General features: G+C 49.3%; 51 protein-coding genes, 5 tRNA genes and 1 rRNA gene (1 of these 57 running past the window's edge). 22 read left to right on the forward strand and 35 right to left on the reverse strand.

What is annotated here, in order from left to right:
• Window positions 1-955: DNA methyltransferase (locus tag Q8P05_00470; GenBank protein ID MDP2665965.1), on the reverse strand; the 955-nt coding region annotated here is incomplete at its 3' end.
• 508 nt (window positions 956-1463) lie between these two features.
• On the opposite strand from Q8P05_00470, the gene Q8P05_00475 reads away from it, so the two are divergent.
• Complete coding sequence (locus tag Q8P05_00475; protein MDP2665966.1) at window positions 1464-2474, forward strand: transposase; 1011 nt, start codon at window positions 1464-1466, stop codon at window positions 2472-2474.
• Here the strand turns inward: Q8P05_00475 and Q8P05_00480 are convergent.
• Genes Q8P05_00480 through Q8P05_00490 form a run of 3 tightly spaced genes read right to left on the reverse strand, consistent with a single transcriptional unit; the run spans window position 2471 to window position 6267 of the window.
• Window positions 2471-3511, reverse strand: coding sequence for a type II secretion system F family protein (locus tag Q8P05_00480; GenBank protein ID MDP2665967.1), 1041 nt, complete (start codon window positions 3509-3511; stop codon window positions 2471-2473). The two genes, Q8P05_00475 and Q8P05_00480, sit on opposite strands and share 4 nt — an antisense overlap.
• Window positions 3508-4398: a type II secretion system F family protein gene (locus Q8P05_00485; GenBank protein MDP2665968.1), complete on the reverse strand. Its 891-nt coding sequence runs from the start codon at window positions 4396-4398 to the stop codon at window positions 3508-3510. Before Q8P05_00485 ends, Q8P05_00480 begins: the two co-directional genes overlap by 4 nt.
• 9 nt (window positions 4399-4407) lie before the next feature.
• Complete coding sequence (locus tag Q8P05_00490; GenBank protein MDP2665969.1) at window positions 4408-6267, reverse strand: type II/IV secretion system ATPase subunit; 1860 nt, start codon at window positions 6265-6267, stop codon at window positions 4408-4410.
• Window positions 6268-6381: 114 nt separating this feature from the next.
• Here Q8P05_00490 and Q8P05_00495 point away from each other — a divergent pair.
• Window positions 6382-6464: transfer RNA gene (locus Q8P05_00495), tRNA-Ser, on the forward strand.
• 501 nt (window positions 6465-6965) lie between these two features.
• Here Q8P05_00495 and Q8P05_00500 read toward each other — a convergent pair.
• The 7 genes from Q8P05_00500 to Q8P05_00530 all read right to left on the reverse strand — a co-directional run bounded on the left by Q8P05_00500 (window position 6966) and on the right by Q8P05_00530 (window position 14518).
• Entirely contained in the window at window positions 6966-7850 is an 885-nt protein-coding gene (locus Q8P05_00500) for a hypothetical protein (GenBank protein MDP2665970.1), read from the reverse strand.
• On the reverse strand, window positions 7835-8275 hold the full coding sequence (locus Q8P05_00505) for a hypothetical protein (protein MDP2665971.1): 441 nt from the start codon (window positions 8273-8275) through the stop codon (window positions 7835-7837). Before Q8P05_00505 ends, Q8P05_00500 begins: the two co-directional genes overlap by 16 nt.
• Window position 8276: 1 nt before the next feature.
• Window positions 8277-8774: a hypothetical protein gene (locus tag Q8P05_00510; protein MDP2665972.1), complete on the reverse strand. Its 498-nt coding sequence runs from the start codon at window positions 8772-8774 to the stop codon at window positions 8277-8279.
• Entirely contained in the window at window positions 8771-9139 is a 369-nt protein-coding gene (locus tag Q8P05_00515) for a hypothetical protein (protein MDP2665973.1), read from the reverse strand. Before Q8P05_00515 ends, Q8P05_00510 begins: the two co-directional genes overlap by 4 nt.
• A 39-nt stretch (window positions 9140-9178) precedes the next feature.
• Window positions 9179-11566 carry a hypothetical protein gene (locus Q8P05_00520; GenBank protein MDP2665974.1) on the reverse strand — a complete coding sequence of 796 codons (2388 nt, stop codon included), beginning with the start codon at window positions 11564-11566 and terminating at the stop codon, window positions 9179-9181.
• A gap of 128 nt (window positions 11567-11694) precedes the next feature.
• The gene (locus Q8P05_00525; GenBank protein MDP2665975.1) at window positions 11695-14046 is read right to left on the reverse strand and encodes a hypothetical protein; all 2352 of its coding nucleotides are present in this window, start codon (window positions 14044-14046) and stop codon (window positions 11695-11697) included.
• A 244-nt stretch (window positions 14047-14290) separates the two neighbouring features.
• Window positions 14291-14518, reverse strand: a complete 228-nt coding sequence (locus Q8P05_00530) for a hypothetical protein (protein MDP2665976.1) — start codon at window positions 14516-14518, stop codon at window positions 14291-14293.
• Between the two features lie 123 nt (window positions 14519-14641).
• On the opposite strand from Q8P05_00530, the gene Q8P05_00535 reads away from it, so the two are divergent.
• On the forward strand, window positions 14642-14965 hold the full coding sequence (locus Q8P05_00535; GenBank protein ID MDP2665977.1) for a hypothetical protein: 324 nt from the start codon (window positions 14642-14644) through the stop codon (window positions 14963-14965).
• A 49-nt stretch (window positions 14966-15014) separates the two neighbouring features.
• Here Q8P05_00535 and Q8P05_00540 read toward each other — a convergent pair whose 3' ends face one another.
• From Q8P05_00540 to Q8P05_00550, 3 genes are all read right to left on the reverse strand, one after another.
• The gene (locus tag Q8P05_00540) at window positions 15015-15497 is read right to left on the reverse strand and encodes a hypothetical protein (protein MDP2665978.1); all 483 of its coding nucleotides are present in this window, start codon (window positions 15495-15497) and stop codon (window positions 15015-15017) included.
• Between the two features lie 60 nt (window positions 15498-15557).
• Window positions 15558-15641 (reverse strand) — tRNA-Ser (locus tag Q8P05_00545).
• 100 nt (window positions 15642-15741) lie between these two features.
• Window positions 15742-18411 carry a beta-propeller domain-containing protein gene (locus tag Q8P05_00550; GenBank protein ID MDP2665979.1) on the reverse strand — a complete coding sequence of 890 codons (2670 nt, stop codon included), beginning with the start codon at window positions 18409-18411 and terminating at the stop codon, window positions 15742-15744.
• Between the two features lie 154 nt (window positions 18412-18565).
• Between Q8P05_00550 and Q8P05_00555 the strand changes: the two genes are divergently transcribed.
• The 7 genes from Q8P05_00555 to Q8P05_00585 all read left to right on the forward strand — a co-directional run bounded on the left by Q8P05_00555 (window position 18566) and on the right by Q8P05_00585 (window position 23416).
• Window positions 18566-19222: a hypothetical protein gene (locus tag Q8P05_00555; protein ID MDP2665980.1), complete on the forward strand. Its 657-nt coding sequence runs from the start codon at window positions 18566-18568 to the stop codon at window positions 19220-19222.
• Window positions 19223-19310: 88 nt separating this feature from the next.
• Entirely contained in the window at window positions 19311-19730 is a 420-nt protein-coding gene (locus tag Q8P05_00560; protein MDP2665981.1) for an HIT family protein, read from the forward strand.
• A gap of 32 nt (window positions 19731-19762) precedes the next feature.
• Entirely contained in the window at window positions 19763-20410 is a 648-nt protein-coding gene (locus Q8P05_00565; protein MDP2665982.1) for a hypothetical protein, read from the forward strand.
• On the forward strand, window positions 20407-20919 hold the full coding sequence (locus Q8P05_00570; GenBank protein MDP2665983.1) for a hypothetical protein: 513 nt from the start codon (window positions 20407-20409) through the stop codon (window positions 20917-20919). Before Q8P05_00565 ends, Q8P05_00570 begins: the two co-directional genes overlap by 4 nt.
• Window positions 20920-21191: 272 nt before the next feature.
• Window positions 21192-21266, forward strand: a tRNA-Arg gene (locus Q8P05_00575).
• Window positions 21267-21379: 113 nt separating this feature from the next.
• Window positions 21380-22582, forward strand: a complete 1203-nt coding sequence (locus tag Q8P05_00580) for a hypothetical protein (protein ID MDP2665984.1) — start codon at window positions 21380-21382, stop codon at window positions 22580-22582.
• 222 nt (window positions 22583-22804) lie between these two features.
• Entirely contained in the window at window positions 22805-23416 is a 612-nt protein-coding gene (locus Q8P05_00585) for a hypothetical protein (GenBank protein ID MDP2665985.1), read from the forward strand.
• Window positions 23417-23484: 68 nt separating this feature from the next.
• Here the strand turns inward: Q8P05_00585 and Q8P05_00590 are convergent, their stop codons facing one another.
• Entirely contained in the window at window positions 23485-24948 is a 1464-nt protein-coding gene (locus Q8P05_00590) for a hypothetical protein (GenBank protein MDP2665986.1), read from the reverse strand.
• A gap of 67 nt (window positions 24949-25015) precedes the next feature.
• On the opposite strand from Q8P05_00590, the gene Q8P05_00595 reads away from it, so the two are divergent.
• The 3 genes from Q8P05_00595 to Q8P05_00605 all read left to right on the forward strand — a co-directional run bounded on the left by Q8P05_00595 (window position 25016) and on the right by Q8P05_00605 (window position 28760).
• Window positions 25016-25972, forward strand: coding sequence for a DMT family transporter (locus tag Q8P05_00595; protein ID MDP2665987.1), 957 nt, complete (start codon window positions 25016-25018; stop codon window positions 25970-25972).
• Window positions 25899-27623 carry an arginine--tRNA ligase gene (argS, locus tag Q8P05_00600; protein ID MDP2665988.1) on the forward strand — a complete coding sequence of 575 codons (1725 nt, stop codon included), beginning with the start codon at window positions 25899-25901 and terminating at the stop codon, window positions 27621-27623. The genes Q8P05_00595 and argS overlap by 74 nt, the downstream gene beginning before the upstream one ends.
• A 69-nt stretch (window positions 27624-27692) precedes the next feature.
• Window positions 27693-28760, forward strand: a complete 1068-nt coding sequence (locus Q8P05_00605; protein MDP2665989.1) for a hypothetical protein — start codon at window positions 27693-27695, stop codon at window positions 28758-28760.
• A 32-nt stretch (window positions 28761-28792) separates the two neighbouring features.
• Here Q8P05_00605 and leuS read toward each other — a convergent pair whose 3' ends face one another.
• The 5 genes from leuS to Q8P05_00630 all read right to left on the reverse strand — a co-directional run bounded on the left by leuS (window position 28793) and on the right by Q8P05_00630 (window position 36065).
• Entirely contained in the window at window positions 28793-31441 is a 2649-nt protein-coding gene (gene leuS, locus Q8P05_00610) for a leucine--tRNA ligase (GenBank protein ID MDP2665990.1), read from the reverse strand.
• 40 nt (window positions 31442-31481) lie between these two features.
• Complete coding sequence (locus Q8P05_00615) at window positions 31482-31871, reverse strand: putative metallopeptidase (GenBank protein MDP2665991.1); 390 nt, start codon at window positions 31869-31871, stop codon at window positions 31482-31484.
• Between the two features lie 32 nt (window positions 31872-31903).
• A complete protein-coding gene (gene pyrB / locus Q8P05_00620; protein MDP2665992.1) occupies window positions 31904-32896 on the reverse strand; it encodes an aspartate carbamoyltransferase in 993 nt (330 codons plus the stop codon).
• Window positions 32897-32974: 78 nt separating this feature from the next.
• A complete protein-coding gene (locus Q8P05_00625; protein ID MDP2665993.1) occupies window positions 32975-35020 on the reverse strand; it encodes a sodium-translocating pyrophosphatase in 2046 nt (681 codons plus the stop codon).
• An 85-nt stretch (window positions 35021-35105) separates the two neighbouring features.
• Window positions 35106-36065 carry a sodium:calcium antiporter gene (locus Q8P05_00630; protein ID MDP2665994.1) on the reverse strand — a complete coding sequence of 320 codons (960 nt, stop codon included), beginning with the start codon at window positions 36063-36065 and terminating at the stop codon, window positions 35106-35108.
• A 51-nt stretch (window positions 36066-36116) separates the two neighbouring features.
• Between Q8P05_00630 and rlmD the strand changes: the two genes are divergently transcribed.
• Window positions 36117-37304 carry a 23S rRNA (uracil(1939)-C(5))-methyltransferase RlmD gene (rlmD, locus tag Q8P05_00635; GenBank protein ID MDP2665995.1) on the forward strand — a complete coding sequence of 396 codons (1188 nt, stop codon included), beginning with the start codon at window positions 36117-36119 and terminating at the stop codon, window positions 37302-37304.
• Between the two features lie 201 nt (window positions 37305-37505).
• Here the strand turns inward: rlmD and Q8P05_00640 are convergent, their stop codons facing one another.
• Entirely contained in the window at window positions 37506-37937 is a 432-nt protein-coding gene (locus Q8P05_00640; GenBank protein MDP2665996.1) for a GNAT family N-acetyltransferase, read from the reverse strand.
• Window positions 37938-37972: 35 nt separating this feature from the next.
• Window positions 37973-40669, reverse strand: a complete 2697-nt coding sequence (gene alaS, locus Q8P05_00645) for an alanine--tRNA ligase (protein MDP2665997.1) — start codon at window positions 40667-40669, stop codon at window positions 37973-37975.
• Between the two features lie 87 nt (window positions 40670-40756).
• Between alaS and Q8P05_00650 the strand changes: the two genes are divergently transcribed.
• Window positions 40757-41170, forward strand: coding sequence for a DUF1761 domain-containing protein (locus tag Q8P05_00650; protein MDP2665998.1), 414 nt, complete (start codon window positions 40757-40759; stop codon window positions 41168-41170).
• A gap of 58 nt (window positions 41171-41228) precedes the next feature.
• Here the strand turns inward: Q8P05_00650 and Q8P05_00655 are convergent.
• A tRNA-Leu gene (locus tag Q8P05_00655) sits at window positions 41229-41313 on the reverse strand.
• Between the two features lie 170 nt (window positions 41314-41483).
• Between Q8P05_00655 and Q8P05_00660 the strand changes: the two genes are divergently transcribed.
• On the forward strand, window positions 41484-41978 hold the full coding sequence (locus tag Q8P05_00660; GenBank protein ID MDP2665999.1) for a cysteine peptidase family C39 domain-containing protein: 495 nt from the start codon (window positions 41484-41486) through the stop codon (window positions 41976-41978).
• On the opposite strand, the gene Q8P05_00665 is transcribed toward Q8P05_00660, so the two are convergent.
• A complete protein-coding gene (locus tag Q8P05_00665) occupies window positions 41975-42847 on the reverse strand; it encodes a hypothetical protein (protein MDP2666000.1) in 873 nt (290 codons plus the stop codon). The two genes, Q8P05_00660 and Q8P05_00665, sit on opposite strands and share 4 nt — an antisense overlap.
• A gap of 503 nt (window positions 42848-43350) precedes the next feature.
• On the opposite strand from Q8P05_00665, the gene Q8P05_00670 reads away from it, so the two are divergent.
• Window positions 43351-43590 (forward strand): hypothetical protein, encoded by a 240-nt coding sequence (locus Q8P05_00670; protein ID MDP2666001.1) that lies wholly within the window; start codon window positions 43351-43353, stop codon window positions 43588-43590.
• 25 nt (window positions 43591-43615) lie between these two features.
• Entirely contained in the window at window positions 43616-43855 is a 240-nt protein-coding gene (locus tag Q8P05_00675; GenBank protein MDP2666002.1) for a hypothetical protein, read from the forward strand.
• Window positions 43856-44095: 240 nt separating this feature from the next.
• Here the strand turns inward: Q8P05_00675 and Q8P05_00680 are convergent, their stop codons facing one another.
• Entirely contained in the window at window positions 44096-44455 is a 360-nt protein-coding gene (locus Q8P05_00680) for a PadR family transcriptional regulator (protein MDP2666003.1), read from the reverse strand.
• A gap of 43 nt (window positions 44456-44498) precedes the next feature.
• Here Q8P05_00680 and Q8P05_00685 point away from each other — a divergent pair, with 43 nt between their 5' ends.
• Window positions 44499-44651 (forward strand): hypothetical protein, encoded by a 153-nt coding sequence (locus Q8P05_00685; protein ID MDP2666004.1) that lies wholly within the window; start codon window positions 44499-44501, stop codon window positions 44649-44651.
• A gap of 221 nt (window positions 44652-44872) precedes the next feature.
• On the opposite strand, the gene Q8P05_00690 is transcribed toward Q8P05_00685, so the two are convergent.
• Together Q8P05_00690 and Q8P05_00695 are read right to left on the reverse strand one after the other, a co-directional pair.
• Window positions 44873-45541 (reverse strand): Fic family protein, encoded by a 669-nt coding sequence (locus tag Q8P05_00690; protein ID MDP2666005.1) that lies wholly within the window; start codon window positions 45539-45541, stop codon window positions 44873-44875.
• A 237-nt stretch (window positions 45542-45778) separates the two neighbouring features.
• Window positions 45779-48750 (reverse strand): 23S ribosomal RNA (locus tag Q8P05_00695).
• A gap of 729 nt (window positions 48751-49479) precedes the next feature.
• Here Q8P05_00695 and Q8P05_00700 point away from each other — a divergent pair.
• The 3 genes from Q8P05_00700 to Q8P05_00710 all read left to right on the forward strand — a co-directional run bounded on the left by Q8P05_00700 (window position 49480) and on the right by Q8P05_00710 (window position 51785).
• Window positions 49480-50205 (forward strand): class I SAM-dependent methyltransferase, encoded by a 726-nt coding sequence (locus Q8P05_00700; GenBank protein MDP2666006.1) that lies wholly within the window; start codon window positions 49480-49482, stop codon window positions 50203-50205.
• Between the two features lie 197 nt (window positions 50206-50402).
• The gene (locus tag Q8P05_00705; GenBank protein MDP2666007.1) at window positions 50403-50915 is read left to right on the forward strand and encodes an isochorismatase family cysteine hydrolase; all 513 of its coding nucleotides are present in this window, start codon (window positions 50403-50405) and stop codon (window positions 50913-50915) included.
• Between the two features lie 150 nt (window positions 50916-51065).
• The gene (locus Q8P05_00710; protein ID MDP2666008.1) at window positions 51066-51785 is read left to right on the forward strand and encodes a hypothetical protein; all 720 of its coding nucleotides are present in this window, start codon (window positions 51066-51068) and stop codon (window positions 51783-51785) included.
• A 157-nt stretch (window positions 51786-51942) separates the two neighbouring features.
• On the opposite strand, the gene Q8P05_00715 is transcribed toward Q8P05_00710, so the two are convergent.
• The 8 genes from Q8P05_00715 to Q8P05_00750 form a co-directional block, all read right to left on the reverse strand.
• Entirely contained in the window at window positions 51943-52497 is a 555-nt protein-coding gene (locus Q8P05_00715; GenBank protein ID MDP2666009.1) for a hypothetical protein, read from the reverse strand.
• Between the two features lie 55 nt (window positions 52498-52552).
• Window positions 52553-52624, reverse strand: a tRNA-Ala gene (locus Q8P05_00720).
• Window positions 52625-52829: 205 nt separating this feature from the next.
• Window positions 52830-53438 carry an exosortase/archaeosortase family protein gene (locus tag Q8P05_00725; GenBank protein ID MDP2666010.1) on the reverse strand — a complete coding sequence of 203 codons (609 nt, stop codon included), beginning with the start codon at window positions 53436-53438 and terminating at the stop codon, window positions 52830-52832.
• Complete coding sequence (locus tag Q8P05_00730; protein MDP2666011.1) at window positions 53435-54625, reverse strand: glycosyltransferase; 1191 nt, start codon at window positions 54623-54625, stop codon at window positions 53435-53437. The genes Q8P05_00725 and Q8P05_00730 overlap by 4 nt, the downstream gene beginning before the upstream one ends.
• Before the next feature lie 72 nt (window positions 54626-54697).
• On the reverse strand, window positions 54698-55411 hold the full coding sequence (locus Q8P05_00735) for a hypothetical protein (GenBank protein ID MDP2666012.1): 714 nt from the start codon (window positions 55409-55411) through the stop codon (window positions 54698-54700).
• Window positions 55412-55560: 149 nt separating this feature from the next.
• Window positions 55561-56043 carry a peptide-methionine (S)-S-oxide reductase MsrA gene (msrA, locus tag Q8P05_00740; protein ID MDP2666013.1) on the reverse strand — a complete coding sequence of 161 codons (483 nt, stop codon included), beginning with the start codon at window positions 56041-56043 and terminating at the stop codon, window positions 55561-55563.
• 226 nt (window positions 56044-56269) lie between these two features.
• The gene (locus Q8P05_00745; protein MDP2666014.1) at window positions 56270-56965 is read right to left on the reverse strand and encodes a hypothetical protein; all 696 of its coding nucleotides are present in this window, start codon (window positions 56963-56965) and stop codon (window positions 56270-56272) included.
• A 211-nt stretch (window positions 56966-57176) separates the two neighbouring features.
• On the reverse strand, window positions 57177-57671 hold the 3' portion of the coding sequence (locus Q8P05_00750) for an NAD(P)-binding domain-containing protein (GenBank protein MDP2666015.1). 153 nt of this gene lie beyond the right edge of the window; 495 of the gene's 648 nt are visible here — the last part of the coding sequence; the start codon falls outside the window, past its right edge; it ends in the stop codon at window positions 57177-57179.

The raw sequence follows: 57671 nt of genomic DNA on the forward strand, positions 1-57671 counted from the left end.
TATTGATGTCTAAAATTTCCGCAGCGAAACGGGTGATGTGTCTTGGTGTTAATACAATTCCGATTTCTTTTGCGCCATTTCCATATTTTAGGAAAACTTCATAGAATTTTCCAAGAACATCGTTTCCTGAATTCATCGCTGAACGAATATTTAGGTTTTCAAGCTCTTGAATAGTCTTTACAAGGGCGCTTTTGAATTTGATGTGATTGTCGGGACTTGGAGGTAGAGCGATTTTTATGCAATCGAAAAACTCAGGTTTTCTATTTCTTACCAAAATGTTTTGCGCTCTGCTGTTAATATCTTGAATTAGAACAATTGGGGCTGCATCAACATTTGGTCTGCTATCATCGACAAGAGCGAGTAGAAGTGCGGCCATCACTCTAGCTCTTTGATTTTTGTTAATTGCACCCAGATGCAGAATTTTGTTTATTTCTTCTGCTGTTTTAAGAAAAATTGTTTCATCAATTGGCAAGTCTGCAATTTCAGCAGTATTTCTTTCAAGCAATTCTTTACAAATAACGGGTGAAAGTAATCCTGATGCGATTTTTCCATTAATTTTAATTGGGACAAATTCATTTCCGACCAGAAATGCTGATTCAACGACATATCCTTCATCATCGTTTCCGGCAATTCCTGAAATAATTGGCGCTTTTACTGCTCGACTTTGATTAATTTGTTTTGCGTATGCTTTGGCCTCTGCAATCGCTTGCCCCAATTTGCTTTTGGATGATTTTGCCTCGATAACGTAATATTTGGATTCAGTTAGCTTAACGATGTTCTCTGGCCGGTCTTGAACAAGCCATTTTCGCAGTTCTCCATCTTCTAAACATTCATTTTGGGTGAATAGCTGTCCGCCTTGGACTCGTAAGGGGTTTCTGACAATCCACCCCAGATTTTTCAAGTGGTCTTTGATGAAACCGTATGCGTGAACTTCGCTTATTCGGGGATTAGGCATTGTTTTCACCCCTTTCTGTAGAATGTCTGTCCGTTTTGGTCTTTTTTATTTTGTATTTGCGCGGGCTATTCCAGTAAGGACTGCGACAACTTGGGCACGTCTTTGGCGGTTTGGCCCCCCTCGGTGGCCAAATATACTCACAACGGTTACACTTCCAAAACGTTCCTTTAACCTTGGGCATCGTTTGGAGGTAGGTTTCACTCATATTTAATCCTAACAGTATGTTGTTCCTCAATGTTTATAATTATATTGTTACTAACATATTGTTAGTATGTATATATCGAGTTGATGAACAATGAGTGTCCGAGAAAGTAAAGGAATAGAACTTGCGAAATCCTCGCTCATTGATGAGACGAAGGAAGGTTGAATAGTTTCAAGCCAATCAGACAATCGAAGATATTTTATCAAAAAGGATTTTTCGTGCAACTGCCTTGACCATCAAACTCGAAATGTGAAATGTAAGCACGCTTATGCTGTTGAATTCTTTTTACAAAAACCAGTTTCCAGAATGCAGTCAATAGTTCAACCTATCCGTGAACCGCGTAAAACTTATTCTCAAATTTGGCCTGCGTATAACAAAAGTCAAACGAGTGAAAAAGAGTTATTCTTGCAGTTGCTTGCAGACTTAACGAAAAGTGAAAGCGAGAAACATTTTGGAAGACCCAGTGCAAATATGGGAGAGATGGCATTCTGTTGTGTGTTGAAAGTCTATACTCATTTTTCGACTCGACGTGCAAACACTGACATAAAAGACGCTTTCCAGAAAGGATTAATCGGCACACCGTATCACTATAACACGATTATCAAATATTTTGATGAACCCGAACTTACCAAACTATTACAGAAGCTAATTTTTCTCTCTGCTTCTCCACTTACAACAGTTGAGAAAAAGTTTGCTATAGATAGTAGTGGATTTAGAACAACTCAGTTTAATGAATACGCGAAAGAGAAGCACGGAACGAAGAAAGAACATCAATGGGTCAAAGTCCACGTTTTATCTGGGACAAAAACGAATATCATTTGTGCGATTGATATTGGTGAGGAAAATAGTGGAGACAGTCCACGACTGATTCCTTTGACACAACAAACTTTGGATAATGGTTTCAAAATGGAAGAACTCTCCGGCGATAAAGCATATTCCAGTCGAGACAATCTCTCATTCTTGAATGATAATGGAGTAATGCCATTCATTCCTTTCAGAAAGAATATGACAGCTAACGCGAAAGGTGGAGGATATATTTGGAAGAAAATGTATCACTATTTTCATTACAACCAAGAGCAGTTTCTTCAGCATTATCACGCTCGCTCAAATGCAGAGTCTACTTTTCGTATGATTAAGGCAAAATTCAACGATACCATTCGTTCCAAGAAGAAAACGGCTCAAACCAATGAAATGCTCAGTAAAATCTTGTGTCACAATATCGTTGTGCTAATCCACGAAATGCACGAACTCGGCATTAAACCCGATTTTTGCACACAAAGTCCCTTCGATGCCCACAAAGACGACTTTAAAGGCTAGTTAATGGGCAAAGCCCATCCCACCAGGAGGCCGCCCAGCGCCCCCTGGGCGATAATAAAAATAATGATGGAAATGAGGAATATCCCCGGGGCCCAGCGCACCCCCAAAAGGGGTTTGCCTGACCCAATCATTCCCATGAACAAGGAACCCAGGATCGCATTACCAAAGAGCAGGATATAGGCCACGCTCACCAGGAAATCAGGGGTAATTCCAACCGTGCCCCCCAGAAAACCAACGGCCCCCGCATTGGCAGTGGCAAACGAGGCCTGTCCCTGAATCCGGGAGACCAGACGGATGAACTCCACGGCCACCGCCATGAGGAGGGGGGTGGCGATCATCATGACGAATCCGACGAAGATGACATAGGTTTTGGTGCTCGTCTGCAATTCCTTCTTCAACTCCTGGGATTGCCTTAATTCAGCCGAGGTGTTCTCGAGGAGCTGGGCCATCTTTCCCCCGCTTCGTACAGCCTGGAGAAAGAAACGGATGGTCTCATTCAAATTTTTGGATTTAATATTGGAGGTAATGCGCGACAAGGCCGAAGCAAATGAATTGACCCCCAACGAACGGGAAGTAACCGTCCTTATTTCCTGGGAGAGCGGACCGAATTCGGGGCGCGCACTGCTCTTGAACGCCGAAAAGCTCGTCATCCCCGCGCGCACATTTCCAGCGACCAAGAGGAGGAAGTCTGGAAGGATATCTTCCACCATCCTCCGGCGTTTCTCAACAAGATAATACAAGTGCCACACCCTCAATCCTAATCCTAACGCGAGACCGGTGATAATTCCTATGCCCGCACTCCATAGTGAAGTAATTTCCCCACCCGGGAGGAGGGTGGCCAACCAAGCGTTGAGGATACCCACCCCGAGATAAAACAGTATACCCCCGCCCAATCCCCCCAAAAAAACAATCAAAAGGGTTTTGGCCAACCACGCGTGCCCATCCTCCAAACCGCCTTGACGCGCAGCCTCAGCGACCCGCGTCTGCCATTTGTCAGGAAAAAGACGGACAATCCGGTAGGATAATGCGCGCATCATTCTTTGTACCCCGCGGGAATGCGCGTGCCGATGAAACCTATAAGGAGAACTTGGATGATAAAGGCAAACCCGATCGTCATGAAAATAGTATCATTTCCCACACTGGTGCCCCCAATAGAAGACAGGATGACCAGGAAGGTGATTCCTATCGTGGGAACGGCGGCGGCGATCAACAGGTAAATAAGGATCCACATGTTGAGTTCCGCCGCATAATCCTTGATGTGCCGCGACTGGAAATCGGAGAGGGATTGGGAAATGGCTTGTAATGCCGCGCTAACACTGCTTCCTGTTCGGATGGACGTCACCAGTTGCCACACCACTTTCTTCAAGAAATGGGAATCCGTGCGAAGGGCCAGCCTTTCCAACGCGGCCGCCTCGGTGACACCGGCATTGATCTCTTGCACCACGACTTCGAATTCTTCAGAAATATGACCATACCCCGCTCGCGCGACATTGGACATGGCATCATACAACCCCACCCCCGAATTCACCTGGATGAGTAAACTCTTGAGGGCATAGGTCAAACTTTGATCCACCTCCACCGCATTCTTCTGGGCTAACAACCGGGGATAAATCAGATGCAACCCCAACGCCGACATCCCCGCTACAACTCCGGCAACCACTCCCAATTTGATCCCATTTTCCAACCCCCCATCCGGGGAAATGAAACCAACTCCCAAAAATAGGAGGCCTAATACCAATGCGTACAATCCGGCTGAAACGAACGCGGCCGCGAGATACGCCTCAGGAGTGATGCGCAAATGGGCATAGCGTAATGAATCCTCCAAAAAACGAAAAATGCGCAAAAAAGGTCGCGCCGCTCCGGTAACGCGGGAAGGGAGCTTATTCGCCTGCTCCATGGTCAACAGCATAAACCGGACACGCATACTATTTATTCACCCCAAACCCAGGGAGGGGTCCATGTCCTGGCGCGCGGCTTCCTTCACCTTATCGGGATCCGCATAGAAGACCTGCATCACTTTTCCCACTTGGGAAATATCCCCCCATTTCCGGCGGACCAACCATTCCAATATCATCATCCGATCCTCCACTTCATCCTTGATCTCCCGCTCGGAGAGGCCGGTGTGCATATTCAGCTTCTGGATCAACCGCACGGGCTCCGCCACTTTCTCCCACACGTCCTCGCGCGCGGTCCACCTAAACACCTCATTGGTTCCCACGGAAGCCGTGCCCGTGCCCCCTTCTATCTCGGCAATCTCATAGACCCGGCGCTGATTGGATTTGCGATCGCGGTATTGGACGATAATCAAATCAATCGCTTCCACCTCCACCGCTGGCACATTCAAAGGGGGCTCGATGAGCCGGCGCAACACCTGACGCGCAGAATCCGCGTGGATGGTGGCATACACACTATGCCCCGTATGCATGGCCTCAAACAATGTTTCCGCCTCCTCCTGCGTGCGCATCTCCCCCATAACTAATCTGTCTGGTCGCATGCGCAATGACGACACTAATAGGTCGAGCATGGACACCTCCCCCGTGCCTTCCGGGTTGGGATTGCGCGTGGTCAAGGGCACCCAATTCCACCGCATGTGCTCGGGGAGATTCAATTCCCTGACATCTTCGATAGTAATGATGCGCTGGTGCGCAGGGATGAAGGCAAGTAAGGCATTCAGGGCACTCGTTTTCCCGGAAGCCGTCGAGCCCGCGATGAGAATAGAGAGCTCATACTGCATCGCCAGCCATACCCACGCGGCCATCTCGGTGGACATCGTCTTGTCTTCCCCGATGAAATTAATAATTGTCCATGGTTTTCGCGAGAAGCGGCGAATAGTCAACGTGTTCCCATTGGAAGAAATAGGAAATAGGGTCGCATTCACCCGATCACCCGAGAGCAGGTGGGCATCCAGGATGGGATTCAAATTAGTAATTTCCCGACCCACCTTTCTTCCTATTTGAGCGGAGAGATTCTGGATATGTTCCTCATTCTGCATTATTAAATTAGTTTTCATCCACCCATACTTGAGATGGTATACCGTTACCGGGGATTTGGCGGAGTTGATGGCGATCTCCTCCAGGTTATCATCGGCCCCTAAAATCTCCAATTCCCCCAATCCATAGAGGTTGTGCAACAACTGCCCGGCCATGGATCCCACTAATTCCTTTCCGAATCCAGGGAGGCGCTTGGCCAATTCTTGTTTGGCAATTTTTCCAAATTGGTGCTTGAGATTTTGGGCCTGCTGCACATCCGACAAATCGATGGCTTCAATGGGGATGGCGGCGGCCACGCTATCCCTCAATTCTTCCAACAAGAGTTGGGTATAAGGACCAAACGTCTGGACCTGCAATGAGTAAAACGGCCGGTTGTCCCCCACCGCATGGATTATGTTTACCCTGGCTGGAACCTCGTCCGCGGAGAACGCATACTCCTCCATCACTTCTCCTGCGGGAGGGGGGAGGATATTATCTTCTAATGCCTTTTCCAACGTCACTTTAGGGGATTGGATGAGCGACGCGGGATACGCCAACTTCACGATCTCCCGCCGCTCGAACATCTTCAATACCCTTTCTAAGTCTTCGGTTTTCCACCGCGCCTCCCGGGCCAACTGGGACAATAACACCTCTCGCTTTCCCTGGAGGAGGCGCATGACGGCATCAATCAACAAGGGTCCTTCTCCCGTTTCCACTTGGAAGGATGCTGCCCTGGTCTCCGGAGGGGCTTCCTCCGGGGAAATAGTATGGGGATACGTGATGGCATCCGCCGATTCCAGCTTCACGGGGGGAATATCCGGCATACGGGGGGAAACCGAATGAACCTTATATAGGATAACCATTCCTCCGGCAAGCGCCTGCTTTTTATGGGTACCATCCCCCATCATGCTAAATCCAAACGCGGCCCATTCACCCCAGCAGGGATGGCAGAGCGGTCAAATGCGCCGGCCTTGAGAGCCGGAGCCGAAAGGCTACGGGAGTTCGAATCTCCCTCCCTGCGCTCGCTTTCGATCGAGCGCCCCGATGTTAGGGGTACTGCCACCGCAGTACCCCAGACGCTTTTTCGCCAACCTTTTTCTAAAAGGTTGGTTCTGAATCTCCCTCCCTGCGTGGCCCGTTCCGTCGGGCCGCTGCGGGGTTAGGGCTCCTTGCAGGAGCCCAGACAAATCGTGAAGTATTTTTTCGCCAACCTTTTTCTAAAAGGTTGGTTCTGAATCTCCCTCCCTGCGTGGCCATTAGCATAGGCCGCTCGCTCCCGGGGTATTGCGCGGCAATACCCCTTAAGAAAAGATTTTTCGCCAACCTTTTTCTAAAAGGTTGGTTCTGAATCTCTCTCCCTACACTCGCTTTCGATCGAGCGCTCCAAAATAGAGGGGTCGCTTCGCGGTCCTTCGGTTGATAAAGACTTCATCAATTGTTACGAAATAATTTTTGGCTGCTCGTTCGCGGAGTACATTTAGTCAATGTCTCTTGAGACAGGGTGATGATTTTTTTTTTTAAACTACCCCGCCACCCAAATGGTATTCGTGTCCACATTGGCATCGATACCCCGGATGGTGAGGTTGAGATCGTATCCTCCGCGGGTGCCATTGATGTCGTTCAGCATGTCCCAGCGCACCGCGTACTTCACTTTGGCTACTGAGGGGTTGGCGAGGATCATCTGATAGGTGCCCTCCCCTTCTCCCGAGAGGAAACGGATGGAAAACGTATCGTTCCCCCCCATCGGGGGAGAATAGGTCCAGCTCGCGGTGTAGGACAAATCATAATCCAGGTCATAGATCTCGGTTACGGTTTGAGAAGCATTGGTGTCCCGGTAATGCAGATAGACCCGCACGTCGGCATCCCCTTCCTCCCCCACCGAGAGAGGAGTGTACGTCCCCGCATTCCGGTCCGCAATCGCATTGATATCAAGGATGAGGGGATGTGTTCTTTCATTCGAAGCCAAAAGGATGAGCGTATTAGTGTCAAGGGATTGCTTCCATACCAATCCTGTGTCGGTCCGCCCGGTGAGGTTGCCATCGGTCAATGTCTGAGTGAGACCTAAAGATATGAGCAGGTTTTGGTCCTCTCCAAAAGTAGTGAGGCGGCTCGAATATGCCTGGAGATTCCCATTCAAATCTAATGGAGAGGGAATAAATCCATTCATGAAAAGAGACGCATGGGTATCATTCTGGTCGATCCGGAGATGCTGATCTAAAAGGGAATTGAAATCCAAGGAAATATCCTGGGCCACTCGAAGCGGCCGAAGAAGCGTCCACCCCTCACTTCGATCCACTTGCAACCCAAAAAAATGGGTGGCCATGAGCTGGGCGAATAGGAGAAGGAAGAGCGCCAGGACAAAGGTGGCGAAACTCAGGACAAATCCTTTGTTCATCCGGATGGCCATGCCGTCACCTCCACCACCCAAAAATTAGCATCCGGGGGAGTAGGGACGATGAATCCATGACGCACGCGCTCCACCCCCGCGGTCTGGAGCACGCACCCGGTTTTGGTGACGATGAACGCGGCGATATTCGAATCCGGAGAAGAGAACACCTGCACACTCCCGCACAATGTGGCGGGCCACGCGTCGATAACCGAACGAATAGGAGTTGTATTGTCGAGGATAACCCCCTCCTGGAGCAATTGTCCCTGTTCCAAAGCAAACGCCGCTCGGGTGACCAATTCACGTAAAACGGTTTGGTTCTCCAATCCAGTGCCCGGGGTATTTATAGTTTCAAACGCCAGCCCCACTAACGCGAAAAGGATGGCGAGCGCCAGCAGCGCATCGGTGGCGATGACGAATCCATTTTGAGACCAAAGCAATACCATATTACTCCCCCCACACCTGGAGGATGGCCACCACGTTCTCGCCCGCATACACGGTGGGAATGACAATCACATTCACCTGGTTCACATCCACGGGGGCGGTGCCGGCCTGGGAGAGGGTTTGACGGTTGGTATCCTGCAAAGTAATGTAGAAGTTAACATCGGGGATACGCAGGGCCGTTTTGAGGCTGGGGTAATCATCCCCATTCCAATCCCGCAAGGCCGCCCATTTGGAGGAGGAAATTTGCATGCCATTCTCGATCAACCCCACACTCGTAATACCATTCCGGTCAGACAGATGATCCCAATACACCGGGTTCCCGGGGCTTCCGAATAAGGCCTGCGCGACTCCCTCTGCCCGACGCGCGGATTGAAACCTAAGGATTTGATCCACGGCCTGCTGTTCCAATTGGGATGAGAGCAAGGCGATCATGGTCAAGGCGAATAGAAAGATGGTGATGGCGAGGAGGGCGTCCGAACTATACAATTGTCCTTTTCTCATGAGGATCCCCTCATCCAGAAATACCCATATTCATCCTTTCCCGCCTCGAAAAAGTTTCCATCGGCGATTCCTGTTCCAAGCCATGTAGTATCCATCACGGGAGCAGAAGCATACGCCCGGGTACTCCGTACCTCCACCACTCCATTCTGCACGATAATGGTTTGAGGTTCAAGCGAGGGAGGAAGAAACACTCGCACCTCACTCCCGGGCGGACCTAACCCTATTCCATTCACGGTAAGCGCCACCTCCTGAGCGGCCCTCTGGGCCTCATGCTGTATTTGGAGGGCATCGATGGAGATGATTTGCTGGCCGAATAATGAAATAGCAATCCCGAGGATGATGAGGAGTAAAGGAAGAACGAGCATGATCTCAATAGTGGCTTGCGCCTTCCGAAGAGGAGGGATTCAGACCCCTCCCAATGAAATATGCTGGTCGAAAATCGCATTCATATCCGAAAACCCTTGGAATAAATCCAGATGAAGTCGCGTGGGGGAAGGGATATGGACTGCGTTTCCATCATAGCGGTAATTCGAATTGATGATGGTGGTAGAGAGGAGATTGATGCCTAACGAAAATGGATAACTAGGATCTCCCACATAATTGGGCGCCGAACCTGGCACGCCCGGGGTGTTTGCCACCGGATACCACACTCTCACGTCCCGCAGGCGCGTGCTGTTAAAGCCGAGGGTGACAATGTACGTATTATTGGCATTCGTGTCATCGGCAATACGGAGATGCACATTCTTGTCTCCGCTTGATGAAACGAATTTGGTGAGGAGAAATTGGTTCACATCTGGCATGGATAAGGGAGGGGTGCCCGCATAGGTTCGAGCGAAAGGGATGATGTCAAAATCTCCCAGGGAATACCTGAAAGTATTTCGCGGCCGCGCCACGGGGGAGTTGGAAAAGCCACTATTGTTATCCGCCTCATCCAAGAAGACGAGAGAGAAATAATAGTCCAATCCCGCATTGAGATCTGTTACCAGTATTGTCCCCGCGGATCCCCCCTGGAGAAAAGGGCCATTGAATGAAAAACTGTTGGCGGCATCGAATTGAGCTGGGGTGGCGATGGAGGTGGGGGAATATTTCACGACAGCACTGGAAACAGTCCCCGAGTAATTATCATCCCCCGGATACGTGAATCGGAGGAGTACCGATTCGGCGTCCGAACCGGATTCGGCGGTGAAATTGAGCACGCTTCCCGGAGGCGTAATATCTTGCGCGCACCCGGATCCCAATATTGTTCCCGTGTATTGGGTGCCATCCCCAAATGAAACAACAGGTTGAAACTGCTCATTCTCATCCGAGATGACCGAACTGAAGAGTATCTCATTGTCTGAAAGAACACCGGATGCGGAGAGAGTGACATCGCTCACGTCCAATTCATCCCCATCTCCTCCACTTCCCGAAAAGACAGTGTTGCCGTCGATGACCAGGGTATTCACCACCCCCCTCTCAGTATCGCAGTTCCACCACCGCTGAAGGATAATCGAGGAGATGACTAGGGGTTGGCTGCCCGTGTTACGAAGGGTAAACCCATCCACGATAGATTCTTCCGCGGTGGCCCCGCTCCAATCCCACTGAAAATAGGCGCTTCCCCCATTAACTTGGACTTCCACCCCCAGGATGAGGTGGTTGGCTCCCGTGAAATCAGTGATCGAAACGCTCCCCGTATACAACCCCAAATCAGTTCCACCGGGTACCGTCACCTCCACGTTTACATTTTGGCACGATTGGGCCGAAAGAGATGATATGATGGAAATGGGCGTAATCCAGTCACCCGCGTTCCCGGAGGAGGGGGTGAAGGATAAGTTGGTGAGGGGAGTTTGGCCCACGTTGCAAAGCTGGAGGGTCAGGGAATTGGTATCTGCTCCCAGGGTAGAAAAACGCAAAACGGAAGGAACAGACGTGAGCAACCCCTGCGTATTGGGAAACACCTCCACATTCACTGGAATAGTTATTGATTCCGGGGTGCCGCTGATGTCCGCATTCATGGTAAGATACCCCACGTAATTCCCAATGGCAGTGGATTCCGAATAAAAATTCAGGTCCACGTTTTGGGATTCCCCCGGAGAGAGGGTAAAGACCGAAGGTCCAATGGATGCATCCACTAATGTATGGTCCCACGTCCACACCAATACTGTATCCGCATCCTGCGTCCCCGTGTTTGAAAAAACCACCCGCGCACTGGCATTGGCATCCCGGGGCATCGCCACATACACGCTATCCACATCACTCGTCACTGTTGAGAGGCTGATGAGAACGGAATCCGCATCAGACACTAACCGAAAACGGACTAACCCGGGTTGGCTTGGAATCGTCCCGCGCAGGGAAGGAATGGCTGTCCCTGCGATTTGGAAATCATACACCTGGAGGATGATGGATCGTCCTTCCAAACGTGAACGGGACGAATCAACCCCCCGCGGCCAGGGGATGATAATATCACGTGTATTCCCGGGCCCCAAAGAATATACCTCATCGATTTCCCGGATTAACCGTTGCACCCCCTCCTGACCTAACCGAATGGCATGCTGTTTTTCCACTCGGGAAACCTGGTTCACCGTAAAATCCACGAGCGCCGCCAGCAACACCAATGAGATGGCGAGCACGATCAATAATTCCACGCTGCTCTGCCCGGCCGTTTTCGTCCGGCCGCCCCGAGGGACGAGGGAGGTCTTTGACCTCCCAGCAGCCAAAACGATTGGTTTCCTTCCGATGCACGCTCTCGATCGTGCGCTCCGATGGATGAGGGGGATTTTCAATCCCCCGGCGGCCGAATCAATGGGTTTCATTCCAAAGCACGCTTTCGATCGGTCAAATCGACTTCGATATTTTTTACGAAAAGGATGATTACTTTTGATTGAGCGCTTCAAGGGTCGAAGAGGATTTTCTACCCCCTGACGGCCATGACTTCTATTTGTCATACGTCACTTCCCCCAGTATCATAAGGGTCGGTCCCCTCGGTCATATTATGGCTCATGTTGAAGTCAATTATCCCCAAAACTACATCCAAATACAGGTCATTAGGCACCCCCATTCCCACACGGATGCCATTATATCTCCGATTAGAAGGAAATTCGATGGAGTCGATGAGATCTACCCCGCCCGATATCGGGAGGGACTTGGCAGTGTCATAATTAGCGCTAGTGGACAGATAATTGGCCGGTGCCGGGTACCAAAAACGGACGCGGTTGATGTCAGTCGCATTCATGTCCACGGCAGCGGCCCATACATTTCCGGTGTTCACATCTTCCACTATGCGGAAGGCGATCCGGGCAAAAGTTACGGCGTCCCCTAATTGGATTTGATGAAGGCGCATTTTATTGACATCACTAATCCCAACAGGAGTGGAACTCCCAGGATAGGAACTAGCGAAATAGCTGAAATTGAAATCCCCTCCCGTGAAACGGTATTCGTTCCATGGGCGTTGCTTGGGGGAATTGGATAACCCACTCATGTTTCCATTCTCGTCCTCAAAGCGGATGGACCAATAACGTGAAAGTCCGGCCATCTGATCGGCGACCACGAAAGAGCCAGCGGTTCCTCCTGCTGGGAGGGGAAGGGGGCCGGGCCATGTCAGAGTAGTGGCTCCGTTCCAATCCACCTCCGAATCAATTACTGCCTCACTCTTCTTGAGGGTAGCATACACGGCATTCCCAGTGTAGTTGTCGTCCCCCGGATAAGTGAAAGTAATGGCCACGGTGCCCGGCTCCGCACCGGGAACCACTATCAAATCCGTCACCGTGGCGGGAGGCGTTACATCACCTGTGCATCCCGGACCAAAGGACGCGCTCGTGTATTCCGACCCATCTGAAAAGGTGACTACCGCGCGGAAAGTCTCATTATCATCCTGGATGTTATCGTTGAAAACCAAGGTGTTATCCGAATAGGAGGTCAGCACGGGCAGGGTAACATCTGAAGTATCAGCTGTGTTTCCGTCCTGGAGGCTTCCTGAGAAGATAACCCCCCCATCCACTTCCATCTGTTCCCAATAGGAATGGGAAAGATCGCATTGCCACCAATCCTGCAATTTGACATGGGTGAAGGTGATGGGTTTCCCGCCTCGATTAGTCAATGTATAACCCGTAATGGCATTCACCGTTTTTCCCCCCGTGGTCCAATCCCAATCGAAGAAGGCGCTCATTCCCAATACGGAGAGAGCGACCGGAATAGTCAAGGTATGGCTGCCCGTGAAATCGGAGAGGAAAAGCGACCCATAGTAGGTGCCCAACCCCGCGTCAGGGACGTGGGCCACAAGGTCAAAATTGGTGCAGGATTGGGCACTCAAAACAGGGAGGGTGGGTAGGCCCTCCAACCAATCTCCTGGGTCCCCAGAGGAAGGGGTGAAGGTGAGGGATTGGATGTCCGAATCCCCCACATTGCATAATTGGATGGCGACGCTATTGGTATCCGCGCCGAAGGTGCTCATCTCCACCGAAGCAGGAAAAGCCACGAGAGGGGAGCCCTGGCCCACGAGAACGCTGGTGCTCAGAGGGAGGCGCAGCGTCTCGGTGTTTCCTGGAAAAGTCGCGGTAATTGAAAGCATCCCCGTATAGGTCCCCACGGCCGTGGCCCCACTTGAAAAATTGACGTCGAAGGGAAACGTGGCATTCCCTAGGATGGTTCCTCCTGAAGGAAAAACGATCCCATTCATGTCCACGTGATTAAAATCCATGGCCATAACCAGGGAAGCATCCTCGTCCGACGAATTAGTTAGGGTTACACGTACGCTCGCATCCTCATTCCGGAGCAACGTCACATGGACCCGAGAAGGGTCCCCCGTTAATCGGGCGTCCCCCAAAAGGACATATCCCTCAAACGCTTTCACTCGGAAGAACTGATTGCCCGAATGGGAAGGGAGGGAACCCGCGAGAAAAGGAATGGTTTCCCGTGCGATCTGGGAATCATACACTTGCACCACTATCGCATGATTTCCAACATACGTGTCAGAAGCATTAACCCCCTCCGGCCACACTAATTGGATTTGGCGCGTGGCCCCCGGGCCTTGGGCATACACCTCTTCTACCGCTCGGGCGATGTTTTCCAATGCTAACTCTCCTGTCTTTATATCGCGCTGTTTCTGGAGCGCGCTGATCTGGTCGGCCGTGAACGCCACGAGCACCGCGAGGATGACCAACCCCGCCGCGAAAAGGACAAGGACTTCTACGCTGCTCTGCCCGCACGCTCTCGATCGTGCGCTCCGATGGACGAGGGGATTCTTCGAATCCCCGGCGGCCGCCATTGCTGATTTCAATCGTGCGTCCGCGTCCATGGGCTGACAACCCATCCCGGGCTTAAATAGGTTTATTCCGAACTTTTTAGAAAAGAACCCTTTTGAAAAGGGTTCATCGAAATTTTGATCAAACTTTTTCCAAAAGTTTGAAGTTCGATCAAAAAGGTAATACCTCGCCCTTCAGGACGACATGCGTCCCTCCATAGTGGCGAGCACAAGTAGCGAGAGTGGATGACGTTTCCTAACCGTTGGATACCCCGGCTTTTAGGCCCCCAAGAGGGTGTCATTCCTCGATGGGCATGGCGCGGATAAGGTGCTTGGAGCGTGCATACGCCCACAATATTCCCACGAGCGAAGCCGTGGCGATGAGATAATACACCAGCGCATCCAACAGCTGGCGATTCAACTGGGAGAGAATTCCCTCAATCAGGGTGAAGGCGAACACCACCAATAGTACGAGCGAGCTCGTGAGGAGGAGGGTAACCTTCACCGTATCCATGATCTCGGACATGCCATGAAAGAAAAAATCCGAGTATAAAAGGGTTCCTCGGTTTGGCTCTGTCGTAATGTTGTCTGGTAAGGGTTAGGTGTCGTATTCGTTAGTATTAAAGAGCAGAGTCTCTTTTTTTGAATTATGGGTTTTTTTCAAAAACTTGGGAAAACTATTAATGTAATACTAAAACGCGAATTTTCTTCTGCCTACATTAGAAAAAGCAGAGAGGATTGGAGTGGAATATATCATGGGGAAGTGAGTCAGGGAAAAAATAAAGGGTGGAGTGGACTAATATATTTCGCTATGCAAAAAGGCAGCTTTGCGGTCGGACCACTGCCAGCTTTTTATCGTGGAAGAAAAATAAAACATTGGGTTAGAGTTGATGATGATGAAACGAACCCACATCGTCCAATTTTTTATAAACAAAAAAGAAGAAATCGAAGGCTCCGACACACAAAACATTAGATACTTTTTTCTATGAGATTTTTCCATTTGTTTCTTTTCAATCCTAAATTTATTTTGGTCTTGATCTTTTTCTCCTGGCAAGACCAGCTCTGTTAGGTTTTTCATAACGAGTGTCAAACCCAGATGGAAGGTAAACACGTTCAGGTTGTAGCTTCGGTAAATGAGCACTATCGAGTTGCATCACCCCTCTCCCTATTATTTTTTTGAAAGGAAAAAGAATACGTTTCCCGCTTTTAGTTATGAACTTTCCTGGGGGCTGAAATCCAAATTTTCTAAGTGAAGTCATTGTTTTGGCAATGGCATCATTGTGTTGTTCGGTGGTGGTAACGTTTAGTGGAATTTTATTTAACTCCTTCAATCGTTCTCTTTCTATAGCATAAATTTGTTCATATGGAAAATTGAAACGTTTATAGAAAAAAGGGGCAATGGTAAGCATTCGTGTAACAGGGCCATTTCTATCTATGAGCTTCTGCCATCTTAAAAGTTCAATAAAATCCCAAATAGATGAAATGGATCTCTTCTTTTCAGGCATATTAACAGCTAACTTACCAAGTTTAATAACATTTCGAAATATCTGAACTGATTATACTAGCGCAGGGAACGAGATTCGAACTCGTGCCTCCGTGAGGAGACCGGCTTTCCAGACCGGCGCGTTAGACCACTCCGCCATCCCTGCCTGATTTGGAGAATGGATGCCATCTCCAGGTCTACCAAACCGTGCAGGCGTACGCATAAAAAGAGGTGCTTGACCCAGTTTTCATGAGGTGGGAGGAAGGTTATTGGTCTGGGATAGAGATTTTCGAGGAACTTGAAATGACGACTCCATCCTCAAAGCCGTATCCATATCCGAATCCGTAGCTGAGCCCCCGCAAGCGGTCTAAAACCCCTTGCAGCTCGGGCACCCATTGGTAAGCCTCGAGCGTAATGGTTTTCGATGCATCCCCTCGTGTAATGGTCACTTTTTCAGTTTGCCCATCCGCACACCCCGGACACCCAAACGTGTCAGGGAGGGTTTGGAAGGAAGCCCAATCCACTTCCTCTGCGGTGTCAAAATAGGTGCTGCCTGCCGCACGGGTTTCTGTTTTTATCTCGCCTTGCTCGGGAGAGAAATGCTGGATGGTCAACGCTTCCGCATCCAATACCACTTGATCATACGGGCAGGCGTTATCCTTGCAAAATCCTCCGCCCCGCCAATACGTGAAAGAATAATCCCCCGGCACGGGGTTGAAACGGATTTCTTTGATTTGGTTCAGGGTGGATATGTCATGCGCCTGGATGAGTTTAGGGGACACCGTATAGAGTGTATCTCCGATGGTTAGCGCGCGGCGCACGCGATATTCCTCTCCAAAATAATACCCGCGTTTCAGGTCGTCCTCTTGCGTAAGGTGGGTGATGCGTCCGCGCTCGACAAACCCATTATCTAAATCAACCTGGTACACGAATGCTCCCTGGAACACTGGTTCCCCGTAGGGGGGGAAATCCATCCACGGATTCTCATCCCTTTGGGTTTCGTATTGCTGCTTCACGTCTTCCGTAATCTCATGCAATTGGATGGGCAGCACCAATAAGCCTTTTTCTTTATCAAAGAGGAAGGCCTTGTGGTCGTATAGCACATCCGAATCCGTGCCCCGATCACCAATCACAACCGAATGCAACTGGATGGGGTTTTTCACATCTGAGACATCGAATATCGCCATCTTCATCCCCAAGTACCAGGCGAAATCATTCTTACCTGATTCGAGGGCGTCCTTGCCTATCCCGATGAGGTGTGTCTCATCATACGGGTGCAAATAATTGGAATACCCGGGGATCTTGAGTTTTCCAAGCACTGTGGGATTGCGTGGGTTGCTTAAATCCAAAACAAATAATGGGTCCACATTCTTGAATGTCACGAGATAGCCCCTATCTCCCATGAAGCGGGCGGAATAAATTTGCTCACCGGGGGCTAAACCATCCAATACTCCCACGGGCGCCATGGCCGGATTGAATATGGTGACGCGGCTCTCCGTTTTTGAGGTTTCCATCCCACGGAAATCCCATTGACCATCCACCGTGGTGGCGATGCGGAAGAATCCATTATGGGCGTCCATAGAGAACTGATTGAGCACTCGGCCTATGGCCTTTCCCTGGCCTACGTATTCAACTGTATTCCCCTTCAAATCAAATTTATGGATAATGGTTTGAGGGGGTTGATACACGTATTCGGGGGGCACTGGAAAAGTTTCAGGGATCTCCGGAGCGGGCTCTATTTCAGGGGGATTCTCTGGAGCAACCGGGGGTCGTTCTTGTTCATCACTCGGGAGGGGGGTTTGGGTATCCTCATCCGGGGTTGTGGGAGGAGAAGGATCGGAACTTGAACCACCTGAAACGGAACCGGGTTCAGCTCTGCCAACCATGAGGGGCATGGGCAATCCAACCCCCCATTCGGAGGAGGCGAGGTACATACTATTCTCCGACGCGTACACCGTTTGGGCGGAACCCACAATGGTCTCCTGGTTCACGCGCAAGGTATCCAAACGCATGGCAGCGAGGGTGATGAACTGCTCCGCCTGGATGGGGGGAATATAGCCAATTCTCTCAGGGGCCGCAATGGGTCTAATTACTCCATCTTCTTCCATCTGGGGAATAATAGGGATGTCTTTGGCATTAGGTGTATCCATTTGTGCCCAAATTTGATATTGGGGGTATGATGTAATTACGAAATACACTTGTTTACCTATCATGCGGGAGGAGAGATACGTGCCCTCATAGGCCAAATCCTTCTCAAGGGTGGGGTTGGAACGGTCTGAAATATCATACACCTGCACCACGGCCTTAGAGATGCTCCAATAGGGGGGATAGATGGCCGAATCGATTGCAATGCGGGTTTCGCCTTCACGACCTTTTTCACTGTATGGATAGGGATAATCTCCTTGTTCCTGCTTGGTGCCGAAAAGGATGAGTTGGTTCCCATTCACAAACATCTCCTGGGGATAGATATTATCCAAGGGAATACGAGTGACCACATTGGTTTCACCCGCGGGATAGGCTTTCACGATGGCCACGCTGTTCTTGTAAAACGCGTAGATATAAGTCCCATCCGTTTTCACGATATCGGCCTCATCCACGCCTTGCACTTGCACGTTCGTTTGAGAGTAATTGTTTCCACTCGGTGAAGGGGAAGCGTCTCCACTTCCTTCTGCCGCGGAAGGGGCGCGGGCCGCATTATCCATCGTCATTATCATTTTAGAGGAGAACCCACGCGATTGCGCGTCCTGAAACGCGGCGACAATGGCTTGCTCATTCTCAAAACGGTAAATCTTGTCTTCCAGCTTGGGCTGGCCGGGCAATATCGTGGGATTCATCACCGCGAGCCCCGCGATAACTACCCCCACCAGTATCAATACCGCCAAAATGGTTACACTTCCTCTTTGCATGCTGTTCGCCTCCAAGCCTATGGGTTGCATGTACACCCCTTCCCTGCCCGCCTTTATATATCGCCGCGAATGCGAAGGGAATCGCCTTTCCCCAGTGACAGGAAAGGAAATCCTAACCTAATTTCCGGCTAAATTGACATCCATTTTCCAATCCATTAAATAGTAGTAAGTATTTCAATTTGCCATGCCTAATTCCCATGCTCGAAAACCAGGGAGTCGTAAAACTACATCTCCGCCTCGGCGCCATCGGGCGGTATCCGGTCGATCAGTAGCCGCTCGAATGCTCGGCCGGGCCCGGACCATGCCGTGGATGTTATCACCAAAAATGTTGCGAGTATACAACCAGTATATCCTCGCCATAATGCAAGAACATATTCTAATGGGTCAAACAAAAGACGTTGTCCGTGAAAGAGTTTCAAATATCAAAAATATTCGTGAAGCTGTAAAATCGGTAGAAAAGAAGAACCAGTTTTTGAAAGGTCCAAAATATAGAGGGATTTGGGCCCTATTCGTAAAACATGTTCGTAAACCGGCCCATCTATCTATGTTTCCAGTTTTTTTAGAAAATTTATCCGCAATTAATCAGCATGGAAGAGCTAGATTTACAAATGAAAAAGTTAGATTGGTTCTTAGAATATCTGGACCTGAATTTGTAAACTTTTTGGTGGAGGCTGGACCTTATGAAGCGGCAAAGTTTGTGGAATATGTCGGTGCTGAATGGGCTGGACGTTATATTAATCGGAATGGTGGATTTCTGACAGTAGCAGATATTCACCTTCATGGTGGCGTATCAAATTTTGCCAGATTCCATAATATCAAATACAATAATATAATGCCATAATATAACTCAGAACTTATATGAATCCCTTTGTTTCACCATTTGCGACACCACCGGTTTGTTTTTATTTAAGTAACCGAATAATGCTATCATGGAAAAAGAATGCGTATTCTGCCAGATCGTTTCGGGCCAGATCCCATCCCACAAGGTATACGAAGATGACTCCTTCCTGGCTTTCCTGGACATCGATCCCATTTCACTCGGACATACTTTAATCATTCCCAAAACCCATTCGACTACTCTATTAGAGGCGAATCAAAAAGTCCGCGCGGGGATGATTGAGATGGTGGCGCGATTAGCGCCAGGAATTCTCAAAGCAGTGGGTGCTCCCGCTTTCAATGTGGGAATCAACACCGGCAAAGAGGCCGGACAGATCATCTTTCACACGCACGTCCATGTGATCCCCCGATTCCCGCAGGATGGATTGAGATCCTGGGGACGCGCGGCTAACCTATCCCCCAACCTTCCTGACATCGCCCAAAAAATACGACGAGCGTTGGAATCGAAATAATGCTTATTAAGCGCGATACGCCCAATCCCCTCGTGCCTACGAAAACGACATCGTACACCCTTACCTTTGGTCATTCCCCGGAAGGGCGGCCCGAGGTATATGATTTCCTCTGGGAACACCTGGCACCATTCCTATCAACGATGGGCGAAAAACGCGTGCGTGTCACCATGGGATTGGATAACCCCATTACCCATTGGTACCGCGCCTGCGGCTGTTCCTTGGAGGAAATGGATTCCCTCCTCCGAAAATTTTCTTCCGACAAACGCTTTTCCCACCGCGTCCATCTGAATGCCCAAAAACCATTTTTGGAAACGCGTATTCCCGTGGAAAAACTGGATAACTTGCTGAACGCCCACAATATCCTCTTCGAATATCTCTTTCCCCATATCCAAATTGAAGGGAAGAAGGTGCGCATTGATTTCGATCCGGCGGAAGAGAATGCGATATGGCTGTCCACGGATGCCACCCTTGGGAAGAAAGGAATGTCATTCCTCGCACGATCCATGTCTAATCCCCTTCATTTATCCGAACGATTGCCTATTTCCAAGAGTTTGATAGATGCTACCCCCCGAAAAACAAAAAAAAGTTCTTCCCGGAAAAAACCATCCCATCTTCCTTCCAGTAAAACCTCATCCCATTCACGTTCCCAAACCAAAAAGACCAGGAGTCACCATCGATGATCATGACGGGAAACCATACTACGGCCCTCATGCACCTGCTGGCATGGACTGAACTTCATCGGCTCCGCGTCACCCAAACCTGGTCCATTACCAAGATAAGGGCCGAGCAAACTGTCATCCTCCACCCCACTTCTCATGACCAGCGGGAGGGCAAATTTGATTTCTATGCGGAAACCCCTACCAAAACCATTGGATTTGAGGTCCTCACCCGCCCCAGCAAAGGCAAGCTCCTCAAGAAATTCATCTACCGCCCCGAAGTGGACGAATTCGTATTCATCCTTCCCAACGATGCCCTATCCAAATACAGGCGCAAGGAACGCTTCGGGAGACGTGTTCAATCCCACTTCCTCCTGCCCTCCCAGTTTGGGGAAAGAGGATTATTCGTCTGGCTCATCGACCTCCAAGATCGGCGGATCGTCGCCAAGGAACCCTTTTTCAAAATATATAATGTGGACCCCAATGGCCATGCTCCCAAAAAAGGGAAGAAATCGCGTCGCAGACGGACCTAATTGTCCAGTTTCGATTGGACCAACCGAGGGTCTACCGAGGGATTTTCAATCCCTCGATAAATCAATTAAAACAATGGCCCTTTAGCTCAGCAGTCCAATTTCGTTTGGACCAACCGAGGGACATCCCCGTGGGGTTTTTCAAACCCACGATAGATCAATTAAGCCATGGCCCCGCAACTGGCCCGTTTCGGCGGCACGCTTTCGCGCGTGCAGGACGAGGGACTACAATGGGGGTTTAACAACCCCCAGTAGGCCTGAATTAGGAAAGTGCCGGCCCCGTAGCTCAGCCTGGATAGAGCAACTGCCTTCTAAGCAGGAGGTCGAGGGTTCAAATCCCTCCGGGGCCGTAGAAATGAAAAAATACTCTAGCTACCAAAATCAACCTACCCATTGAAACAGCCTTAGAATTAACGAAAAATCGGGGCATTGCATTAAATAGGTGCGTCGCCATGCCTGCCACATGATTGGGAAGCTCGCAATTGTTTTTCTCCTTTTATTTTTACTGGGCTGTGTCAACACCCCTAACGAGTCGAATGATCGTGGAAACATCCCAAGTGGAAATTCTCCCGCGACAACAAATAATTCATTTAATCCAGATGTTCCGAATCAACCCACTTCAAACGGACAGCCATACAATGCCGGGGATACTGTCGGGAATACCATAGAAAATTGTGACAATCCTATCTTCACTGCGTATTTTGTCGATCCCAAATATGTGCAAAAGGTCGGACAAGTGGGAGTAGTTCACGGATCGGGGCTGTATATTGTGGAACGCTCATATGTTAGCGTAAAAATTGAGTTTAGCGGAGAAAAAATTCCTGTTTACGCTCCCGTAGACTTGACGCTTCGCTCGGGAAGCCATTACCAGAATCCAGCGGCATCAAACACCGCGCTACCTGATTATGCATTATGGTTTGACGCGGGATGTGGAGTGGAAGTGAATTTGGCGCACCTGAAGGAAGTCGTGGATCCCATTGCGAAACAATTACTCCAAGTAAAAACGGACAGCCGAAGCAGTCAGCTAACTCCAATTACTTTCCGAGCAGGTGATATCATTGGGCACTTTATTCACAACGAAGGAGATGTAGCGGGATTTGATTTTATCGTGCGCGATAAGAAGGTGATTAATGAATTTATCAACCCCGAACGATATTCAGGAAACCGGGCATCCAACCTCCTTAACGGCGTTTGTCCGTATGATTATTACGAATCCGAGAAGAAACAGGAATACTACAACCTCCTCGGAGGGGGCGGGGGAACGTTGTTCACTGTCAAGGACTGCGGACGCTCTTCGCGCGATGTGATCGGAACGATTTCTGGAATGTGGTTTTTAGACAAAGAACCCCAAGAAAACATCTATGACGGCTACAAAGACGGAGACTATGGTAGTACGCTCTCCATAGTGGGGGATGAAGAACGAATTACAATCGGCAACCTGGGACCCAATCCCACGTCATGGGTTTATCCTACGAACCCCACCTACACGTTGCCGGAAAAAGTAATCGATGAGCATTGCTACCAAATCGACGGGTATAATCCAAGTCAAAATGCAGGTTGGGTATACATCAAACTTATCTCAAGTACGGAAGCCCGCGTTTCCTACTCTCCAACAGGAACGTGCCCGGATTCATTCCCAGAAAGTAGCAAGGTCTATTACAAATGACCCTATAGACCAAAAGGCGTTTCATTTTCCTTTTCACGATAGAGTTATTTCATTTCAGCACCAAAATAACCTCAAAGTTAAGGGGTTATTATAGCTTATTTTGCCCACCAAGGCTCGCTCCCCAGGTTGATTTTATCTGGAATATCTGGAATTGGATTGAGGATTAATATCAATCCCCATCCAAGCGACCATTAAATACAGTTGCGAAGCATATAGAATGACATGCGTGTCCTCCTCTTCGGGTTTGAGAAATTCGATATATTGCCAACCAATCCTTCAGAGGATGTTGTCAAACGATTATCCAAATCACTGGAGAATATTCATGATGTCCGATTTGAAATCCTTCCTACCATTTTTTCGGGCGACGATAATTCGGCCACTCGTATCGAAAAAGCGATTATGGATTTCCAACCGGAAATGATTCTCGGGTTTGGGGTTTCCGGCCGATCCCGCATTACCATTGAAGCGATTGCCTTGAACAAGATAGACTCTCCCAAAAAGGACAACGCTGGCAAAATTTATCGGCACATCCCCATTCGTCCTTCTTCCCCGCTCGCATTGGAGACCTCATTTGATGTACAAGGTTTGACCCATTTCTTAATATCGAAAAATATTCCGGCGACCGTTTCATATTTCGCCGATACCTATGTATGCAATTTTGTCTATTTTCACTGCCTAGATTTCATTCGTGAAAAAGGATTAGATATGCCATGCGTCTTCATCCATATTCCCCCTTCTCCCCGCGAGGTAAACGCATTGGATGCCAACTATCCCTCATTCCCAGCCGAAATGATTGCAAATGCCATGGGTGAATATTTGAATAATCAGAAATGATGGGGAGTGATTGGATTCGTTTTAGGTCACCGATGCGCATCGAATTTCCCGAAAGCATCCTTAACTTTTCATTTTCGGCGATAGGAATGTCCCGGTCCTTTATTGATTAGATCAGCGCGAACCAGGTTGTCGAGCGCAACATTGAATTCGGGCAAGTGATGTTGAGCTTTGGCTGCCTTTCTCAATCCCGATTCAGGCCATTGTCGAGGTACTTTAAAATGAAACGCGCCCAATATTAAACGCTCGAACATCCATACACGCGTTTCCGGGCTCATTTTATGGTTGGTCATCCCCTTCAACGTGGTCCATTCCTCGCGGGATAACTCAAAGGAGTCTCCCAGTTTGTCCTGCATGGCCGTAATTGTTCGTGGAATGGCCACCTGGGATTTTGGGGGTTGCGGATGGGGAGAATGGGGCTTCCCAGTGCTTTTTTTCCTTTTTTGAGAAGTGGGAACTTTTGTGGCAGGTGCAGGGTGTCCTTTAGAGGGGATTTTTACCGGTTTTTGGGTTTCCCGAGAAACCTTGGGCCCGTATTTATCGAGTAGTTTTTTCACATTCTGTTTTTGGGCTTCTGAAGTAGGTGAAACGCGCAATACGTGAAATAATAATTTCAAACGCCGCACGCCAATAACTGAATCTTTAGATATTCCCAGATCGAATAATACCTTCTCGGCATTCAACCCAAGGCTCGAAAGTTTTTCCTTGGCAATCGAGCGGGATCGACTATAGGCACTTCCTATGGCCAGTGCCCGGACATCAACCCCCCTTTCATCCGCTCGGGTTTTCACCTGGCGGTATATTTCCCTACGTTCTTTTCGGGGAAGGGTAAAACGACTGATAGCCCCGCTTTCGATCACACGCCTCATTTTCAAATTGGTTTCGCGTTGGGTATCAAGCCGCTTCCGTTTCTCCTCCTGCATGGAGTGGATCAAATCGTTTGCAATATCGGGATAAAGAGATTGGATTTGGGTAACTTCCATCGCCTTTCGAAAATCCAGGTCGTGGGCGAATTTTTTCAGAGCATGATGAATCATTTCAATGGGGGCGTTAATCCCATGCGCCGCCAATTCTCCCCGCAACTGGAAAGCGATCCCCAGTTGGGTTAATGACTTTTCCATCTGGATTGATATTTGTCTTGGCTGCATTCCCATTTTAAAGGATCCAGCAATGGATTGGGCTCCTCCAAGAATATCCCCGATAGTGGTTATTTCTCGGACCACTTCCTTGATTTCCTTTTTCATGTATTGGTTAAGCAGAGTCCCCCCTTCAGATTCAATTGTTTTCCAGATAAACAATTTTTCTTGCCGGGAAAGGGGAGTTTTAATGGCCTCACTCCGCGCTTGGATCATCCCGCGGGTCAATTGATCTCCCAATCGCTGGGCATCCGCGAGGGATTCCCGCGCGCGTTCCCTGATCTCTCGCTTTATCAGATGGAGACTCCGGGAGCTCGCTCCGGCTAATATCTCGGCTCGTCTGGGATCTCCAATTGGAGGGAATTTTTTCAACGGCCTCTTTCCTGATCTTTTTGGCATACGAGGTAGAAAAGTTTTGACCCATAAAAAGGGAGAGGTTTATTATAGGGAAAAGAAAACTCCCCCAATGTCCCTCTATTCCTTGGCCGCGGTGCTGGCGGTGGTGGCGTTTGCTACGATTGGGGTGTTTGTGAAGCTGTTGGTGCCTGAATTTCCTCTCCCTTGGATTACGTTCATGCGGGCGTTTTTTGGATTTCTGTTCGTGCTTTTTCTTATTCCCCGGTATGACCCCAATTTCCGTAAATTAGGGAAGCAGGATGTGAAGGAATATGTCTGGGTGGGGTTATCCCTGGCGGCGACGATGACGTTCTACAATTATGCGTTCGCATTGGCGCCCTTAGCCGATGTGGTATTGCTCAACTACACGCATGTATTATTCGCCCCTGTCCTCGCTTATTTCATCCTCAAGGAAAGGATGGAACGGAGATCATGGATCTACCTCATCACTGGGATGTTAGGCATCGTGCTCATTAGCCCCTTCACGGGATTGAATGTCCTTGGCAATAGTGCCGCGCTCGCGGCGGGGATTACCTATGCTATCATGGTGGTGTACATGCGCCGTGCGGACAAGCACCATGGCATCGGAGATGTCGTTTGGTTTCTGGGGTTCGCCTCCCTATTCCTTTTCATCCCCGCGCTCATGACGCCCATCACGTGGACGGGAGAAGGTTTCCTTCTCCTGGCTCTCGCCGGAATCGTCACCACGGGATTAGGTTACCTATTCTTCAACATCGCCCTGGAAAAACTCCGCGTGCACCAAGTCTCGATGCTCGACCTCGTATTGGGCTCGCTCATCGCCCTAATGGCCTCGGTCTTCCTGTTCGGGGATCCCCTCACCTGGAATGTGGCGTTAGGGGGATCCATTTTGGTGGCCTCGGGATGGCTGTTTATTCGGCGCCAGCACCTTTTCAGCCTGGGTTTAAAACGTCCGCATTCCAGAGTAGGGATCTATGGAACCTCCTTCCTACAGCTCAATCCTCGCCCAAAAAGTGGACGACGCCCTGGCCGCATTGGGACATTCTAGGGTGGGGGAAAAAACGTTAATCAACCTCGTCACCCGTCCCCCCGCCCCGGATAAAGGGGACTTTTCATTGCCGGTATTTCGATTCACTCCTCCGAATAGTAATCCAGGGGCTTTGGCCCAGGCCATCGTAACTCATCTCCAACCGGATGACACATTCGTTCGATTTATTGCCATGGGGCCCTATGTGAATGCTTACCTAGCCCCCGGGAGGTTAGCCCAGGAGGCCCTCGCCAAGGCTGCCTTTTCCCCCTCCCCACCTGCTTCCGACGCCCCACGGGTGATGGTGGAATACGCCTCTCCCAACACCAATAAGCCCCTTCACGTGGGGCACCTGCGCAACATCGCCCTGGCCCAGAGCATCATAGCCCTTTTCGAACGGGCTGGGAAAAAAGTGGTTAAAACCCAGGTGGTGAATGACCGGGGGGTGCATATCTGCAAATCCATGCTGGCCTACCAGAAATGGGGAAATGGAAAAACACCCGAATTCGAGAAAATGAAACCCGACCATTTCGTGGGGAAATACTACACCCTTTTTTCCATTCGCGCCAATGAGGATCCAAAATTGGAGGAAGAGGCGCAGGCGATGCTTCAGCAATGGGAGCAGGAAAATCCCAGCGTACGGGCGCTCTGGAAGCGCATGAATGAATGGGTGGAGGCCGGGTGGAATCACACGTATTCTATTTTGGGGGCGTCATTCGACATCACGTATTATGAGAGCGTTTTTTTCGCTGCCGGGAAGGAAATGGTTATGCAGGCGTATGACAAAGGGTTGTTGAAAAAAGCCGATAATGGGGCTATCATCGTACCATTGGAAACATACCAACTGCCCGACAAACCCATTGTTAGAGGGGATGGGACGACGCTTTACTTTACGCAGGATATTGCCCTTGCTATTAGGCGCATGCATGAATATCCTGATTTAGAAAAGATCATTCATATCGTGGGGAATGAGCAGGAGATGCACTTCAAGCAACTCTTCGCCACCCTCGATCTCATGGGAGTGGCTCCTTCCCACAAATTCCACCATTTGGGATACGGGTTGCTCCGCCTTCCCACGGGTAAGATGTCCTCGCGAGAGGGCACGGTCGTAAACGCGGATGATCTGTTGCAGGAACTGGAAACGTTAGCCCACTCCGAATATGACTCTCGCCACCCTGATTTATCCCCTGATGAAATTAATCGCCGCTCCCGGATAATTGCCTTGTCCGCCATGCGCTTCTTCATGATCAAGCAGGACGCGCGGAAGGAAATAGTATTCGATCCCAAAGAGAGCCTTTCGTTCGACGGGCAGACGGGTCCTTATTTGCTTTATGCCAATGCCCGCGCCCAGAGCGTGCTCCACAAATCAACGCGGCAACCCAATCCTACTCAGGGGGGGTTGCTCATTCTTCCCCGGGAAATAGAACTGCTCACCCTCCTCGCTCAAAAGGAAGACATGATTGCGGACGCATTCGCCCATTATTCCCCGCACATCCTCGCGCATTACCTTTTATCTCTGGCCAACACGTTCAACACATATTATCATGAAACCAAAGTTATTCAAGAAAATGAAGAAATGGAACAGGCGCGCCTCGCCCTCGTGAAAGGCATTCATGAGGTGCTCGAGGAAGGATTGCGGCTCCTTGGTATTGGGACGCTGGAAGAGATGTGATAGCGCGGGAGAATATATCCCCCGGAACAAAGGATCGCTTTTATATTTGGAACTCGGCTGTACCCTTTCATGCCAAGCCCCCCGAAAGAGGCTCCTATCAACACGATTCGCATCCGGAGCACCTACAATACAACCGGTCTCGTGGCATTGGCGATGGCCATCGGTTTCCACCTCTTTATCCTAATAGGTGCTCTCTCAAGGGAACACTTTTCGTCGCCTATTGATGCTAACACGGGGAGTGAGGTCAGCCCATACCTATTCTTTGGTGTTTTGTATGTGTTAATCCTGGGATTCATGGAAGTGGGCATCCACCTCGCTCGGGCCTCCAAAACTATGAAAGTGACCCATTTGGACACTTCGCATTCATCTGATCGAACACTCGAAAACGTGCAAATACTCTATCATGATCTTAATTCCAAATTCGTAGGAATCTTCATGATAGGGGGTATGATCTTTGGTTTGCTCCTCCTATCCATCTTCATCTTCACCAAACCCATTTTTATAACCCCATTCGCGCTCACCATCTTTTTCATTCCAATTGTCTACTTCCTTATTCTTCGACCCGTGCTGGGGTTCATTTATCGGCTTGTCAGGGAATCCAAATTGGATTTTTTCACTTATCCAGCATTTTGGATTTCTATCGGCCTCACCTTTTTTGGAATATTGGGGTGGGCAGCCTATGGCATCATTTCGCTTCCAGGATTGGTGGCCGGCTTTCTATTTGTTGTCGGCCTTTCCTCCATACTTGCGGTCATTTTTTTGGCCAACATTTCCTATCGCTTTGAAGGGAATGACCTGGTGATTTTCCCACACTATTTTACGTATTCCCTTCCCATCATTAAACAAGCCGAATTTCATTTACCCGTAAAGGATATTCTCACGTACAAGCGCATTACCCATATGGAGATTAATGCGCTGATCCAATCCTACTCCCGCAAACCCGCGTATCTAATTCATTCGGGGGCTAAACTCGTTGAATATTGGGTGTTACGTAAAACCGACAAACCCTTATTGTACCTGGCCAATGGGGGAAGGGAAAATATTTATCTTGCGGGAGAAAATTTTCATTATGTCATCAGCGTGAGGAACGCCGACCAGTTGCTGTCCAGGATTGCCGCGATGAAGAAAAGAAGATGATTGGGTTTTGTATATGGTTAGCAGGCTAATGGTCACTCCAGATACAGCGCCGGTCTTCCTTTTTGCGCTTTCTGCATCTTGCCTAATGGGTCGTGAGAATCGTTTATTTTAACGATTAACGTGGTGTGCCGGCGCAGGGCTTCCTGGGCCTCATTCAACCAACGGGTTTCCGTGGCATCCGGGGAATAGAGATAGAGGGTCGTTACCTGTTTGCCTTTCACGAGCTTTTTCACCCGTTCGATGTCTCCCAATACCTTTTCGATGAAGTTCATATGATCATCCATGTGGGGGGAAGGGTTTCCAATTGGTTTTTGGAGCGCCTGCAGGCTGGCAAACCCTTTCCAACCGGATTTGGCCCATAATTCTTCTCCTAAAAAGGGAGTGATGGGGGTGAGGAGGACGAGCCATTCCTTAAGCACGCGTTTCACGGCCGGTGTTTCTTTCTCCCCAAATACTTTCTTGAACCGCTTGATGTCATTGAGGGTTTCGAAAAATATTTTTTGGGCCGCCAGCATCATCTCCATGTCGTCGTACGCGGCATAGGCTTCCCCCAGGCGCTGTTTAAGCGTTTCGGCCAGCCATTCCTGCGCGGGAGAGAGAGTTTCTTCCTTTTGGGAGGCGGCGGCTTCCAATACCCCTTCTATTTCCTGCAGCTTCTTCTTCACCTGCGGCACCTGCGTATCCTTCCAATCCACCACGCGCTCAAACCCGGCGGAGGAAGCCATATACAACCTCACCAAATCCGCTCCATGGTCGCGAATGGCCTGCTGGAGGGGGATGACGTTCCCTTTGGATTTGGACATCTTTACACCATTACGCACGAGCATCTCATTGAACGTACACGCCTTGGGCCAATAGGATTCATCGAAGAGCAAGGTATGCGTGAGGAGGAAGAAGGAGATATGATTGGAAATATGGGCCGGAGCGGTATGACGCTGGTCATTGGGGTACCAGAAAGTAATCTGCTCGTGGATGGTTTGAGCCGTTTTACATCGTTTATCGGAGGAATTCAATTCCTTTCCCAATAGAGCCGCATCCCAGAATACATCATCCAAATCATCAATGTTTAACCCGCTTTCTCGAATGAGGGGGATGGCCAGGTAAAAGAGCATGTAAATAGTGCTGTCGGATAAGGGTTCGATCATCCATTCTTCTTTGGGATTATCAAAAGGGAAAGGGGTTCCCAATCCCCGCTTGCGGATGCAGGGCCGGTGGTCCAACCAATCAATGGCATCCATTATGTTCCGACGGAAACGAGGGGGAAAAATAGTCATCTGTTCGACGTGGCGCTTAGTGGTTTCTTTCCATTGCTTCCCCGAATAGTCTATGAACCATTGGTCGGGGAGGATGGCCACCTGCACCTGTTTTCCCGCCCGGGTTTCAGCCGGGCGCGAGGGTTCATAAAGTATGCCACCCATTCCCTTTTCCTGGAGAAAAGCCACCATCTTATCCTTGGCCTCCTTCACCGGGAGGCCGCTCCACGCCCCATTGAATTGATTTAGCGTCCCTTCATAAAATTCACGCTTGTACAATTCTTCGGTGGCGGCCTGGATGTTTTTGGTCTTTTCGAGTGAAAGGGCTTGGTGAGAAACGAGAAAGGCGTCCATTCCATCAAATCCGGGGAGATCCACAATGGTCTTCACTTCTATGTTTCCCGCGCGGGGATGGCCCTTTTGTTTTAGCTCTTGCAAGGCCACGAAATCCCAGGGGGCATGACCCGGAACGGCGAATACCATTCCGGTGCCCCGGGTGCCGCTAACGAACGTGGCGGGAAGAATAGGCATTCTCATTTGGTCATCCAGGGGATGGAGGACTTCCTTCTGCAGCAATTGCGCAGAAGGAACAGGGGCGATGGTTTCAACAACATGGTTTTGCAACCGCAGTTTCTCCACAGCCTCTTTGGAAATGATCCATTCTGCCCCATTCACACGGGCACGCACATACTCCTCTTGAGGGTGCACCCATACATGGGTGGCGCCATAAATGGTTTCAGGGCGGAGGGTGGCGACGACGATGGATGTGTTTTCCCCCACGATTTTAAATGGAAGCCAATAGAACTCCTGGATGCTCACCTTGTCGGTGTCCCCGTCCTTGATGTCATCTTCCCCCACCGCATTCTGGTCCAGAGGAGAATAGAGAATTGGATAATTTCCCTTCACCAACACCCCTTTCTCTTTCAGCTTTGAAAACTGCCATTGGACGAAGCGTTGGTATTCCGGGTCCATGGTGGTAAAGCGGGAGCGCCAATCGATGCTGCAGCCCAGGAGATCCAAATCCTCAGAGACTTTTGAACCGAAATAATTGGCTACCGCGAGGGGTTGGGTAAAAGATTGGACGATGGCATCAATCCGTGAGGGATCATTTTCATAGAGGCCCACATACGAATGGTACAACTCAATCGTTTTGGCATCCTTCCGGGAAATGGCATCGCTAATAGCCAAAACCGGGGTTCCCGTGACATGGAAACCCATGGGCCAAAACACTTCCTTGCCTTTCACCCTCTGGAACCGGGCGAGGGCATCCCCATTCAGGTAGGTTCGCCCATGCCCCACGTGCAGGGGCCCAGTGGGATAGGCATAGGGAACGGTGAAATAGAACTTATGCTTGTCCGTGGGAAAAGAAGGCTCGAAGACATGGGCTTCCTTCCACCTCTGGACCCAGAGGCGTTCCCGGATGGTCATGTCCCAACCTGGCCCAAAAAGGCTTTTTAACTAACAAGGCTTATCCGAGGGTTTCCCAACGCGTCTGGGATCGCCAACGCTGGAATATCTGGTTGACTTTAGCATGCGTGACATGCGGGCGGTGCTGACGAAACCCCCCTCCAAATGAATGGGGAATATGCATCAATTCATGAATCAATGTCTTGATCTGCTCCTCTTCGGTTTGGCGGTCGAATCGTTCTGAAATGAGTTCAATGGCATAGAAAGGAGGTTGTTGCGTTCCCATTTGGATGATCTTGGGCATGGTATGAATGCGGGCGATGGTGCGCCTGGATTTGCTTCCTTTTGACATAAAGCACGCGATGCGATCGGGGGGGATGTGAGAAAATGCCAATTCGCTCGCCAGTTGCCGCGTGCGTTCCGTCCACTCGGGGGAAGGGATATACTTCATGGAATAATTGTGAGACGCACTCCCATAAATGCCTATGTTCTTTTTTGGGCCGGCATAACAGCTGGGTTATGTTGGGACAAAGTTTCCTGTTCCAGGAATTTTTGCTCGAACAGCAACTCCAATAACGCCATCCGGATAAACAATCCATTCTGGGCCTGGCGAAAATAAGTGGCGCGGGGATCGGCATCGATGGAAGGGTGGATTTCATTCACTCGGGGGAGGGGGTGCATGATGATGGTGTGGGGAGACAAATAAACCAGGTTCCGGGCATCCAATACACAGGAGTTCCTAACCTTCTGGTATTGGGCATCATCGACAAATCGCTCCCTCTGGACACGCGTCATGTACACTACATCCAGGTCATGCGTGATGGGCGACAAATGAGGGTGCTCGGTGAATGGAATCCCGTGGGTTGACAAGAGTTGTTGATAAACCTCTGGCAACCTAAGCTCGGGAGGCGACACGAGAATTATTTCCACTCCCTCATAGAGGATGAGTAAGTTGATTAACGAGTGCACCGTCCGTCCATACCGGAGATCCCCCATGAGGGCGATGCGCTTTCCTCGAACATCTCCCAATTCTTTTCGGATAGTGTACAAATCCAATAAGGCTTGGGTGGGGTGTTCCCCACTCCCATCCCCGGCATTGATGATGGGCACCCGTGAAACCTTGGCGGCCCGGGCAGCCGACCCTTCTTCGGGGTGACGAAGCACGATGGCATCCGAATAGCCCGCGATAATCTTAATGGTGTCCTCGAGTGTTTCCCCCTTGGTCATGGAAGAAAATTGGCTCGCGCTTTCCGTGCTAATTACGCGTCCCCCCAACCGATGCATGGCCGCCTCGAAAGAAAAACGGGTGCGGGTACTGGGTTCATAGAAAACCGTGGCGAGGATCTTCCCCTGGAGGGATTGAAAGAGCTTCTGGTCGGTATTCCTGGATTCCATTTCGTCCGCGAGAGCAAACAGGCGTTCCAGCAATCGGGTGTCCGAAAACTGAGAAGTGGATAGGACGTGATTGACTTTCATCAAAAAAGGGCGAACGATCTTCTAGTATTTAAGAGTGCCTTGGAAAAAAAGATAGAGGCAGAGAAATAAACCGCCACCTTACAACAAGAACAAAGGAGCCAGCACCAGGCTCAATGTCCCCACGAGCTTGATGACCACGTGCAGGGAGGGGCCGGCGGTGTCCTTGGCGGGATCTCCTACTGTATCTCCGACTACGGCGGCCTTGTGGGCATCGCTTCCTTTTCCCCCATGGGGGCCGGATTCGATGTATTTCTTGGCATTGTCCCAGGCCCCCCCGGCATTGTTGAGGGTGAGGGCCAGCATAATCCCTGTGAGGGTGGTGACTAATATGTAGGCTCCCGCGGCTTCCGCTCCCAGAATCATTCCCACTCCCAAGGTAAGCCCCACCACGAGCAGGGAGGGGAGCACCATCTCCTTCAATGCGGATTGGGTGGCGATGTCCACGGCTTTGGCATAATCGGGTTTGGTTTTACCTTGCATAATCCCTTTTATCTCACGGAATTGGCGCCGGACTTCCTGCGCAATGGCTCCGGCGGCCCGGCCAACGGCACGCATGGCAAATGAAGAGAATAGGAACACCAGCATCGCCCCCATCATTCCCCCCACGAACACGGGGAGGGAGGCCAGATTGATGACCACTAAACCTGTTTCTACCATGTAGGCGGAGAACAATAGGAAGGCCGCCAACCCGGCTGAACCAATGGCATACCCTTTGGTCAACGCTTTGGTGGTGTTGCCCGCGGCATCCAGGCGATCCGTTATCGCCCGCACCTTTTCAGGGGCATGGGACATCTCCACGATGCCGCCCGCATTATCAGAAATAGGACCGAAATTATCCATCGCCAACACATACCCGGCCGTCAATAGCATTCCTATTGTCGCCATGGCGGTGCCGAACAACCCCCCTTGGGGAAGACTCGTGGCATCGCCCAAGGCAAAGGATACGAGAAGGGCGACACCAAGTACTACCGCGGGCAACGCCGTGGTCTCCATCCCCACCGCTAACCCGGCGATGACATTGGTTCCCGCTCCCGTCTCGGAGGCGGCCGCGATATCCTTCACCGGTTGAGAATCGCGCTCGGTGTAGTGCATGGTGATATACACCATCGCCAAACCCGTGAGCAACCCAATGATTCCCGCGCCGAAAAGGAGGAGGTTGTTATCCAAATACACGTAAACGGCGGCGTACAAGAGCACGGCCGCGAGAAGGGTGGTGAGCCAATAGCCCCGCTTCATAGCTTTCATGGGATTTTCCTGGTGTGAAATTCTTACGCTCATTATTCCCACCACGCTGGCCACCAAACCTAATGCCATGGCCACCAAAGGGAATAGAATACCCGCGATCCCGAATATTGGGAACAAGGCCACCCCCAAAATCATGGCTCCAATGTTCTCGGCCGCGGTGGATTCGAACAAATCCGCGCCCCTTCCCGCGCAATCCCCCACATTATCCCCCACCAAATCCGCGATGACCGCGGGGTTGCGAGGATCGTCCTCGGGGATCCCGGCCTCAAGTTTCCCCACCATGTCGGCGCCCACATCCGCCGCTTTAGTATATATTCCTCCTCCCAACTGAGCGAACAAAGCAATGAGACTCGCTCCGAAACCAAAGCCCACGATCTTCAATGGGGCTTCCATAGGATCATCTCCCGAAAACACGAAGAAGAGAATAGAGATACCCAATAATGACAGCGCGAGAATAACCAATCCGGATACTGCCCCTCCGCGGAACGCGGCGAGGAACGCCTCATTCAATCCCTCATTAGCAGCCGTGGCCGTGCGCAGATTGGCTTTCACCGCGACGCGCATACTGACATAGCCCGCGAGTCCCGAGGAGAAAGCCCCCAGGATGAAAGAAATGGTTGTTACGAAAGCCAAATTAAAATTACCCCACCAAGTATATCCAATGAGGATGACAAGAGCAATAATGATGCCAATACTCCCGATGCTGGTATATTGACGCTGAAGGAACGCATTGGCCCCTTCCTGAATAGCCAGGGCAATCTCCTTCATGCGTGGGGTTCCTTCCTCCCCCTGCATGACGCGGTCGAGCATCCATTTGGCCATGAGGATGGCAAGGAGGCTGATCCCCCCCACCAAGTAGAGCATGTCGATTCCTTCCATTCCAATTCCCCTCCACCCCTCCAGGGGGGTGTGATGGGGGAACCCAACACGGAACCATTTAAAAAGGTGCGAGCGAACCCCGTGATCAGGATACCCCAAACCCATTTCCAGATGACAGAGCCAATTGCACCGCCACGAAAACCACATACAGACCGATTAATGCATACCCTTCTCTCTGGGTCAATTTTCCCCCGCTATCCATGAGTGTCGTCACCAAAAGGGCGGCGAACACCATAAAGAGAGTGGCAATCCCTACCGCTCCCACATCGACGGCCACCGGGGAAATAAGCGCCAACACCCCCAAGGCAAACGTCGAATCAATCATCACATTTCCCATGATGTCTCCCACCGCAATGGCTTTATGGCGGGACAGCACCGCTTTAACAGAAAGGGTGAGTTCGGGCAATGCCGCTCCAATGGAAATGAGGAACAACCCCGCGAAAAGCGCCGGGATGTTCAATCCATCCGCTACATTCACTGCCGACTCCACCACAAAATGGGCGCTCCCAAACATCACCAGCATGGCCGCCCCAAAAAAAAGGAGGGGCTTCATGAGCAAGTGGCGCCGGACGGGCCTCTTTTTATCCTGCATCGCGTGCTGGGAAAAGATACGGATGAAATAAATGAGCGCCGCGATAACGAGTAACAACCCATCTAACCTATTGAGATTGCCATCGAGCATGAGTCCTAATGGTAACCCTACCATGATGAGGAAAGGCAATGCCCCCGAACGCTCAGATCTGGAAACAGGAATATCTTTTCCCAGGATGGCAATAATACCAAAAACCAAAGTGAGGTCCACGATGTTGTTTCCGATGAGCGTGCCCACCCCCACGATGGGAACCCCTTCCAGGGCTGAATTTACTCCCACGAAGAACTCGGGGAGCATGGAAATGAATCCCCCCAGGACGAAAGCAGTGATGAATTCGGAGATATAGAACACCCGCGCCAGATTGGTCACTTCTTTCACGGCCATGGATGCCGTCTTTACCAGAACGATACTCGAAAGAAGGAAAACGGCTCCCTGCACGTAAAGGTCTTCCATCTCATCCCGCAGCCGATTTGCTCTTATAAGGATTCTCCACCCCACCTCACTATGGAAGACCCCTTTTCGATCTGTCCGCATGCCACAGTATGTAATGGATGTCCCGACATGAACACCCCTTACGAGGAACAAATTGGGCGCAAGAAAGACAGGGTGGTGGAGGTATTGAAGCCCTTCACGGATTATGTGGAAATGGTTCCGGCCCACGCCCTATCTTTCTACCGCAACCGCGCCGACTTTTGGTTTTCACCCACTCGACAATTGGGGTACCGTTCCAAGGAAAATCCCTACTCCGGTATTCCCGTTCCCGAATGTCAACTTGTGTCCCCCCGCGCCCAAAATCTTTATCAAACCCTCGAAAAGCGGTTCCATTCCAACACATGGCCACCCTACTCGGTGCTCGAACACCAAGGGTTTCTCCGCTATGCCACGGTGCGCGAATCCAAGACCTCTGGAAAATTGCTTCTGATCCTCAATACATTCACCCGCACTCCAGAGGATGAAGAACGAATAACGGGTTTGGCCCAGGAGTTATTGTCTGAACGTTTAGCCGATGGCATCATATGGATGCATAATCCTCATTTCAATGATGCTGTTCAGGGAGACACGATAAAAACATGGGGGGAGAAAGAATTAGTGGAAGACATGTCAGGAATCCCTTTTCACTATAATTCCTCCTGCTTCTTCCAGACGAACCCCCGCATGGCCGAAAAGGTGCAAGAGCATGTGGTTCAATGTATCCAAGAAATACAGCCCGCCCCCCGCGTACTGGACCTGTATTGCGGAGTGGGGTTGTTCGCCATCCCATTGATCCAAAAAGGGTTTTGGGTGAAAGGGATTGAAATGAACACCGAATCAATTGGATATGCCCGTCAAAATGCCCAAAAATTAGATTTGAATGGAAATTCCTATTCATTTGAAATCGGGGACGTGCCTAAAATTTTACAAGAAATGGAAAAAACGGATGAGCAATATGACACCATCATTTTTGATCCTCCCCGATCCGGACTTTCCAAAAAGATCTGGCGGCGCGCCCTGCGATTGAAACCCACGCAACTCCTATACGTGGCCTGCCGTCTTTCTTCCCTAGAGCGCGATCTGGAATGGCTGGGGGAGTATGCGGTGTTTGACATTACATCGGCGCGGGCATTCGACCTGTTTCCCCACACCCCTCACGTGGAAACGGTGGTGGATATCCGCGTGAATGCCACTAAGGATTATCCCAAGGGTGGATTCTGACTAAAAAATACTCCCATGATCTCCTAATTGGTATGATTATTTTACCCACCCAATGAGGAGGCCACTCATCCAGAGAAGAAGGTCCATTGTTCTGGTTCAAATTAGGAGTTTAAAACGATTGAGATGTTGAGCCGTTTGAGTAGACCAAAAATTATAATTGTGGGGTGGGGTTCACGGGCTTTTTCTGAGATGGATCGTCAACTATTGCAATTCGAATCGGAAAAAAATGCGTTCGTCCTTTTCTTTCGAATTGAGGATTCCTTCAATGGTACCACTAATCAATCCGCCCGTTCTCAAACACAGCAGGATGGAGGCTATGTTCTTGTTCTGCGCATCCGCAAAAAGCTTTTCAATTTTATTTCTTTTTGCACGTTTTTTCACGAATTCGATCAGTCCTCGGCCAATCCCCATTCGACGATATTTTTCATCAACGGTCATTTGTTCCAAATACCACAATTGCGATCTTCCAAGGAATTCATTATTCCAATAAATCAAACCGACAATTTCCTTTCCTTTTTCGCACACTGCTACTCTATTTAACGGAATGATTCTTGCGAACATCTCCTCTTGTCTTTTCTTAAATTTTTTCTCTTTACCCACATTGACTTTTACTACTTTTTCAAGGTCCTTCATCAAGGCCATCCTTATTTTTGGTATTTGTATCATGATCACACCCGCATCAGCGCCGCATCCAATCCATCCAGGGATTGTAGCCGCGCTTGACCCATCTTTTCGCTCCCGCCCCCACTTCCTTTGGTATGGGAGAGAATGGTCTGGATGGCGTTCTTGGCATTGAAGGTGGAGGCGCTTCCACTCATGGCGATGACCATTTTTTCTGATTCCGAAACGAGGACAATTCCCAAGGTGGGATTTTGGTTGATGAGCATTTGCCCCAATTTGAGCAACGCATCGGGTTCCAATTCCCTAATACGCTCCACGAGCTTGCTGCCTTTCACCTTGGTTTTCAATTCCGCGGACACTCCTTCCAAGTAATAGGCCTGCAACCCCTCGGCTTTCTTCCGGGCATTTTTGTATTCCTCCCTCATTTTTTGGGCAGCGGTTTCCACATCCTGCTCGGTGGTGTTCAATATTTGCACCACGCGCCCCAATTTTTCCTCTTTGGCCTGCACCCATTCCAGGGCGGGAACACCGGTGGCAAAAGTGATGCGCTCAATCCCATCCTGAACGGATTCCACCCGAAGGATTTTGAAGAAACCTATTTCACCCGTGTTGTCAATATGCGTTCCCCCGCAGGCCTGGATGTCAATTCCCTCAATTTCCACCAACCTAAGCTCCTTACCTGGGACAAAACCTCCCTGGTAGATGCGAAATCCATATTGTTGTTCCGCTTGAGTACGGGAGAGCACGAACTTTTTCACGGGAATCATGGCCTGAACATGGGTGGTGACTAATCGTTCTATTTCATTGATTTCCTCATACGTAATTTTCTTGTAATGCGTCACATCCAAGTGGGCTTTATTCCCTTCCTTGGAGGCCCCAGCTTGCCAGATGTGGGGGCCTAACACCTTCCGGCACATCGCATTAAGCAAATGGGTGGCGGTGTGGTTGTGCATGAGGTTGGCTCTCCTTTCCCGGGAAATGATACCTTTCACTTTTTTTCCGGGGGAAAAGGAAGCAGGGTTTTCTATTTCATGGAGAATGCGGTTCTGCACCTTCTGCACGGCTTTTACTCCCACTCCCTCCAATGTTCCCGTGTCGAAGGCCTGGCCGCCTCCTTCGGGATAGAAAAGGGTTTGGTCGAGAATAATCTGGTTGCCGACTATTCCTAAAATAGTGGCTTCGAATTGGTCCTCGTACAATTTATCATAATACAATGTTTTGGTCTCGGGATACTTTTCTACTTCCAAGGCCACGGGGGATTTCTTTTCTTTCTTCTTCTCATTCTTCACCGAGAGCTGGTCATAGAAATCATAGACCTCTTCCGTTTCCACTCCCCCCTTCCGGGCGATGTCCACCGCGGTCTCATACGGGATGCCGTGGCTTTCATACAGGGTCACCATTTCTTTTTTTTCCAGGGGCTTGGCTTCCTTCTTCAACCGCTCCACGAGCACCTGCATCTTCTTCTTTCCCGTTTCCTGGAGGGCAGCGTATTTCTTCTGTTCCTCCGCAATTACCGCGAGGGTAGTTTCCAACCCCTCCCGCACACTATCATCAAATCCCGCGAGTTCCTTCACATGATCTTCCACGATGCGCGCATAATCCAGGTTGAAGGCATAATCCGCATTGAAACCGAAGACGCGGCGCAGGAGGAGACGTAAATTGTACCCCCCACCCCCATTGGAGGGAAGCATGCCATCGGTGGAGGCGTATAAAATGGTCTTCAAATGGTCGGCGATGGCGTACAACGCCTGCAACGACCCCACCTTGCGGAACAATACCTCTTCCTCCATCCCCAATTTTTGGGCGATGACCTGGCGTTTCTTCTTTACTTCCCCCCCTTCCATATCCAGCATGCCCGAAAGCTTTGAATATTCAAGGAACAATTCGTCCTCGAAATGCACCCCGGTGTTCTTCTTCATGTTCCGCAGGACATCCCCGAAAGTGGTGTCGTATGACGTAGGGGTGCCCGTGGTGTACCAGGCCAACCGTTCCAAACCCGCCCCCATGTCAATAACTTTGGTCTTCAATTCTCTCGCCGACCCATCATCGAGGGACTCATACTGCATGAACACGCAATTCCCCAGCTCGGCCCCATTAGCGGCATATTCGATGGAGGGACCAAATGTTCCTCCCCCAGCCCATACTTCTTCTTGAAAGGTCAAATCCTCTGGTTTGACTCCAATAACTTGGGTCAAATACTGATAATCGTGCTCCAGGGCCTCGTTTTTCCAGTAGAACAATCCAGTTTTTTCATTGTTGAATGCGTGCTGGCCAAACATGACAAACCCCGTATGGTGGCGCCCGGTGACCCCCACGTTGGCCACATCATTGAAACGCAAACACATCTGGGGAATAATCAATGGATTCGCTGGCGGCTCCACTTCTCCTGACACGACATAGGGTTGAAAATCGATTATACTGGCATTGGTAAAATATAAATCGTCCCGCCACCGCGACACCACGGGAAAACGCTTGATTTCCGTATGCCCATGCTTAGTGAAATAGTTTGAAATCTCTTTCCAAGTCTGCGTGTAGGAATAATTCTTGGTTTTCTGTCCAATGAAAGCATACCCCATGCACTCCGAATCCGCACAGTGCGTGCGATCCGGGGTGAGCGTCCAGAAGAAACGGTGGCAACTGGCACAGGATTTTCGCGCATACCCTTTGGAGGTGAGGGCGTCTATCTGGTAATGCTGTTTCCAATCCCCCGAAAAACGAGTCCGTAATTCGTCTTTATCGACCATGCACGAATCAATCTCATCAAGGATTAAAAAGGAGGCCCGGTTCCACCCCTCTATCCGACCTGCTAAAGGTCAAAGGAGGATCAAAACATGATTCCATTGCCCGTGAATTGGGTGGCGGTTATTGTCGCGGCGATTGCCGCCCAGGTAATCGGCTACCTATGGTATTCTCAAGGAGTTTTCGGGAAAGACTGGATGAAGGAATTAGGAATTTCTCCCAAGGAAATGAAAAAGGAAATGAAGGGGATGGAAGCCACCATGATCAAGGGCTTCCTGGGTTCCCTCATCATGGCCTACATTCTTGCCCAATTCCTGTTGCATACGCTTGCCGTGTCCCTCGCGGACGGAATGCTCACAGCCTTCTGGGCCTGGCTGGGATTCATCGCCGTGGTCATGTATGGCGGGGTGCTCTGGGAGAAGAAATCAGAGAAATGGTTCTGGATGAGCAGCCTCTACTATTTAGTGTCCCTGCTCGTGATGGCCATTATTTTGGTTTCGTTATAAATTAAAACGGGGGAGTTGCATTCCCCCGGAACTATTTTTTTTCCACTGAAACTATTAATGCGAGGGGGAGGATTCGAACCTCCGAAAGGCACTGAGCCACTAGGCCCTCAACCTAGCCCGGTTGACCACTGCGGCACCCCCGCAAACTTTTTGGAAAAAAGTTTGATCAAAAGAAACTTTTTAAGAAAAAGTTTCATCAAAAACCAAACTTCTCCTTTTAGGAAAAGGTTGGTCAGATTTAAGGATCAAACTCTTCTTCCCTATCCAAAAGGGAATCGAACGGCATTTAAAGAAGGGCCTTGGTTGAGATGGTATGCTTTCCATGTGGCCTGTAATCCAGAAGCCCTATTTCTGTGGCCCCGCCTGCCTGAAAATGGTACTCCGGCATTATGGGATAAAATCCCCCCGCCAAGGGGAGCTGGCCAAGCTCTGTCGATCAAAAGCCTACCGGCATGCCAATACGGGAACAGCCGGGAAGAATATTTTGGCTGCCGGAAAATCATTCGGCCTGGATGGGTTTCTCCAGGATATGTCCACCTTTGGGGAACTGCGAGGATGGGTGGAAAAAAAGAAGGTCCCCGTGATCGTGAGCTGGTTCGCCTTTGATGAAGGGCACTATTCGGTGGCGGTGAAAGTGACCACACGCAAGATATATCTGCAGGACCCCGAATTGGGACACATCCGGGTGATGGATAAACCCAAATTCCTCCGCCTCTGGTTCGATTATTCAGGAGCATTTATCCGAGAGAAAAAAGATGTGCACGTGCGCCGGATGATCGTATTATATCCCAAGAAGAAAAAAAGCTAGTCGGCGGGATGGAAAAAGCCATCACTAAAAGAAAATCCTGGCATGGGAGTCATTCGGATTTTCAACCCAAGCTTTTTTAATTGGGTGACGGCCCGTTCCAATTGGAGGAAAAGAGAAAGAGCACGATGTCGAGGAATAGCTTCACGGGTCACTTCACGGATATAATCCAGGTCACGCAAGACTTGGTTAAGTAATTTTTTAGCTTCTTTGGGTTCCTTGAAATGGGTGTGGCTATTTTTTCCTCCGAGCAATGATTCCAACCGATTACCGATCATAATTGAATAGTATCCCATCAATTTTCCATTGGATGACATCACTCCGATGTGCGAAAATTTCAATTTTGTAGCGGGGATTTGGTATTTGTATTTGTTTAACAGATTTAACAAGTCATCCGCAGAAGGAAAGTTGTCCATCTGAAGATCTTTTTTGGACATCAATTCCATTTTAGAACGTGTATTAGGGGTTTGGGTGGTGTGAGTATGGAATGACGAACGGGTTTTTTTGTCCGGGAAATAAGTCGTGACTTTCGATGGCGATCGTTCCAAATCCGCTTGTTTTAAACGACCTGGGGCGTCCTTATAGAAAAAATATTCTTCATTGGCGATTTCCGGCATGGATTCTACAACCTTTTTCACGCTGCTTCCCGTGCGATGGGCGGTAATGAAAGGAGGTCTCTTTTTGGCTTGGGCCACCTTTTGGATATAATTAATCTGTTCCGGTGTCAAGGGGATAGTGCGACAGCCGATAACACCCATACCTGCTAAAGTAATGCCCGCTTTCATGAAATTTCTTCTCCCTATGGAGAAGGGAATGGGTTTTGATGAACGGGTCCGGACTATTTTCGCCAACCTATTTTTCCATGAGGGCATATAGGAAGCTTAGACCCGATTCGAAAATAAAAATGAATTTGAATCGATTTTTTTGGAAATAAGTCTTTGCGAAAAGAAGGTGAGTCGCCGGCCGTAAGCGGCCTTCTGTTCTGTCCCCATTCGCCTAAGCGTCGTCGCGACTTGCACTCCTCCGGCGGGAACCCGTTTCAATGCGCGTGCCGGAACGTCCTCTCTTCGATTCATCCTGCCCGGCAGGGCAGACCGTTTCTGTGCTCCCGCGGCCGCTCCCGCAGCCGGACGGAGATTGACCGAGTGGGCCGACTTTCCTCAGCAGTCGTTCGCAAGAGAGGCTGACAGTCGGTGCCCCATCCTAGGGGCGGGAGGCCGACCTCTCCTATTGACCACCGTCGGGGGACCACCGGCGACTCGTATATAAATGGGGATATTATGTTTATAAAGAATAAGGGCCTCTATGTATATTGTTGAGTCCCCTTGAAAGGGAGCTTTTCGATCTTCAATCGCCGGAGAAAAGGAGGATGATCATGAAAACGTTCATCGCATTGGGATTTGTCACATTGGTAATCGGTATTGTATTGGCAGGGGCCGTGTCTGCTCAGGCGACGAATCAATTCCATGTTTCAGGATTTGTCACTCCCGGGGGTACCGTTCAGGGGCCGGCCGCACCGGAACCGTGTCCTGATAATGCAAATGGTGTTCCAATGGGACCTTGTGTGCCTCGAGGCGCATATGTGGGAACGGTAATCTCTCCCCTGCGATTTTAATTAATAAAAAAAGTGAGGTGTAACTATGAATCGAATAATGGCATTAGCAACAGTGGCCCTCTTCCTGGGAGTCATGCTCGCGGGTGTGGCAATCGCCCAACCGACGACGTCTTTCCATGTATCCGGGTTTGCCAAAACTTCTTATGCGGATAAAAGAGATATTTGTTTTCCCGATGTGGCCGGTTGCCCCTGTTTGGATGGGCCAGGAACCTTTTGTAGAAAGCACACATATCCCATTGTCGGAGTGTGCGCGGAAGACCAATAACCTATCGTTGGGATCTGCGAATAGTATAATCAGCGTATTTACAAATGAGCCGGTCTCTAGTGGCCGGCTAATATTTTTTTCTATTTTTTTTATGGACAATTTTTTCTGAGTGAATATCCCGCCTTACTAGAGATAACCCACCTCACGAGAGATAACCCAACTCCCTCGAGAAAATCGTTTTTCAATTGGAAAAAATATAAATTACGGTCTAATTCAAAAGGGCCCATTACCCATGGCTAATCACTCCATTACTCCCACAAAGGTACGGCAGAACTGTTCCTTCGCATAGTGGAGGGCGGATTTCCCTTCCGGGGTCAGGGTATACTGGATCATCTTGCCATCCCGTTGTTCCGAAACGAATCCATTTTCTTTCAAGCTTTTCAACGCGGGGTAGATGGTTCCTGGAGAAGGTTTGTCTCCTTTTCGTTTCCCAATTTCCTCGGCCAACTCCTGCCCGTGCATGGGTCGCTTGCTCAAGAGAAAAAGAATGAGAAAAGAAAGCATCCCCCGCATGTCGCAACATTTTTCCATGGAACGCAATGAAAACACCTGTCTACATATCGGATACCCGATATCCTTTTTATAGGCAACAGGTATCATATCGTACAACCAATATGTCCCTTTTGGGATAGGAGGCCAACCTATGAATTGCTATGGATCCTGCGGCCCCGGTTATTCGCGGGGCTTTCTGACAAGAGAAGAGAAGATCGAGCTGCTTTCTGAATATCAGGCCCAGCTCGAGAAAGAGGCCCAAGGGGTGAAGGAGAAGATCTCCCAGCTCCAGAACGCCTCATGAATGAAATAGGACCCCGGGCGGGAGGATTCATTCCCGCCTTCCCCTCTATTGGAGAGCGTCCATGAAAACGATTCCTAATAGCCCGCGAAACCCTTCCTTGCCCACGGAACGCCCTCATGCCCTGGACGAAGACGTTCCTCGGTTGCCGTGGCACTAAAGGCGTTTTTAGTTTTAGGTATCCTCAAGTCGCCATTCCCTAACTAATGGGGTAATTAAAACGATCAGGATTTTTCGAGCAATTTCATCGTTTCGGGATTCTTTTTGATGAACTCGTCAACAAATTTAATCAGTTCATCATGGTCGACCGGGATGGCCTTGAAGCGTGATTTTTTGAATAGCATAGGCGTCGAATCCTCCATTACACTTGGTTTTTTCCATTTTATGAATGTTTGCACACTTTGCACGATTTCCAAGGGAGAGAGGTATGATATTTTTGGATTTGCGCCGGCCAATTCAAATAACAGCGTGATTAATCGAAAATCTGGGGATTCTGAGTTTTTCCCAAAAATCTCGTTGATTGCATCGAAAGGTTTTGATCCTTGATTAATTTTCTGATTTATTTGAATCAACTTTGATTTGATATTTTCTTCGTCATAAGTAGGGTCAAATTGGTTATTATGCAAGAAAAAATTGAATGAAATGAATGCAGTCCGTTTGTTCCCATCATTAAAACAATGTCCTTTAACAAGATGAAAAAGGAGATAGGAAGCGCAGTAAACTACTTTTTCCTGGGGGCTTCTCGGTTCAATACCTGCTAATTCAGGGAAATCCTTAATCTGGTCGATAATAAAGTTAAGATTCTCGGAAGACATGAAGCCATTGGATTGGACATGAATCCGGTCGTGTATATCAAGGATATCTTCCCTTGTCAAATAACGAAAAGAAGCCATAATTCATGACATAATACCTGTCAATATAAAGCTAGGGATGGCCCGCCGCCAATTAAAATCTGGTAATCAGAAAAAATATCTGATGACCTCGCCATAGGTTTAGTTCGTAAGTTTTTGAAAAAACGGTTATTTCAAAAAGTTCTGTGAAAAACTTTTTTCCAAATCGTTTTTTTGATAAAACTTTTTTCCCAAAAAGGAAATTCGTTTTTTGATAAAACTTTTTCCTAAAAAGTTTTGTGTAAGAATTCCTCGCGTGCTTAGTACGCGTGGACTGAACACGTCGCCGTAGCTCCGTGCGTACATCCCGCGCCTATCAAACCGGTCTTCTACCGGCACGCTTGTTCCGTGACACTGGTTTATCTCCCAGCAGATCGGAAATGTTGGTTTCTTTTCAGGGGACGCTTCACCCTTAGATGCGTTCAGGGTTTATCGTCTACCGCGTAGCTACCCAGCAGTGCCCTGTCGGACAACTGGTACACCAGTGGCGACGCCTCGCCGTTCCTCTCGTACTCAGCGAAGCTTTCCCTCAAACCAACAACAACTCCAACAGATAGTAACCAAACTGGCTCGCACCGTTCTTAACCCAACTAACGAAAGTCTTTAATGAGTAAACCCCTCCACCCTTGGCTGGTTATGCCCAGCCAGGATGACTTGAGACGACGGCGAGGTCGCAAACTGCGGGGTCGATATGGACTCTCTCCCGCAACCACTCAGTTACCCCCAGGATCGGTTCACTGTTAGACTAGGGACCCATTACTGGTCACACTAGCGCTCGCTAAACCCTGGTTTCCCATCAGCGTCCCTTGATGTGTAGAACACTGTCAAGCCTGCTTTTGCTTTTGCACTCTACGGCGAATTTCTGACTCGCCTGAGCAGACCTTTGGGCGCCCCTGATATCGTTTCAGGGGCGTACCGCCCCAGTCAAACCACCAAGCCAACCGGTGTCCCTCCCTTTTGGGGAGGTAAGTTAGGAAAGTACTGAAGGATGGTGTTACATTGGCGCTCCGCAGCAACTGGCGTCACTGCATCGTCGCTCCCATCTACACTGTACATCAGCACGTTCCTACCAACGATTGGGTGTGGTAAACTGCCGTGGGGTCTTCTCTTCCCGTTGGAGTTCCGCGGCATATTCACCGCGTAGTGAGTTCATCGGGCCCCTCGTAGGGACAGCAGGAATCTCGTTACTTCCTTGGTGCAAGCCGGCAATAAACCGGCAAGGTATTACGCTACCGTGAGAGCCTCAGAGTTAGGCCCGCTCTTCACAAGCCTTTAGACCGGTTGGAACCGGGGTTCAGGTACTTGCAGTGAGCAGAAGTCGGTGACTATACTAAGCCTCGCGGCCTTGCAGTCACCTATGTTTTTGATAAACAGTCGGACTCCTCTTGTTATTGCAACCTCCACGTTTTGCACGCAGAGGCACCCCTTATACCGAAGATACGGGGCTAGATTGCCGAATTCCCTTACGAGAGTTTGTCCCGGAACGCCTAGGCCTTCTCAGCCAGGGGCACCTTTCTCGGTTCTCGGTACGGGGACGCACAATCCTTGCACAGACGGTTTTCACGGGCCACCGGCCTTTGCGATACATTGCTGCTCCAGCCCTTTAACCATTTTCTCATCATGATGATTCTCCAATGGTCTGTAGGCCTTGAACCGGCAGACAAGCCGGCATCACATAGCCGCTGACGTTCCATCTATGCCTATCGTTGCCGAAAACGTATGCGCGTCGTACAGGAATATGAACCTGTTTCCCTTTCGCGGTTACCCTTATTGAGGGTCCGCTTAGGACCGACTAACCCTTAGCTTATGACAAGCGCTAAGGAACCCTTGCCCTTTCGGCGGAAGAGATTCTCACTCTTCTATGTTATTACTAGCGCGAGGATCCATGTTACAGGCAGCTCCAGAGGATCTTACGACCCCCCTTCGGCGCCACCCGTACACCTTCTTACAGAATCACACGTTCAACGTGTGTCATGTGGTATCGGCAGATCACTTGAGCCCAGCGTATCTTCCCGGCTGGCGTCCTAGATGGATGAGCTGTTACGCTTTCTTTAAAGGATGGCTGCTTCTAAGCCTACCTCTCCACTGTCTATGGAAACCAACGCAGTTCATTCACACTTAGCAATCATTTATGGGCCTTAACCACACACCGGGTTCTTTCCCTTTCGGAAACGCAGCTTACCCGCGTCCCCCCACTCCGCGCTTCTACGAGGAATGCAAATTCGGAGTTTGACAAAGAAGCTGAGGGTTTCCCCCCAGTACTTCCTAATCAGTATCTCTACACCGCATTCCCTCTCCGCGCGGGCCGGCCTAAGGGCCGTTTCAGAAGGAGCCCGCTATCACCTGATTCGAATGACATTTTACTCCTATCCCCAGGTGACCCAAACAGTTGGACTAGAACTGGTTTCGATCCTCCACCCGGTTGTAGCCAGGCTTCAATCTCCCCAGGGATGGATCATCAGGCTTCGGGTCTGGTGGCCGTGACTGGTGCGAGTTTAACACACCGCGCCTCATTCTTGCGAATTGCGCGCGCTCGGTTTCCCTGCGGCTTCGTTCTTGGAGAACTTAGCCTCGCCACGTCCACAAACTCCCTCGCTCGTGCTTCAGGACGTACGATGCGACGCTGATCAAGCCCCTTCGTTTCCTTCAGGGACCATCGTTTCTTTCACGCCGCATCTCTCCGTCACCGATTAGTTTCAGGCGCTTTGCACCCCCTTCTAAGGGTACTCTTTCAGCTTTCCCTCACGGTACTTGTTCGCTATCGGTCTTGGAATGTATTTAGGGTTTCCGGGGAATGACCGGAATATTCAGACGCAATATCCGATGCGCCCTACTCTGGATACTAGGAAATCAACCTATTTGGCTACAGACACGGGACTATCACCCTCTCTGGTACGGCTTTCCAGCCGACTCATCCTCGCCAACTAGCTTGTGCGCCCAGTCCAAACCCCACATCTCCATGAGGTTACCCCCACGGATTCGGTTTGCCCTCTGCGGATTTCGGTCGACCCTACTCCCCGCATCTCGTTCGATGTCTTTTCCTCCCGGTACTAGGATGCTTCGATTCCCGGGGTGCCCGTTCCTTTGGGGAACAATTCGGAGATCGTGGGATCAAACCCTGCTTGCAGGTACCCCACGCTTATCGCAGCTTGCCACGTCCTTCATCGGCTTCCAAGCCAAGCCATTCTCTAATCGGCTACTTGAATCTCTTACACTCACTTAAAATTTTGGGAACAAACTAAACCTATGACGAGGTCATCGGATAAGCGTCAAATGAGGCGCTGGAAGCCCTAATCAAAGGGTTGTTCCACGGGTCCCCTCCCCCTAATTTTTGGGACAGAAACCCGGATCCTCCTCCTGTGACCCCCACGCCGGCGAAGGACATCGGGGGCTGCAACGCGCCGCTTCCGATCGGCGGCACCGGGGGACTACAAGAGGGTCTTGCAGACCCTCGGTAGGCCTTCCAGGCTCCGAGCGAAAAAGGTCATAGAAAAAAGAGAGTTTTGGCAAACCCGCTTTCTGGTCTACAACCCAAATCGGCGGTAAATCCACTATTTTTCCCGGTCAAAAAACCGGGAACCTAACCACTATCCCGGGGCCAAAAATTATAAAGGGAATGGAAAAATGGGGTGGCTTCAAAATGCTGGGTGTTTTTTATGAGGGGTAAGATAGCATGAAGCACGTATTATGTAGTATATTATGATCTGATAAAGCGTCGTTAAGATTAGAATAATATGCCCCCGGCGAGCTTAAGCCCCTGAACAATGAACCCTACTGAATAACTTTTATAAGTCATTCTTGAATCGGTCCGACTTAATAATTTTGACTGTGTCCTCAAACTAGACCTCTTTCTATAGGGTATGTCCCCTTCTATAAATCCAGGTTTTTAATACCTGGACACTATTTATGCGTTCATAACTACCATTTGATAGTGGTGTGAAATGGAACATTCAATGAATTCCGTCGATATTGATGCCTATAAGGAATACAATAAGTACATGGATTTTCAGAATCGGCGCTTAGATTATGTGAAAGCCATCAAAGAATCGATACGATTAGCAGCGAAGTATACCCAGAATAAAGAAGGTCTTGTAGTTGCGGATTTTTGTTGCGGAACGGGGAATAATACCAAGTTACTCGCAGAGAAGGTTGGCTCTCTTGCCAAGGTTTTGCTGGTTGATATTAACAAGGGTTTTTTGGATATTGCCAGGCAATCCGAAATAAAAAGCAATGAACTAAAATTTTATAATGAAGACATTTTGAACGTGGAGTTTGAAAAGGAATGCGACCTTGTCTTATCCGTATTTGCGTACCATCATGTTAAAGATTCTGAGAAGCACCGATACATTGAGCAGATTAAAAGCTGCCTAAAAGATGGTGGATTTCTAATTCTCACAGAGATTTTTCTCGAAAACAGACAAAAGTGTATTAATTATTATGAAAAACTATTCTCTGCTATTCCAGTCCAAGACCGAATTCCAGGGTTGGAAAACTTTTTGATGCAAACCGCTCTGAGCAATGATTTTGAATTTAAGATTGGAAAAAAAGTCGCTGATGCCCAGTTTAGAAATGCTGGCTTCAAGCTTGTTGAGGAAACCAAAATATGGCCTTTAGATAACGCGATGAAAAAAGATGAAGGAACGTTCGTCCAAGTTTACAAATTTTAGGTCGTTTTCGGGAGAACCCTTCCTGCTTTAGCAGGCCGATGAATCCCGCCACCGTTTGCTTCGGTTATCCTTTTTTCCGTTCATTTAATCGGACGCGGGGCACTTCAGTGCCCCCTAGTTCACAAGTCAAGCCATGATTGAAAAATTTGTTTTTTTAAGTGAATAATGATTAAATAGGGTATATCTGTCTAAAATTGATGGAAGTTCTATTAGTCATTGATATGCAAGAAGGCTTTCGATACTTGGATTCCGAACGTATTTTGGAAAGGGTTGGAAAAATCCTGCAAAAAATCTCTCCTAACTACTACTTTTCTCGTTTCAAAGACAAGAAAAATTCAACTATTGAGAAGCACACATTGTGGAAAAAATTTCAAGACCAAAAGGCATGGCCCATAATGAGTGAAATTCGTCATTTTTCTAATAAAAATAACACATTCGATCACTATACTTACACCGTGCTAACTCCATATTTGAAAAAGGCATTCACGAAAAGACACGTCAAAACTGTATATTTAGCTGGAATATATACCGACGTCTGTGTAATCAAAACGGCAATGGATCTCATTGATGAAGGAATCCAAGTAAAAATAATCCAAGATGCATGTGCTTCATTACATGGAGAAATTAATCATAAGCAAGCAATTGACTCACTCAAACACATCATCGGGAGAGATAACGTCATCAAGTCCAATATGATCAGGAAAACTTAATCAGTTGCCACCAAAAATAAATATCCCTAATCCCGTCCGTTTTTTAACCAACGTCATCCGAATTCTATACGGATTTCCGGACGTTTTTCGGACTGGTGGCTTGCATGCCCCGAGCGAAATTTATATAAGGGTAAACCCGTTCCCTCTTCTATGCCCCCCCTCAAACGAGTCCGGCGGATGCTTCGCATCCCCATCCTTTCCGATGCCCGAGAGGTGCGCCGGCTGGAGACCCTGACCAAGGTGAGCCCGCGCGTCCGGAAATCCACTTTTTCCCCAACCGCTCTCAAGCGCCGACTGAGGGAGATCCAGCGTATCCAAAAACTGAAGGAGAACTTACGTCAAAGCAAGATGAAGTGGAAAAGGATGTTGGACGATTGGAGCCAAAATCGTCGATTTGGGTTGCCCACTCAGCGCATATTCAACTACAACTATGCCAAATATCCCCTTGGAGAAATGGTCCTGGAAATCATGCTCAAGCCGGAAGCGGTAGGTCCTGATATTGATGGTGTCCGCTGGCGCATGCGGAAGAGCCAAAAGTTTGAATTAATTCCCATCTACCACTGGTCGACACCCCAATTCGTTGAGGGCGAATTTATAGGGAAAGCCACTATTACGGTCCATGGGAAGAATTATTTTGTGGCCCTCACTTACTCACGAAAAGAAGACGCTGTTAGGGCCGGAAGAAGTTTCTCACGCCAACCAAAAATTGAGCGAAGTGAGTCCGGTAATCCAGCATATATATTCCATTTCGATGGATGGTTCCCCCAACGAATTATAGATGAATACATTAAGTTCAAAAATCTGAACAACCAATTCGTGGCCGCGCGCACCGCTTACCAAAGTCAATACTACAAACGGGGCTACCTCTGAACGTACTCAAACAAACTTTTTAGAAAAAAGTTTGATCAAAAAACTTGTTATAAAATAGTTTCATCATAAAACCATTTTTGAAAAAAGTTTAATTGCTTCCTCATTCGACCTAAAGGCCGAGGAATTAGACCGTGAGACTGAAACAATCATTGGTTCGTTAAGGGTTGGGAATCATGGGTTCACAAGATCCCCAGAATGTTATCGCGCAGAGTGTTTTTACCTTGGGAACATCTGGAGGGTCATCGTAAAAAGAAGGTGTTGGAAAACAAGATGGTCTTTGATTGTTACCTAATTCTACAAAAATGGGACAATCGGTTTGAGTGGAACAAAACTGGCTTGAGATATTGCGGACATCAGCGATTGCGGCATCACAATGAGCCTGGGAATCAGAGGGACAAGAAACGCCATAATGAATATCTTCGTTCACATGTGGCCAATTTATATTGGTTCCACAGGAATACGGAACCCTCCTACCTGTCTGGGGATCGGTACAAACTATTTGAAATTCTCCTTGCTCATTAAACTCCCCGTTACAAATGGGTTCACCAGGGGGATGAATATCGCTTTCTGTAGAACCCGTGGTTCGGACTCCCTGAATGGCAAGACCGGTATTAGGATTGTTGCCAATGAGGTAAATGGATATCACCAAAATAGCTACTAATGCTATTACCAATGAAAACTGGTCCATCGAAAGGGTTTGGAATTTAGGCATGCATTTTGATAAAAACCGGCCTTTTTAATTTTATGTTATCCTTTTTACTTTTCATTGGACCCGGCGGGACTTGAACCCGCAACCTTCTCGTTGCAAACGAGACGCGCTACCATTGCGCCACAGGCCCGGCACGCTTCCTCGGCACGCTTTCGATGGCCGTTTTCGTCCGGCCGCACCGAGGGACGAGGGAGGGTTACACCCCCCCGGCGGCCGGTAGACCTAATAGGGATTAACCATTTCATCCAAAGCAAGCCTTAAATATCCCAGACGGGAAACGCCCAATGGAAATCCAGAATGAGGGGATTTATCCTATTTTAATAGGGGATTATTTCCTATTTGATTCCAAGGACATTGAGCTTGGGCAAATGTTCCTTGGGGAAATGACCGAAAATGATGAGCCAGGCGATGTACATGAAGATGGCCCAGAAGAATATCATAACTTGTCCCACCGAATCATGATGCAAGATCAAGGCCTCCGGAGAGAATTGCAATCCTACCAACACGTCAGCCACAATGCGGAGGGTATTGCCTAAGAAGAGAAAGGGGACAAAGAGGAGCGACGCCACTCGGTGGGTCAATGGAAAAACCGGCATGAGGAATATGGTGAGGGGAAAAATGAGCATGAGCACCACGCCACTGCATTCCGCGGACACCTCCAGGGGTGGAAGACCCTCCACCACCAAATAATTTCCCCATGGAGCCGAAAACACCCCAATAAGGTTGAGGATAATGGCGGCCAACCAACTCGTGAGCTCGGGGAAAGGATAATAATAGGGAAATTCGAGCACCGCATAGGCTAAGATGCCCCCCACCACAAGAAGGACAATGCCCCATTTGAGGATGTTTTTCCCCTGCTCCCTAAACGAAGATGTGGATGTGGCCGGCGTAGAGGTGTTTGGCTTGAGCGCCGCCGTTTGGGGGGTTGAATGATGTTGCATCATCGGGTCCCCCAATGGGTATTCTTCATGGTGAGGAGGGCATAGATACGGGTGGGGATGAGAAGGAACACGTGGACTAATGCATACACGGGGAAGATAGTCAATCCCCAATCCCGGGTGCGGTAAATCCCATACATCCCCCGGATGAGGGCAATCCCAACGAGCACGGCCAGATATCCTAACAAATAATACGGGCTAATCAGGGTAGAACGATAAATTGTGTAGCCTAAGGACAAAACGAGGAGCAAGGGCAGGATGAGCTGGATGATCATGTCATAGATGATATAGGGATGGAGTTTCCTGGGGTGTCGAATCACCATCTTAATGGTCCACAATAGCTCGCGATAAAAACTCTTATTCCATCGCGTCTGCTGTTTGAGAAAACCTTGGATGGTTTGAGGGACATGGGTGAAAGCTACGGCGCGACGCTCGTAATGAACTTTGTAGCCTTTGTTCAGAATTAAATTTGTCAGATGGCGGTCATCCCCATATGTGCATTTTTCTCCCAAGAAGACCTGGGAGATGTATTTCTCTTTCACATCATGGATGATGGAACTCCGATACGCCGCCAGGGGACCGGAGCAGCAGAGCACGGTGCCGAAAAGGCTTTGGGCGGCCCGCTCCTGATTGAACGCCGTCCAATACCTCCCATCAATAATCCGTGAAAGGATCTTCTTGGTCTTCACAACTTTCACATGACCGGTGGTGGCCCCCACTTGAGGGTCCTGAAAACGTTGAACCAGGTTGGCCACCGCATCCGGGAGTAATTGGGTGTCCGAATCAATGGTAACCAGTATTTCGGCATCGGAAGTCAAATGAATGATGTCAAACGCCTGCTTCTGGGCATGACGCTTTCCATTATTCTGGGGATTATGGACGAATCGAACGCGGGGGCTCCAGAGAAATTTTTTCCTAACTGCTAGAAAACCGGTTGGATCCTTGGAACCATCGTTCACCACGACAATATGGATGGAACCATTGTATTTCTGCTCCATGCATGATTGGACACAATTGGAAAGGGATTGGGGGTCCTCGTTATAGGTAGGGATGACGATGGATACGCTGGGAGTGAAGGAGGGATTGAAAGTGGATTTCAACGATCTCAGGTATTCAGCATGGGATAAATTAATCTGAACGAAGAGGTGGGTGAGGGCGAGAAGGCCGTAGATTGAAATGAGTTCTGCGATCATCTCGTCCCCAACCTCACGTGTCGTTCATCCTATTTCCTGGAGGAGGTATTCCCGATGTGGTTTGATTCACCGCTACAGTCCTTTTACGCGGCGTGTGTATAGGAAGAATCCACTTCCCAGCATGAGGGTAGCCAGCATTCCAGCCACGAGGGGGTGGATAGGCACTTTCAGGTCGCCCGACTCTGCCACGGGGGCATTGTCAGCGAAGGCACGAAACCATATTTCACCCGTCTGCATGATGGGACCTGGTTCCTGGTCGTCGCGGGTCACCGTGTAGGTGACTTGCGCGCTTTCCCCGGGAAGGATGATGCCAAACATATGGCTTCCATTCGTGTTCCCCTGGTTATTGGTGGGGGGACTCACTATCCAGGAATCGGGGGTATTGCGCAAATCCCCTCGCGTATTGAGGGAGGGAACATTGCCCACATTGGTTACGGTTACTTCCACCTGGAAAGTGTCTCCCGCATTGGCCGCGCTCCCGATGATCGACGCTTGGACCAGCAATAATGTCTGCTGGGCCGGCTGGGACTGCTGAACATCTCCCGTGATAGGGATGGGTTCGATGTCTGAAACTATATCATTAGGCGCCGCATCCGAAATGGGATCAGCTATCTCATTTTCCTGGTCGGCTGCCTCTTCGGTTTCCTCAGCCAGTTCAAATGCATCCGTGTCGGATATCTCATTGTCTTCCGGTCCAATAGAATCGGTAAACGCGTCCTGAGTCATTCCCCACACGACCGGGGCGCTCAATATGGCAATTAACGCCAAGACTACAGTGAATCGCATCGTTATCATCCTCCTGATGGTTAAAGTTTGCGTTAAACGGTATTCTTCGTCGCGTGCTTAAATACATGCTTTACGAAACCTTTATGCCAAGGTAGGGTTAACTTTTGTCCCTGAAAATGAATAGAAAACTTTATCTCTTGAGAAAAATATTAGCTGGGACAATGTGATTGGCCTGTTTTTTCCAAATACATTTGATGATATTCCTCGGCCCGATAGAAGACTGAAGCCGGTTCGATGGTCGTCGTGATGGGAAGGGGGTATTTTTTTGAAGCGATTTCCTGTTTTATTGACTTTTCAGCCGTCGCCAGTTGCGCTTGGGAATGATAGAAAATGACACTCCGGTATTGGCTCCCCCTGTCAGGACCTTGCCGGTTTCCCTGGGTGGGATCATGGATGTCCCAGAATACGCGCAAGAGGGCATCATATGAGACTTTTTTAGGGTCGAATGACAAGTGGCACACCTCCACATGCCCGGTTTTTCCCGAGCATACTTGGGCATACGTCGGGTGAGCCTTTGTTCCCCCCATAAAACCAACCGTCGTATCCACTACGCCATTCACCCGGCGGAAGGATTGTTCCACCCCCCAAAAACAGCCGGCCCCGAAGGTGGCTAATTCGAACTTACCTGGGATGGGTAGTGGAGTCACGCCTACTCCAAATACGTTCCACTCTATAAAAATAGGTGCCGGCACCTGGCACGAACGACTGGGGAGATAATAATAGGGTTCATCCTTCCCTGTGCCGACACAATGTTATTTCATTTCGATATTACTCAATTCATACCACTCATTCTTCTGATTTTTTCAGCACTGGCTCAAGCGAAACGTACACCCATCATTATTGAAGGGTCTTGTTTCCTCAGCTTACCTGTTTCCGGCGCAAATACACCCCGTACCCGCCCAGCATCGAACCCACGAGGGCGAATGCCACGAGCGGATGGATAGGGACCCTCAACGCATTAGAAGTGGCCTTATTGGTATTATCTCCTTTCGCTTCGAAAACGAGGGTTGAATCTTCGGCGTCGCGGGTGATAGTATAAATGAATTCACGACTATCTCCTGACGGCAAATCGCCGAAATCCGCCATCTTATCGGCCGGTGTCACTTGCCACCCTTCTGGTACGAACATGAGTTCGCCCATCACATTTTCAGCGGTCACCATCCCCACGTTGGAAATGATAGCTTTCACCTTGAAGGTGTCGCCCTCTTCCTGGTAGGGGCCATCAATGAACAGATGGGCAATCAACAACGTCCTTCCATTGTCTTTCATCGTATTGATGAGAATTAAGTTTTTTACCAGTACTTGCTGGGTCGATTTAAGGACTACTCTTTCCTGCAGTCCGTCATCACTATTGATGAAGACCTGTTTAGCATTGCCTACTGACGTTTCATGATCCACCTGGACTGTCACGGATTGAGTTTCCCCTTCCACGGAAGCATGGTTCTGGTTGTCCACGCTCGCTTCCGAAGAAGAATCCATGGACGTCCCATCGGCCCACGCGGGGGACCCCAGTAGGAACAATGACGCCACGGCCAGGACTAAAAGATTCTTCATTGATTCACCTCCTAAGTTGAATATCCACACACCCCACGGCCTGCGGCATTATTATTCATACTTTCTGACACTTTACGGGTTTTTTCTAATGCAGCAAGATATGTTCGAAACTTGACAGGAGTGTCTGTAATTAATTAAAATAAGTGATGAAATGTCCATTCCCTGACATGACGGAAGATTATATGAAAAAGCGCTGGAATATTTTTCCCGCTCACTTCTGTAGCAATTTGAAGGCGTGGTTCCAGTGATTATTGAAGAATCCATAGTGGGTCCACAGGATAGCCATGTTTTCAAGGAGGTAACTTTGAGTGATGTCTCCCAGATCATGGACCTCCCACCCCACCCCCTTTACAAATTCACTCACTTGCTGTTTGGTGGGGGCATCGTTTCCGCAAATGAATAAGGTGGGGGTTCCATCCTTTAATGCAGGATTAAGCATGTAGGCCGCGGTAACGATGTTGAAGCATTTCACCACTTTGGATTGGGGTAACAAGTCTTGCACCCGCTTTCCCATGGAATCCGGATACACGATTCCGGGCACCGGAGGCTTTCCTTCAACCTCGAATTTCAATGGGTTGGTGGTGTCGATGACTATCTTCCCAGAAAAATGCTCCTTTTTGGCCAATTCAATGGCATTTTCCACCCCATCCCACTTGGTGCAGAGCACGAGCCACTCCCCAAATTTAGCCGCCTCCTCATTCGAAGC

The organism is Candidatus Diapherotrites archaeon, from assembly GCA_030688545.1.
Classification (GTDB): domain Archaea; phylum Iainarchaeota; class Iainarchaeia; order Iainarchaeales; family VGJJ01; genus VGJJ01.

Excerpts from the sequence above, each read along its gene's own strand:
- Q8P05_00475 (MDP2665966.1), top strand. The coding sequence starts at position 1,464 with ATGCAGTCAATAGTTCAACCTATCCGTGAACCGCGTAAAACTTATTCT.
- Q8P05_00480 (MDP2665967.1), bottom strand. The coding sequence starts at position 3,511 with ATGATGCGCGCATTATCCTACCGGATTGTCCGTCTTTTTCCTGACAAA.
- Q8P05_00485 (MDP2665968.1), bottom strand. The coding sequence starts at position 4,398 with ATGCGTGTCCGGTTTATGCTGTTGACCATGGAGCAGGCGAATAAGCTC.
- Q8P05_00490 (MDP2665969.1), bottom strand. The coding sequence starts at position 6,267 with ATGCCGGATATTCCCCCCGTGAAGCTGGAATCGGCGGATGCCATCACG.
- Q8P05_00500 (MDP2665970.1), bottom strand. The coding sequence starts at position 7,850 with ATGGCCATCCGGATGAACAAAGGATTTGTCCTGAGTTTCGCCACCTTT.
- Q8P05_00505 (MDP2665971.1), bottom strand. The coding sequence starts at position 8,275 with ATGGTATTGCTTTGGTCTCAAAATGGATTCGTCATCGCCACCGATGCG.
- Q8P05_00510 (MDP2665972.1), bottom strand. The coding sequence starts at position 8,774 with ATGAGAAAAGGACAATTGTATAGTTCGGACGCCCTCCTCGCCATCACC.
- Q8P05_00515 (MDP2665973.1), bottom strand. The coding sequence starts at position 9,139 with ATGCTCGTTCTTCCTTTACTCCTCATCATCCTCGGGATTGCTATTTCA.
- Q8P05_00520 (MDP2665974.1), bottom strand. The coding sequence starts at position 11,566 with ATGAAACCCATTGATTCGGCCGCCGGGGGATTGAAAATCCCCCTCATC.
- Q8P05_00525 (MDP2665975.1), bottom strand. The coding sequence starts at position 14,046 with ATGGACGCGGACGCACGATTGAAATCAGCAATGGCGGCCGCCGGGGAT.
- Q8P05_00530 (MDP2665976.1), bottom strand. The coding sequence starts at position 14,518 with ATGTCCGAGATCATGGATACGGTGAAGGTTACCCTCCTCCTCACGAGC.
- Q8P05_00535 (MDP2665977.1), top strand. The coding sequence starts at position 14,642 with ATGGGTTTTTTTCAAAAACTTGGGAAAACTATTAATGTAATACTAAAA.
- Q8P05_00540 (MDP2665978.1), bottom strand. The coding sequence starts at position 15,497 with ATGCCTGAAAAGAAGAGATCCATTTCATCTATTTGGGATTTTATTGAA.
- Q8P05_00550 (MDP2665979.1), bottom strand. The coding sequence starts at position 18,411 with ATGCAACCCATAGGCTTGGAGGCGAACAGCATGCAAAGAGGAAGTGTA.
- Q8P05_00555 (MDP2665980.1), top strand. The coding sequence starts at position 18,566 with ATGCCTAATTCCCATGCTCGAAAACCAGGGAGTCGTAAAACTACATCT.
- Q8P05_00560 (MDP2665981.1), top strand. The coding sequence starts at position 19,311 with ATGGAAAAAGAATGCGTATTCTGCCAGATCGTTTCGGGCCAGATCCCA.
- Q8P05_00570 (MDP2665983.1), top strand. The coding sequence starts at position 20,407 with ATGATCATGACGGGAAACCATACTACGGCCCTCATGCACCTGCTGGCA.
- Q8P05_00580 (MDP2665984.1), top strand. The coding sequence starts at position 21,380 with ATGATTGGGAAGCTCGCAATTGTTTTTCTCCTTTTATTTTTACTGGGC.
- Q8P05_00585 (MDP2665985.1), top strand. The coding sequence starts at position 22,805 with ATGCGTGTCCTCCTCTTCGGGTTTGAGAAATTCGATATATTGCCAACC.
- Q8P05_00590 (MDP2665986.1), bottom strand. The coding sequence starts at position 24,948 with ATGCCAAAAAGATCAGGAAAGAGGCCGTTGAAAAAATTCCCTCCAATT.
- Q8P05_00595 (MDP2665987.1), top strand. The coding sequence starts at position 25,016 with ATGTCCCTCTATTCCTTGGCCGCGGTGCTGGCGGTGGTGGCGTTTGCT.
- argS (MDP2665988.1), top strand. The coding sequence starts at position 25,899 with ATGGAACCTCCTTCCTACAGCTCAATCCTCGCCCAAAAAGTGGACGAC.
- Q8P05_00605 (MDP2665989.1), top strand. The coding sequence starts at position 27,693 with ATGCCAAGCCCCCCGAAAGAGGCTCCTATCAACACGATTCGCATCCGG.
- leuS (MDP2665990.1), bottom strand. The coding sequence starts at position 31,441 with ATGACCATCCGGGAACGCCTCTGGGTCCAGAGGTGGAAGGAAGCCCAT.
- Q8P05_00615 (MDP2665991.1), bottom strand. The coding sequence starts at position 31,871 with ATGAAGTATATCCCTTCCCCCGAGTGGACGGAACGCACGCGGCAACTG.
- pyrB (MDP2665992.1), bottom strand. The coding sequence starts at position 32,896 with ATGAAAGTCAATCACGTCCTATCCACTTCTCAGTTTTCGGACACCCGA.
- Q8P05_00625 (MDP2665993.1), bottom strand. The coding sequence starts at position 35,020 with ATGGAAGGAATCGACATGCTCTACTTGGTGGGGGGGATCAGCCTCCTT.
- Q8P05_00630 (MDP2665994.1), bottom strand. The coding sequence starts at position 36,065 with ATGGAAGACCTTTACGTGCAGGGAGCCGTTTTCCTTCTTTCGAGTATC.
- rlmD (MDP2665995.1), top strand. The coding sequence starts at position 36,117 with ATGGAAGACCCCTTTTCGATCTGTCCGCATGCCACAGTATGTAATGGA.
- Q8P05_00640 (MDP2665996.1), bottom strand. The coding sequence starts at position 37,937 with ATGAAGGACCTTGAAAAAGTAGTAAAAGTCAATGTGGGTAAAGAGAAA.
- alaS (MDP2665997.1), bottom strand. The coding sequence starts at position 40,669 with ATGGTCGATAAAGACGAATTACGGACTCGTTTTTCGGGGGATTGGAAA.
- Q8P05_00650 (MDP2665998.1), top strand. The coding sequence starts at position 40,757 with ATGATTCCATTGCCCGTGAATTGGGTGGCGGTTATTGTCGCGGCGATT.
- Q8P05_00660 (MDP2665999.1), top strand. The coding sequence starts at position 41,484 with ATGCTTTCCATGTGGCCTGTAATCCAGAAGCCCTATTTCTGTGGCCCC.
- Q8P05_00665 (MDP2666000.1), bottom strand. The coding sequence starts at position 42,847 with ATGCCCTCATGGAAAAATAGGTTGGCGAAAATAGTCCGGACCCGTTCA.
- Q8P05_00670 (MDP2666001.1), top strand. The coding sequence starts at position 43,351 with ATGAAAACGTTCATCGCATTGGGATTTGTCACATTGGTAATCGGTATT.
- Q8P05_00675 (MDP2666002.1), top strand. The coding sequence starts at position 43,616 with ATGAATCGAATAATGGCATTAGCAACAGTGGCCCTCTTCCTGGGAGTC.
- Q8P05_00680 (MDP2666003.1), bottom strand. The coding sequence starts at position 44,455 with ATGATACCTGTTGCCTATAAAAAGGATATCGGGTATCCGATATGTAGA.
- Q8P05_00685 (MDP2666004.1), top strand. The coding sequence starts at position 44,499 with ATGAATTGCTATGGATCCTGCGGCCCCGGTTATTCGCGGGGCTTTCTG.
- Q8P05_00690 (MDP2666005.1), bottom strand. The coding sequence starts at position 45,541 with ATGGCTTCTTTTCGTTATTTGACAAGGGAAGATATCCTTGATATACAC.
- Q8P05_00700 (MDP2666006.1), top strand. The coding sequence starts at position 49,480 with ATGGAACATTCAATGAATTCCGTCGATATTGATGCCTATAAGGAATAC.
- Q8P05_00705 (MDP2666007.1), top strand. The coding sequence starts at position 50,403 with ATGGAAGTTCTATTAGTCATTGATATGCAAGAAGGCTTTCGATACTTG.
- Q8P05_00710 (MDP2666008.1), top strand. The coding sequence starts at position 51,066 with ATGCCCCCCCTCAAACGAGTCCGGCGGATGCTTCGCATCCCCATCCTT.
- Q8P05_00715 (MDP2666009.1), bottom strand. The coding sequence starts at position 52,497 with ATGCCTAAATTCCAAACCCTTTCGATGGACCAGTTTTCATTGGTAATA.
- Q8P05_00725 (MDP2666010.1), bottom strand. The coding sequence starts at position 53,438 with ATGATGCAACATCATTCAACCCCCCAAACGGCGGCGCTCAAGCCAAAC.
- Q8P05_00730 (MDP2666011.1), bottom strand. The coding sequence starts at position 54,625 with ATGATCGCAGAACTCATTTCAATCTACGGCCTTCTCGCCCTCACCCAC.
- Q8P05_00735 (MDP2666012.1), bottom strand. The coding sequence starts at position 55,411 with ATGCGATTCACTGTAGTCTTGGCGTTAATTGCCATATTGAGCGCCCCG.
- Q8P05_00745 (MDP2666014.1), bottom strand. The coding sequence starts at position 56,965 with ATGAAGAATCTTTTAGTCCTGGCCGTGGCGTCATTGTTCCTACTGGGG.